The organism is Streptomyces sp. NPDC056161, assembly GCF_042268025.1.
Taxonomy (GTDB): Bacteria; Actinomycetota; Actinomycetes; order Streptomycetales; family Streptomycetaceae; genus Streptomyces.
Window position 1 is genome coordinate 1 of record NZ_JBHJUV010000021.1, and the last position, 57046, is coordinate 57046.

General features: G+C 72.1%; 50 protein-coding genes (1 of these 50 cut by a window edge). 24 read left to right on the plus strand and 26 right to left on the minus strand.

What is annotated here, in order from left to right:
• Positions 1–546 (plus strand): alpha amylase C-terminal domain-containing protein (locus ACFC09_RS20585; protein WP_376530197.1); only part of this gene is annotated, 546 nt, incomplete at its 5' end.
• A 45-nt stretch (positions 547–591) separates the two neighbouring features.
• Here the strand turns inward: ACFC09_RS20585 and ACFC09_RS20590 are convergent.
• From ACFC09_RS20590 to ACFC09_RS20620, 7 genes are all read right to left on the minus strand, one after another.
• Positions 592–1425, minus strand: a complete 834-nt coding sequence (locus ACFC09_RS20590; RefSeq protein WP_376530199.1) for a carbohydrate ABC transporter permease — start codon at positions 1423–1425, stop codon at positions 592–594.
• Positions 1426–1427: 2 nt separating this feature from the next.
• Complete coding sequence (locus tag ACFC09_RS20595) at positions 1428–2354, minus strand: carbohydrate ABC transporter permease (RefSeq protein WP_376530537.1); 927 nt, start codon at positions 2352–2354, stop codon at positions 1428–1430.
• A 68-nt stretch (positions 2355–2422) separates the two neighbouring features.
• Positions 2423–3664: an ABC transporter substrate-binding protein gene (locus ACFC09_RS20600; protein WP_376530202.1), complete on the minus strand. Its 1242-nt coding sequence runs from the start codon at positions 3662–3664 to the stop codon at positions 2423–2425.
• A 307-nt stretch (positions 3665–3971) separates the two neighbouring features.
• A complete protein-coding gene (locus ACFC09_RS20605) occupies positions 3972–6188 on the minus strand; it encodes a HelD family protein (RefSeq protein WP_376530540.1) in 2217 nt (738 codons plus the stop codon).
• A 191-nt stretch (positions 6189–6379) separates the two neighbouring features.
• On the minus strand, positions 6380–6712 hold the full coding sequence (locus tag ACFC09_RS20610) for a thioredoxin family protein (protein WP_376530204.1): 333 nt from the start codon (positions 6710–6712) through the stop codon (positions 6380–6382).
• The gene (locus ACFC09_RS20615) at positions 6709–7146 is read right to left on the minus strand and encodes a MerR family transcriptional regulator (protein WP_376530207.1); all 438 of its coding nucleotides are present in this window, start codon (positions 7144–7146) and stop codon (positions 6709–6711) included. Before ACFC09_RS20615 ends, ACFC09_RS20610 begins: the two co-directional genes overlap by 4 nt.
• Before the next feature lie 390 nt (positions 7147–7536).
• Positions 7537–8964, minus strand: a complete 1428-nt coding sequence (locus ACFC09_RS20620; protein WP_376530542.1) for a cation:dicarboxylate symporter family transporter — start codon at positions 8962–8964, stop codon at positions 7537–7539.
• A 121-nt stretch (positions 8965–9085) separates the two neighbouring features.
• Between ACFC09_RS20620 and ACFC09_RS20625 the strand changes: the two genes are divergently transcribed.
• Together ACFC09_RS20625 and ACFC09_RS20630 are read left to right on the plus strand one after the other, a co-directional pair.
• Positions 9086–10780: an ATP-binding protein gene (locus tag ACFC09_RS20625; protein ID WP_376530210.1), complete on the plus strand. Its 1695-nt coding sequence runs from the start codon at positions 9086–9088 to the stop codon at positions 10778–10780.
• On the plus strand, positions 10777–11463 hold the full coding sequence (locus ACFC09_RS20630; RefSeq protein WP_376530213.1) for a response regulator: 687 nt from the start codon (positions 10777–10779) through the stop codon (positions 11461–11463). The genes ACFC09_RS20625 and ACFC09_RS20630 overlap by 4 nt, the downstream gene beginning before the upstream one ends.
• On the opposite strand, the gene ACFC09_RS20635 is transcribed toward ACFC09_RS20630, so the two are convergent.
• Positions 11450–13555, minus strand: a complete 2106-nt coding sequence (locus ACFC09_RS20635) for a tetratricopeptide repeat protein (RefSeq protein ID WP_376530215.1) — start codon at positions 13553–13555, stop codon at positions 11450–11452. The genes ACFC09_RS20630 and ACFC09_RS20635 overlap by 14 nt on opposite strands.
• Before the next feature lie 48 nt (positions 13556–13603).
• Complete coding sequence (locus ACFC09_RS20640) at positions 13604–14143, minus strand: hypothetical protein (RefSeq protein ID WP_376530218.1); 540 nt, start codon at positions 14141–14143, stop codon at positions 13604–13606.
• Between the two features lie 33 nt (positions 14144–14176).
• Between ACFC09_RS20640 and ACFC09_RS20645 the strand changes: the two genes are divergently transcribed.
• The 4 genes from ACFC09_RS20645 to ACFC09_RS20660 all read left to right on the plus strand — a co-directional run bounded on the left by ACFC09_RS20645 (position 14177) and on the right by ACFC09_RS20660 (position 18355).
• The gene (locus tag ACFC09_RS20645; RefSeq protein ID WP_376530221.1) at positions 14177–15049 is read left to right on the plus strand and encodes a 5'-methylthioadenosine/S-adenosylhomocysteine nucleosidase; all 873 of its coding nucleotides are present in this window, start codon (positions 14177–14179) and stop codon (positions 15047–15049) included.
• A 133-nt stretch (positions 15050–15182) separates the two neighbouring features.
• A complete protein-coding gene (locus tag ACFC09_RS20650) occupies positions 15183–16550 on the plus strand; it encodes an extracellular solute-binding protein (RefSeq protein ID WP_376530223.1) in 1368 nt (455 codons plus the stop codon).
• A 16-nt stretch (positions 16551–16566) separates the two neighbouring features.
• Positions 16567–17511 (plus strand): carbohydrate ABC transporter permease, encoded by a 945-nt coding sequence (locus tag ACFC09_RS20655; protein ID WP_376530225.1) that lies wholly within the window; start codon positions 16567–16569, stop codon positions 17509–17511.
• A 4-nt stretch (positions 17512–17515) separates the two neighbouring features.
• Positions 17516–18355 carry a carbohydrate ABC transporter permease gene (locus tag ACFC09_RS20660; RefSeq protein ID WP_376530229.1) on the plus strand — a complete coding sequence of 280 codons (840 nt, stop codon included), beginning with the start codon at positions 17516–17518 and terminating at the stop codon, positions 18353–18355.
• 101 nt (positions 18356–18456) lie between these two features.
• On the opposite strand, the gene ACFC09_RS20665 is transcribed toward ACFC09_RS20660, so the two are convergent.
• Positions 18457–19482, minus strand: a complete 1026-nt coding sequence (locus ACFC09_RS20665; RefSeq protein ID WP_376530231.1) for an ATP-dependent 6-phosphofructokinase — start codon at positions 19480–19482, stop codon at positions 18457–18459.
• 239 nt (positions 19483–19721) lie between these two features.
• Here ACFC09_RS20665 and pta point away from each other — a divergent pair, with 239 nt between their 5' ends.
• The 3 genes from pta (at position 19722) to pyk (ending at position 24611) form a co-directional block, all read left to right on the plus strand.
• Complete coding sequence (gene pta / locus ACFC09_RS20670; RefSeq protein WP_376530235.1) at positions 19722–21824, plus strand: phosphate acetyltransferase; 2103 nt, start codon at positions 19722–19724, stop codon at positions 21822–21824.
• A complete protein-coding gene (locus ACFC09_RS20675; RefSeq protein WP_376530238.1) occupies positions 21821–23086 on the plus strand; it encodes an acetate kinase in 1266 nt (421 codons plus the stop codon). The genes pta and ACFC09_RS20675 overlap by 4 nt, the downstream gene beginning before the upstream one ends.
• Before the next feature lie 97 nt (positions 23087–23183).
• Positions 23184–24611 (plus strand): pyruvate kinase, encoded by a 1428-nt coding sequence (pyk, locus tag ACFC09_RS20680; protein ID WP_376530242.1) that lies wholly within the window; start codon positions 23184–23186, stop codon positions 24609–24611.
• Positions 24612–24825: 214 nt separating this feature from the next.
• Here the strand turns inward: pyk and ACFC09_RS20685 are convergent, their stop codons facing one another.
• The 4 genes from ACFC09_RS20685 to ACFC09_RS20700 all read right to left on the minus strand — a co-directional run bounded on the left by ACFC09_RS20685 (position 24826) and on the right by ACFC09_RS20700 (position 29127).
• The gene (locus ACFC09_RS20685; RefSeq protein ID WP_376530245.1) at positions 24826–26175 is read right to left on the minus strand and encodes a hypothetical protein; all 1350 of its coding nucleotides are present in this window, start codon (positions 26173–26175) and stop codon (positions 24826–24828) included.
• On the minus strand, positions 26165–26710 hold the full coding sequence (locus ACFC09_RS20690) for a DUF6114 domain-containing protein (RefSeq protein WP_376530248.1): 546 nt from the start codon (positions 26708–26710) through the stop codon (positions 26165–26167). The genes ACFC09_RS20685 and ACFC09_RS20690 overlap by 11 nt, the downstream gene beginning before the upstream one ends.
• A gap of 117 nt (positions 26711–26827) precedes the next feature.
• Positions 26828–27493, minus strand: coding sequence for a DUF6230 family protein (locus ACFC09_RS20695; protein ID WP_376530251.1), 666 nt, complete (start codon positions 27491–27493; stop codon positions 26828–26830).
• Positions 27494–28155: 662 nt separating this feature from the next.
• A complete protein-coding gene (locus ACFC09_RS20700; protein ID WP_376530254.1) occupies positions 28156–29127 on the minus strand; it encodes a tetratricopeptide repeat protein in 972 nt (323 codons plus the stop codon).
• Between the two features lie 236 nt (positions 29128–29363).
• On the opposite strand from ACFC09_RS20700, the gene ACFC09_RS20705 reads away from it, so the two are divergent.
• Positions 29364–29978, plus strand: a complete 615-nt coding sequence (locus tag ACFC09_RS20705) for a TetR/AcrR family transcriptional regulator (protein WP_376530257.1) — start codon at positions 29364–29366, stop codon at positions 29976–29978.
• Positions 29979–30220: 242 nt separating this feature from the next.
• On the plus strand, positions 30221–31345 hold the full coding sequence (locus ACFC09_RS20710; RefSeq protein ID WP_376530260.1) for a DUF3103 family protein: 1125 nt from the start codon (positions 30221–30223) through the stop codon (positions 31343–31345).
• A 120-nt stretch (positions 31346–31465) separates the two neighbouring features.
• Here the strand turns inward: ACFC09_RS20710 and ACFC09_RS20715 are convergent, their stop codons facing one another.
• From ACFC09_RS20715 to ACFC09_RS20730, 4 genes are all read right to left on the minus strand, one after another.
• The gene (locus ACFC09_RS20715) at positions 31466–33166 is read right to left on the minus strand and encodes a methylmalonyl-CoA mutase (protein WP_376530262.1); all 1701 of its coding nucleotides are present in this window, start codon (positions 33164–33166) and stop codon (positions 31466–31468) included.
• A 115-nt stretch (positions 33167–33281) separates the two neighbouring features.
• A complete protein-coding gene (locus ACFC09_RS20720; RefSeq protein WP_376530264.1) occupies positions 33282–33623 on the minus strand; it encodes a DUF3817 domain-containing protein in 342 nt (113 codons plus the stop codon).
• 43 nt (positions 33624–33666) lie between these two features.
• Complete coding sequence (locus ACFC09_RS20725) at positions 33667–34173, minus strand: MarR family winged helix-turn-helix transcriptional regulator (RefSeq protein WP_376530267.1); 507 nt, start codon at positions 34171–34173, stop codon at positions 33667–33669.
• A 10-nt stretch (positions 34174–34183) separates the two neighbouring features.
• Positions 34184–35332: an MFS transporter gene (locus tag ACFC09_RS20730; RefSeq protein WP_376530545.1), complete on the minus strand. Its 1149-nt coding sequence runs from the start codon at positions 35330–35332 to the stop codon at positions 34184–34186.
• Positions 35333–35762: 430 nt separating this feature from the next.
• On the opposite strand from ACFC09_RS20730, the gene ACFC09_RS20735 reads away from it, so the two are divergent.
• Positions 35763–36749 carry a DUF5937 family protein gene (locus tag ACFC09_RS20735; protein WP_376530270.1) on the plus strand — a complete coding sequence of 329 codons (987 nt, stop codon included), beginning with the start codon at positions 35763–35765 and terminating at the stop codon, positions 36747–36749.
• A 222-nt stretch (positions 36750–36971) separates the two neighbouring features.
• Here ACFC09_RS20735 and ACFC09_RS20740 read toward each other — a convergent pair whose 3' ends face one another.
• The 4 genes from ACFC09_RS20740 to ACFC09_RS20755 form a co-directional block, all read right to left on the minus strand.
• A complete protein-coding gene (locus tag ACFC09_RS20740) occupies positions 36972–37622 on the minus strand; it encodes a TetR/AcrR family transcriptional regulator (protein WP_376530272.1) in 651 nt (216 codons plus the stop codon).
• Positions 37623–37713: 91 nt separating this feature from the next.
• Positions 37714–38466, minus strand: coding sequence for a hypothetical protein (locus ACFC09_RS20745; RefSeq protein ID WP_376530275.1), 753 nt, complete (start codon positions 38464–38466; stop codon positions 37714–37716).
• 299 nt (positions 38467–38765) lie between these two features.
• On the minus strand, positions 38766–39059 hold the full coding sequence (locus ACFC09_RS20750) for an MTH1187 family thiamine-binding protein (RefSeq protein WP_376530278.1): 294 nt from the start codon (positions 39057–39059) through the stop codon (positions 38766–38768).
• Complete coding sequence (locus ACFC09_RS20755; RefSeq protein WP_376530280.1) at positions 39056–39400, minus strand: DUF3817 domain-containing protein; 345 nt, start codon at positions 39398–39400, stop codon at positions 39056–39058. Before ACFC09_RS20755 ends, ACFC09_RS20750 begins: the two co-directional genes overlap by 4 nt.
• Positions 39401–39650: 250 nt before the next feature.
• On the opposite strand from ACFC09_RS20755, the gene ACFC09_RS20760 reads away from it, so the two are divergent.
• The 4 genes from ACFC09_RS20760 to ACFC09_RS20775 all read left to right on the plus strand — a co-directional run bounded on the left by ACFC09_RS20760 (position 39651) and on the right by ACFC09_RS20775 (position 42301).
• Positions 39651–40283, plus strand: coding sequence for an AIM24 family protein (locus ACFC09_RS20760; RefSeq protein WP_376530548.1), 633 nt, complete (start codon positions 39651–39653; stop codon positions 40281–40283).
• 1 nt (position 40284) lies between these two features.
• A complete protein-coding gene (locus ACFC09_RS20765) occupies positions 40285–40935 on the plus strand; it encodes an AIM24 family protein (protein WP_376530551.1) in 651 nt (216 codons plus the stop codon).
• Entirely contained in the window at positions 40932–41732 is an 801-nt protein-coding gene (locus tag ACFC09_RS20770; RefSeq protein ID WP_376530283.1) for an AIM24 family protein, read from the plus strand. Before ACFC09_RS20765 ends, ACFC09_RS20770 begins: the two co-directional genes overlap by 4 nt.
• Positions 41733–41824: 92 nt before the next feature.
• Complete coding sequence (locus ACFC09_RS20775; protein WP_376530285.1) at positions 41825–42301, plus strand: MarR family winged helix-turn-helix transcriptional regulator; 477 nt, start codon at positions 41825–41827, stop codon at positions 42299–42301.
• Between the two features lie 34 nt (positions 42302–42335).
• Here the strand turns inward: ACFC09_RS20775 and ACFC09_RS20780 are convergent, their stop codons facing one another.
• The 3 genes from ACFC09_RS20780 to ACFC09_RS20790 form a co-directional block, all read right to left on the minus strand.
• Positions 42336–43565 carry an MFS transporter gene (locus tag ACFC09_RS20780; protein WP_376530288.1) on the minus strand — a complete coding sequence of 410 codons (1230 nt, stop codon included), beginning with the start codon at positions 43563–43565 and terminating at the stop codon, positions 42336–42338.
• Between the two features lie 625 nt (positions 43566–44190).
• Positions 44191–45147 (minus strand): methylmalonyl Co-A mutase-associated GTPase MeaB, encoded by a 957-nt coding sequence (meaB, locus tag ACFC09_RS20785; RefSeq protein ID WP_376530290.1) that lies wholly within the window; start codon positions 45145–45147, stop codon positions 44191–44193.
• A 55-nt stretch (positions 45148–45202) separates the two neighbouring features.
• Complete coding sequence (locus ACFC09_RS20790) at positions 45203–46405, minus strand: acetyl-CoA C-acetyltransferase (protein WP_376530294.1); 1203 nt, start codon at positions 46403–46405, stop codon at positions 45203–45205.
• 150 nt (positions 46406–46555) lie between these two features.
• On the opposite strand from ACFC09_RS20790, the gene mce reads away from it, so the two are divergent.
• From mce to ACFC09_RS20825, 7 genes are all read left to right on the plus strand, one after another.
• Positions 46556–46996, plus strand: a complete 441-nt coding sequence (gene mce / locus ACFC09_RS20795) for a methylmalonyl-CoA epimerase (protein WP_376530297.1) — start codon at positions 46556–46558, stop codon at positions 46994–46996.
• 382 nt (positions 46997–47378) lie between these two features.
• On the plus strand, positions 47379–51227 hold the full coding sequence (gene scy / locus ACFC09_RS20800) for a polarized growth protein Scy (protein WP_376530300.1): 3849 nt from the start codon (positions 47379–47381) through the stop codon (positions 51225–51227).
• Positions 51228–51410: 183 nt separating this feature from the next.
• Positions 51411–52346 carry a cellulose-binding protein gene (locus ACFC09_RS20805; RefSeq protein ID WP_376530303.1) on the plus strand — a complete coding sequence of 312 codons (936 nt, stop codon included), beginning with the start codon at positions 51411–51413 and terminating at the stop codon, positions 52344–52346.
• Positions 52347–52431: 85 nt separating this feature from the next.
• Complete coding sequence (locus tag ACFC09_RS20810; protein WP_376530306.1) at positions 52432–53385, plus strand: ATP-binding cassette domain-containing protein; 954 nt, start codon at positions 52432–52434, stop codon at positions 53383–53385.
• Between the two features lie 3 nt (positions 53386–53388).
• Positions 53389–54159: an ABC transporter permease gene (locus ACFC09_RS20815; RefSeq protein WP_376530308.1), complete on the plus strand. Its 771-nt coding sequence runs from the start codon at positions 53389–53391 to the stop codon at positions 54157–54159.
• 126 nt (positions 54160–54285) lie between these two features.
• On the plus strand, positions 54286–55623 hold the full coding sequence (locus tag ACFC09_RS20820) for an ATP-binding cassette domain-containing protein (RefSeq protein ID WP_376530311.1): 1338 nt from the start codon (positions 54286–54288) through the stop codon (positions 55621–55623).
• Positions 55620–56501 (plus strand): ABC transporter permease, encoded by an 882-nt coding sequence (locus ACFC09_RS20825; protein WP_376530313.1) that lies wholly within the window; start codon positions 55620–55622, stop codon positions 56499–56501. Before ACFC09_RS20820 ends, ACFC09_RS20825 begins: the two co-directional genes overlap by 4 nt.
• Positions 56502–56815: 314 nt before the next feature.
• Here ACFC09_RS20825 and ACFC09_RS20830 read toward each other — a convergent pair whose 3' ends face one another.
• Positions 56816–57046, minus strand: the 3' portion of a protein-coding gene (locus tag ACFC09_RS20830) for an ATP/GTP-binding protein (RefSeq protein WP_376530316.1). It continues 111 nt past the right edge of the window; 231 of the gene's 342 nt are visible here — the last part of the coding sequence; its start codon lies beyond the right edge, outside the window; it ends in the stop codon at positions 56816–56818.

Below are 57046 nucleotides of genomic sequence, written 5' to 3' on the forward strand. Positions count from 1 at the left end.
TACCTGGCCTTCATGTGGGCCCACCCCGGCAAGCAACTCCTCTTCATGGGCCAGGAGTTCGCCCAGGGCGCCGAATGGTCCGAGGCCCACGGCCCCGACTGGTGGCTGCTCGACCCGGCCTACGGCGCCGAACCCGACCACCGCGGCGTCCGCGACCTGGTCCGCGACCTCAACACCGGCTACCGCGCCACCCCCGCCCTGTGGCAGCGCGACACCGACCCGGCCGGCTTCCAGTGGATCATCGGCGACACCCCGGAGGGCGCCGCCGACAACGTCCTCGCGTTCCTCCGGCTGGATGCGGAAGGGACGCCCCTGCTCGCGGTGTCCCACTTCTCCCCGGTGGTCCGCCACGGCTACCGGCTCGGCGTGCCCGACGGCGTCCCCGCCTGGCGGGAGATCCTCAACACGGACGCGGCCCGCTACGGCGGCAGCGGCGTCGGGCACCCGCGGCCGGTCGAACCGGAGCCGCAGGGCCGGCACGGGCGCCCCGCGAGCATCCGGCTGACCCTGCCCCCGCTGGCCACGGTGTGGCTGCGGCCTGCCTGACGCGCTCCGGTGCTCCCGTCCCGGCGCCCGGCCGGGACGGGTCGTTCAGTCGATCCCGGCGCGTTCCACCCCCGCCGTGATCCACCGCTGGAAGCAGAGGAAGACCAGCAGCAGCGGCAGGACCGAAACGGCCGCGGCGATGAACAGTTCGTGCAGCCGGACGGTCTGGGCGGTGGTGAAGGACGACAAGGCGACCTGCACGGTCCAGGCGCTCTGGTCCTGCCCGATCACCAGCGGCCACAGGAAGGAGTTCCACGCGCCGATGAAGACGATGGTCCCGACGGCGGCGAAGACCGGAGTCGCGTTGGGGACGACGATGCGCCAGTACGTACGCCAGTGGCCGAGCCCGTCGACGTGTGCCGCGTCCTCCAGGTCCCGCGGGAATCCCAGGAAGTACTGCCGGAAAATGAAGCAGGCGAACGCCGAGAAGAGCGTCGGGACGATCAGCCCCCGATAGGTCGAGATCCAGCCCAGCGAGGAGACCAGGACGAAGCTGGGCACGAACGTGACGGCGGCCGGGACCATCAGCGTGGCGAGAATGGCGTAGAAGACCTTGTTCGCGTGCCGGTAGGGAATGCGGGCAAGACCGTACCCGGCGAGCGAGCCGAGCAGCAGGGTGCCGAGGGTGGTGGTGACCGCGATCACGGCGGAGTTGAGCAGCGCGCGGGCGAAGGTCACGGAGGGATCGTCGAAGAGTTCCGTCACGTTCGACCACCGCAGGTGCGCGGGGAAGAAGGTCCACTCGGGCGAGGTGATGTCCCGCTCGCTCGAAAGGCCGTTGCGTAGAAGGAGGTAGAAGGGGATGAGGAAGAGGAGGGCCAGGGCGCACAGCAGCGCGAACCGCAGGGCCCGGCCGGCTCGTACCAGGGCGTCGTCCATGGTCAGTCCTCCCTCGTGCCGAGCCGGAACCAGCGGGACTGTCCGACGGTCACCACGGCGATGAGCAGCGTGAGGATCACCGCTCCCGCGCTGCCCACCCCGAGGTTCTGCCCCTGTCCGAGGGCGGTGTAGTAGAGGTACACCAGGGGCGGGCGGGCGTAGGGCGGGTAGCCGCGGGCGTTCGACAGGAGGTTGTAGAACTCGTCGAACGCCTGGAAGGAGTTGATGACCAGGAGCAGTCCCACCGCGACCGAGGTGGCGCGCAGTTGCGGCAGGGTGATGTGCCGCAGTACCTGCCGGCCGGGCCGTGCCCCGTCCACGGCAGCCGCCTCGTACAGCAGGGGGTCGATGCGCTGGAGGGCGGCCAGGAAAAGGATCATGTAGAAGCCGACCTGGAGCCACAGCCGTACCGTCACGATCACCAGCCAGTACCAGGGCGGGTCCGGGGTCGACAGCCAGGCGACCTGACCGGCGCCGAACCAGCCGAGCACGGTGTTGGCCAGCCCGAACCGCACCCCGTTGAACAGGGACATCTTCCAGATCAGCGCCGCGACGACATAGGAACAGGCGGTCGGCAGGAAGAACACCGAGCGGAAGAACGCCCGCGCCACGCGCACGCGGTTGACCATCAGGGCCAGCGCCAGGGACAGGACGAACGTCGTGGGCACGATGAAGGCGGTGAACACCAGGAAGGTGCGCAGGCTGCTGGTGAAGGCGTCGTCGGACAGTACCGCCGCATAGTTGTCGAGACCCACGAAACGGGTGGGTGTGACCGTGTTGTGGGCGTCGAAGAGGCTGAGGCCCACGCTCCACAGCAACGGCACGTACGTGAACAGCCCGAGCCCCAGCGCGAACGGTCCGACGAAGACCCAGAACCACAGGGTGTGGGAGCCGGCCAGGGAGCGGCGGGCGGGCCGGGCGGCGGGAATCGGGTCGGCCCGGGTCGCTCTCCGCGGTCCGCCGGCCCCTGGCGCGGCGGCCCCGTTCAGCTGAGCCGTCACGACTTCTTCTTCACGCGTGCGAGTTCGGCCGATACCTTCCGCACCAGCGCCCTCAGTTCGCGGTCCGGGTCGGCGCCGCCCTGGATGATACGGGTCAGCGCGTCCTGGTAAGCGGTGTTGGCGGTCGGGGTCCACAGCAGCGGCTGGGCGAAACCGTGCTCGGTGGTGAAGGCGACCGCGTCGGCCGCCGCTCCCGTCTTCAGCTTGGTGGCCTTCTTCGCGAGGGACATACGCGCCGGGATGTGGAATCCGTACGAGAGCGCGAAGTCCTCCTGATCGTCGAGCTGGTCCACCCACAGCCACCGCACGAATTCCTTCGCGGCCTCCTGGTGCCTGCTGCGGGCGCTGACCGCGCTGCCGTACGCGCCGACCGGGACGGCCGGACTGCCCGAGCCGTCCTTCGGGAACGGCAGAACCCCGAAGTCGTCGCCGAGTTCCTTCTGCACCTGGGGCAGGGCCCACAGCCCGGACCACTGCATGGCGGTCAGCCCCTGGAGGAACGCGGACGGGTCGGACCAGTCGGCGGGTGCGCCCAGGAGCAGCGACTTGTCGGCGTACAGCTGGTGGATCCTGGTCAGGACGCGGGCCGCGGCGGGGTCGTCGAAGCCGATCTCACCGTCCTCGGTGATCAGCTGGAGTCCGGCCGCGTACAGGGGAGTCCCGCCCAGGACGCCCGCGCCGCCGTCGTTGCCCAGGAAAAGCCCCTTGGTCTTCGGCGTGGTCAGCTTCCGGGCGGCGTCGACGAGCGCGTCCACCGTGGTCGGCGGCTCCACACCGGCGTCCTTCAGCAGGCTCTTGCGGTAGTAGAGCAGCTGCATGTCGATGGTCTGCGGGATGCCCCAGATCCGTCCGTCGTACGTCTTCGGCTTGAGGACGGCGGGGTTGAAGTCGTCCTTGACGCCGTCGAGCAGGTCGGTCAGGTCCACGACCTGACCGCCCTGGATCTGGTCGAGCGTGGGGCTGCCCTCGAAGACGTCCGGGCCGGAGTCGGTGAGCAGGGCGGCGGCGGTCTGCTGGTCGTAGTTACCGGGCCGCCACTGGACGGCGACCCGGGCCTTCTTGTACGCGGCGGCGTACCGCTCGACCGCCTGCTGGGTACCCGCCTCTCCGTACTGGTGATACCACTGCGACAGCTGGGTTCCCGAACCGCTCTGACTGCGCCCGGTGTTCGACCCGCAGGCTGTGAGCAGACCTACGCCCGCTCCCGCCGCCAGCAGGCCCCTGCGGCTGATACTCACGTTGTTTCCCTCACATTCCACGTCCGGGCACCGATGATTGTCCTTGACATTCGTGGCCGGAGTGTTGCTGCGGTATGTAGTCGACGGCGGGTGGAACTACCCACGTCCGGGCCGCTCATGCCAGGCTGTTCCACTCGTGCGGGAGTCCTGCCGGACACCCGGGGCGTACCGGACACCCGGGACGTACGGGAGTTCGAAGACCGTCAGGGGCCGGGCACGCAGAAGGGCCGTGGCGCCGCCCCCGGCGGGAGAGGCACCACGGCCGGTTTCCTTCACCAGCGGATATCAGACCGCCTGTCAGAAAAGCTCACTGCTCTGCGTGATCGGCCAGCCCGCGCGGCAGCGACCCCGAATACAGCACCCCCAGCCGCTGGGTGGCCCGGGTCAGGGCGACGTACAGGTCGCTGGTGCCGTACCGGGCCGGCTCCACCACCAGTACCGAGTCGAACTCCAGGCCCTTGGCCTGACGCGGGTCGAGCAGGACGACCGTCCGGGTCAGGTCGGGTTCGGCCGTGGCCGTGACCCCGTCGAGCCGGGCGGCGAGCGCCCGGTGCAGGTCGCGGGGGGCGATCACCGCGAGTCGGCCCTCGGTGGGGGTGAGTTCGGCGACCGCCTTCCCGACGGCGCCCGGCAGGTCGTCGGGCACCTGCCGCACCCATGGCCGTACCCCGGTCGAGCGGACCGAGCGGGGCGGTTCGAAGCCGGGGTGCTCGGCGCGGACCACGGCAGCGGCCAGGTCCATGATCTCGGCCGGGGTGCGGTAGTTGACGCCGAGGCGGGTGTGCGTCCAGCGGTCCTCGACGTACGGCGTGAGGATGCCGGACCAGGAGCCCACGCCCGCCGCCTCCGCCGTCTGGACCGGGTCGCCGACCAGGGTCATCGAGCGGGTCGGGCTGCGCCGCATCAGCAGCCGCCAGGCCATCGGCGACAGTTCCTGCGCCTCGTCGACGATGATGTGCCCGAACGCCCAGGTCCGGTCGGCCGCGGCCCGCTCCGCGGCGCTGCGGTGGTCGGCCTCCTCCTGCCGTTCGGCGAACCGCTCGGCGTCGATGATGTCGTGCGCGGACAGCACCTCGGAGCCCTCCGGATCGCCGTCCTCCTTGTCGTCGAACTCGAAGGTGCGGGAGGCGTAGGAGACGTCGAGGACACCCTGCGCGTAGGCGACCTGTTCCTCCCGCTCCTGCTCGGCCCGCGCCCGCAGCTCGCGGTCGTCCTCGCCGAGCAGTTCGGCCACCTCGTCGAGGAGCGGTACGTCCGCCACGGTCCACGCCCGGGTCACCGGACGGCGGATCGCGGCGGCGTCCTCCTCGCCCAGGTACCCCTCGGGACGGGCGAGGAAGTCCGCGAGCAGCCGCCGCGGGGTCAGCCGCGGCCACAACTGGTCGATGGCCGCCCAGACCTCGGGGTTCTCGTCGAGTTCGTCACGGATCTGGGTGATGTCGACGGCGTCGAGCAGGTTCGTGCCGTCGAACGGGTCCGTGCCGACGCGTTCGGCGACCATGTCGGTGAGCGTGTTGAGGATGTGGCCCTCGAAGTGCTCGCGGGCCACGTTGTGCGGCAGCCCGGCGGCCCGGGTGCGTTCGCGGGCGACGTTCACCAGGCCGTCGTCGAGTATCAGGATCTCGCGGTCGTGCTCGATCGCGATCACCGGGTCGGGCAGCGCCTGCCGGTCGCGCACCACGGCGGCAAGGACGTCGGCCATGTCGGCCCGGCCCTTCACCGCGGCGGCCCGAGGGGTGTCCTGGGCGGTCGCCCGCACCCCGGGGAACAGCTCGCCGACCGTGGCGAGCAGCACCCCGGTCTCACCCAGGGAGGGCAGCACCTCGCCGATGTAGCCGAGGAAGGCCGGGTTCGGGCCGACGATCAGGACCGCCCGCCGGGCCAGCAGTTCCCGGTACTCGTACAGCAGATAGGCCGCCCGGTGCAGCGCGACCGCGGTCTTGCCGGTGCCGGGGCCGCCCTCGACCACCAGCACCCCGCGGTGGGGCGCCCGGATGATCTCGTCCTGCTCGGCCTGGATGGTCTGCACGATGTCGCTCATCCGGCCGGTGCGCGCGGAGTTGAGCGCGGCCAGCAGTACGGCGTCCCCGGTCGGGTCCTCGTGGCCGGTGCGGGTGGCGTCGCCGAGGTCGAGGATCTCGTCGTGCAGGGAGGTGACCCGGCGGCCGTCGGTGGTGATGTGCCGACGCCGCCGGAGGCCCATCGGGGTGTGGCCGGTGGCCAGGTAGAAGGGGCGGGCGACATCGGCGCGCCAGTCGATGAGGAGCGGCGTGCGCTCGGCGTCGTCGGTGCGCAGCCCGATCCGGCCGATGTGGTGGCTGGTGCCCGAGGTCAGGTCGATACGGCCGAAGCAGAGCGAGCCGTCCACGGCGTTCAGCGCGGCGAGCAGCCCGGACCGCTCGGCGACCAGGATGTCCCGCTCCAGGCGGGCCTGCATGGGCTTGTCGCCCTGCGCGAGGGCGTCCGAGACGGAGGTCTCGGTGTCGCCGCGCAGCGCGTCCACGCGCGCGTACAGGCCGTCCATGAATTCCTGCTCACGACGCAATTCATCGTCGGGAAATTCGCTGTTTGACAATTCCGCTCCCGCCCGGATATACTGTGCTCACTGAACTTCTCCGCGACCTTTTCCAGTCAAGTCGCGAACCACTCAATATACCCAAAGAAATCCCCCGAGCGCAATTGCTCGGGGGATTTCTTTCGGCTGGCCGCGCGGGTCTACAGCACGTCGGACAGCTCCTCACGGAGCCTGCGCCCAGAGCGCGCCCCGACCATCGACCGCACCGGCTCGCCCGCCCGGAACACCAGGAACGTCGGCATCGCCTGCACCTGGTGGGCGAGGGTGGTCGCCGGATTGGCGTCCACATTCAGCTGCACTACCTTCAGCCGACCGCTCGTCTCGGCGGCGAGCGCGGCGAGCACCGGCGCCATCTGCCGGCACGGCGGACACCAGTCGGCGGTGAACTCCACCAGGACCGGCAGTTCGGATTCGAGCACCTCCGCCGTGAAATCCGCGTCCGTCACCTCGGCCACGCCGGCCGCCTCGGTCATCGTCCCCATCGTCCGTGCACTCCCAGTTCGCACTCGGGTTCCGGACCCCCCGGAACCTGCGCCTCGGCGGCCAGCGCGTCCCTGGACCGCTCCGCCCGCAGCAGCTGCCCGGCGACCTGCTCCCGCACCACCCGCAGCCGGCCGATGAGCGCGTCCACCTCGTCCAGCTTGCGCCGGTAGACGGCGAGCGAGGCGGGGCACGAGTCGCCCGCCGGGTGCCCGGCCCGCAGACACTCCACGAACGGCCGGGTCTCCTCCAGATCGAACCCGACGTCCTGCAACGTCCGGATCTGCCGGAGCAGCCGGAGGTCCCGCTCGTCGTAGGTGCGGTGCCCGTTGCCGTCGCGGCGCGCGGGCAGCAGCCCCCGTGCCTCGTAGTACCGCAGCGTCCGCGTGGTGGTGTCGGCCCGTGCGGCCAGCTCGCCGATGCGCATGTCCTCGACGGTAGGTCTTGACGTCGGGGTCAGGGCAACGGGCCGGCCATCCGGATCCTGGCGGGCGGCCGGCGGGACGGGAGAACAGGAGGACCGGCGGCGACAGAGGGGGGGGTGGGACCCGGCGGCGGGAGACAGCAGGACCGGGCGGCCGGAACGGGGGAGGTCCGGCCGCCCGGAGGCGGTGGCCGGACGCCCGGCCCGGGTTCAGGCCGCGCCGGACGTCCGGAGCGCAGGGCATGGGCGGGGGGCCGGTGCGGTAGCGGGCCGGGCCGCAGGCGGTGTGCGGAGACCGGGCGCGGCCCTGTACGGAAGGCCGGGTGCGGGGCCCGTACGGAGGACCGGGCGCGGCCCCCGTGCGGAAGCCCGGCGCCCGGCCCGCCGCGGCTGTCACGCCTTCGCCAGTTCCTTCTCGCTCCCGCCGCCGCCCGGCTGTTCCGGGAGTCCGGCGGACGCCGCCCGGTCGGCCTCGTCCAGCAGGGTCTTCTCGTCGAACGGCAGCTCACCGGCGAGCACCCGGCGGACGCGGTCCTGGTCGATCTCCTTGGTCCAGGTGCCGATCAGGACCGTGGCGATGGCGTTGCCCGCGAAGTTGGTCAGGGCGCGGGCCTCGCTCATGAACCGGTCGATGCCGACGATCAGGCCGACGCCGTCGACCAGCGCGGGCTTGTGCGACTGGAGACCGCCGGCCAGCGTGGCGAGACCGGCGCCGCTGACGCCCGCGGCGCCCTTGGAGGCGAGCAGCAGGAACAGCAGCAGCGGGATCTGCTCGCCGACCGACATCGGGGTGCCCAGGGCGTCCGCGATGTACAGCGAGGCCATCGTCATGTAGATCATCGTGCCGTCGAGGTTGAAGGAGTAGCCGGTCGGGACGGTGATGCCGACCACCGGCTTGCTGACGCCCAGGTGCTCCATCTTCGCGATGAGCCGCGGCAGCGCGGACTCGGAGGAGGAGGTGGAAAGGATCAGCAGGAACTCCCGGGCCAGGTACTTCAGCAGCATGAAGACGTTCAGCCCGGTCGCGATCCGCAGCAGCGCGCCGAGCACGACGAAGACGAACAGGATACAGGTGACGTAGAAGCCGAGCATCAGCACCGCGAGACTCTTCAGCGCCTCCACGCCGGACGAGCCGACCACCGCGGCGATGGCACCGAAGGCACCGATGGGCGCCGCCCACATCACCATGGCGAGGATGCGGAAGACGAGCCGCTGGATGTGCTCGATGCCGCGCAGCACCGGCTGGCCGAGCGGGCCCATCGCCTGCAACGCGAACCCGGTGAGCAGCGCGATCAGCAGCGTCTGGAGCACCTGGCCCTCGGTGAAGGCGGAGACGAACGTGGTCGGGATGATCGACAGCACGAAGTCCACCGGCGGCAGCGCGTCGCTGGACACCTGGTCGTGCCCGGTCGCCTTGATCGCTTCGGTCAGGTGCAGCCCGTCGCCCGGGTGCAGCACGTTGCCGACGACGAGCCCGATGGCGAGCGCGACCAGCGACATCACGAGGAAGTAGCCGATCGCGAAACCGCCGACCGCGCCGACCTTGGCGGCCTTGCGGACCGAGCCGATGCCCAGCACGATCGTGCAGAAGATGACCGGCGAGATCATCATCTTGATCAGGTTCACGAAGCCCGTGCCGAGCGGCTTCAGCTCGACCCCGAAGTCGGGCCAGATGAGCCCCACGGCGATGCCGAGCGCCACCGCGACGATCACGGCGATGTACAGATAATGGGTGCGGTCCCGCTTCACGGCGGGTGCGGCAGGTGCCGTTTCGGGTGCGCTGGCGGCCACGGCTGCCCTCCTTGACGTCTTCGTCGGCATCACCGGCGTGCGGCTCACGTCCGGGGGATACGGGGAATGCCGTGACTATCTCCCGGTCTGTGAGGCCGGTCACCCTTGCGTTCATTTAGTTCGCGCCCGGCCGGAGAGGCACACTGACGCCATGCGTGTCCCCGCTCTGCCCCGCCCCCGCAGCCTGGCCGGCCAGCTGTTCGCCATGCAGGCCGTGCTGATCGCGGTCGTGGTCGCCGGGTACGCGCTGTTCACCTACCTCAGCGACCGGGGCCAGGCCGAGGACGCGGCGGGCCGGCAGGCCACGGCGGTGGCCCGCTCGGTGGCGGACGCGCCGTCGGTGCGGGAGGCGATCCGCACGCCGGATCCCACGGCCCGGCTCCAGCCGTACGCGCTCCAGGTCCAGCGGGACACCGGGGTCGACTTCGTGACGATCATGAGTCCGGAAGGCATCCGCTGGACCCACCCGGACACCTCGGAGATCGGCAGGAAGTTCCTCGGGCACATCGGCCCCGCCCTGGAGGGGCGTTCCTTCACCGAGACGTACACCGGCACGCTCGGCCCGTCCGTGCGGGCCGTCACGCCCGTCCGGGACGGCAGCCGGGTCGTCGGCCTGGTGAGCGCCGGCATCCGGGTCGAGGCGATCAGCCAGCGGGTGCGGGACCAGCTCACGGCCATGGCCGGCGTGGCGGGCTGCGCCCTGGTGCTCGGCGGGGTGGGCACCTACGTGATCAACGCCCGGTTGCGCCGGCACACCCACGGCATGAACGCGACCGAGCTGAGCCGTATGCACGACTACCACCAGGCGGCGTTGCACGCGGTGCGCGAGGGGCTGCTGATGCTGGACGGACAGTTCCGGGTGGCCCTCATCAACGACGGCGGGCGGGAGTTGCTGGGCGTCGGCCCCGAGGAGGGGGTGGTGGGCAGGTCGGTGGCCGGTCTCGGGCTGCCCGCACCGCTCACCGGGGCGCTGCTCGCCTCGGAGCCGCGCGTCGACGAGGTGCATCTGACGGCGGACCGGGTGCTGGTCGTGAACACCTCGCCGGTGTCCTCGGGCGAGCGCCGCGGCACCGTCGTCACCCTCCGGGACGTCACCGAACTCCAGTCGCTCATGGGTGAGCTGGACTCCGAGCGGGGCTTCACCCAGGCGCTGCGCTCGCAGGCGCACGAGGCGGCGAACCGGCTGCACACGGTGGTCTCCCTGATCGAGCTGGGCCGCGCCGACGAGGCGGTGGAGTTCGCGACCGCCGAGCTGGAACTGGCCCAGGCGCTCACCGACCAGGTGGTGGCCGCGGTCGGCGAGCCGGTGCTTGCGGCCCTGCTGCTGGGCAAGACGGCGCAGGCCAACGAGCGGGGTGTGGAGCTGGTGGTGGCGCCGGAGAGCCGGCTGGACGACGGCCTGCTCCCGGCCCGGCTGCCGGCCCGCGACCTGGTGACGATCCTCGGCAATCTGATCGACAACGCGGTGGACGCGGCCCAGGGCAGCGTGGGGGCCCGGGTGACGGTCACGGCGTACACGGAGCGCGCGCGGGCGGGGGGCGGTGCCGAACTGGTGCTGCGGGTCTCGGACTCGGGCAGCGGGGTGGATCCCGACCACGCCGAGCTGGTATTCCAGCGGGGATTCAGTACCAAGCCGGCCGGGCCGCAGGGCCGCGGACTCGGGCTGGCCCTGGTGCGACAGGCGGTCACCCGGCAGGAGGGCACGTTGACGGTGACGGAGAGCGCCGAGGACGGTGAGGGCGGTGCGGTGTTCGAGGTCCGGCTGCCGCTCGGTACGGCGACGACGACGGCGACGACGGCGACGGGCGGGAACCCGCCGAGCACCCCGGAGAGAGGGCACGCATGACGGCGCACCAGCCCATCCGGGTCCTCGTCGTGGAGGACGACCCGGTCGCCGCGGACGCGCATGTGCTGTACGTGGGCCGGGTGCCGGGGTTCACCGCCGTGGGCAAGGCGCACACCGGAGCGGAGGCCCGGCGGGTGCTGGAGCGCACCCCGGTGGATCTGCTGCTGCTCGATCTGCACCTGCCGGACGTGCACGGCCTCCAGTTCGCCCGTTCGCTGCGCGCGGCCGGACACCACGCCGACGTGATAGCGGTGACCTCGGCCCGGGACCTGACCGTGGTGCGCGAGGGGGTGTCGCTGGGGGTCGTGCAGTACGTGCTGAAGCCGTTCACCTTCGCGACCCTGCGCGACCGGCTGCTGCGCTACGCCGAGTTCCACGCCGCCGCGGGCGAGGCCAGCGGGCAGGAGGAGGTGGACCGGGCGCTGGCGGTGCTGCGGGCGCCGGGCCCGGCCGCGCTGCCGAAGGGGCTGAGCGCGCCCACCCTCCAGCGGGTGACGGCGGCCCTGCGGGAGCACCCCGACGGTCTGACCGCGACCGGCGTCGCCGAGGCGGTCGGCATCTCCCGCATCACCGCCCGCCGCTACCTGGAGCACCTGGTCGACACCGGCCGGGCCGCCCGCAGCCCGCAGTACGGCACGGTGGGCCGGCCGGAGTTGCAGTACCGGTGGGTCACGGGGCAGTGAGGCGTGCCGCCCGGCGGGCGAGGGCGGCGTGCCCGGTGGAGCCCGCCCGCTCGTAGTCCTCGGCGGCGCGCAGCCAGTGCGCCCGCGCCCGCACCGCGTCGCCCGCGGTCTCGTGGACGAGGGCGAGGGCGTAGCGGGTCTGGCCCGCCTCGTGCCAGTCCTGGAACCTCTCGCAGATCTCCAGGCCGCTCAGGCAGGCGGCGACGGCCTCCTCGGTCCTGCCCGCCGCGTTGAGCGCGACGGCGTAGTTGTGCCAGGCCCGGCCCTCACGCGGGCAGTCGCCCATCTCCTGGTACAGGTCCAGCGCGCGGCGGAGCGCGTCGAGGGCCTCCGGTATCCGGGCGGCCTTGCGGAGCGCAAGTGCCAGGTTGTTCCAGGCACCTGCCTCGCCGTACCGGTCGCCCGCCTGCCGCAACAGCGCGAGCGCGCGCTGGAAGGCGTCGATGGCCTCGTCCGGCCGGCCGGTGGCTTCCAGTACGGCGGCCAGGTTGGAGACGGCCATGCCCTCGCCGCCCGCGTGCCGCAGGTCGTGGTACAGGGCGACGGCCCGCCGGGCCGCCTCGAACGCCTCCCGCAGCCGGCCGCTCCCCCGCAGCATGACGCCCAGCTGGTTCCAGGCGTCCGCCTCCCGACGCCGGTCCCCCGCGCGGTGCGCGGCTGCCCGGACGGCCCTGAACACCGTTGCTCCGTCGTCGAAGTACCGTCTGAACTGGAGGTACGTGCTGAGCGCGGCGGCCAGCTCCGCGGCTTCGGGGGCGAGGTGCGGTGCGGCGGCCCACCCGGTCGCGGCCACCAGGCCGGTGCGTTCCTCGTCCAGCCAGGCGAGTGCCTCGTCGCGGTCCCGGAAGGGCGCGGTCGCCGGTTTCCCGGCCCCGTACCGCACGTGCGAGTCCGCCGCCCTTGCCCGCCGGAGGTAGAAGGCCAGCACCCTCGCCCGGCTGTCGGCACGCTCTCGGGCGGTGGCCTCCCCCGACGCGTACTCCCGGACGAGGTCGTGCAGTCGCAGGCGGCCGCGCCGACTGCCCCTTTCCACCAGGTGGGCGCGTGCCAGGGCGGACAGCAGGCCCGGTGTGCCGGAACCGGTACCGAGAGCAGCGGTGACCGCGTCATGGTCCGAGTCCTTGCCCGGCATGAGGGCGAGCAGCCGCAGCAGCCGCGCCTGGGCCGCGGGCAACCGCCGGTAGGAGAGGTCGAACGCGGCCCGCACGCTGCGCTCCCCGTCGTCCAGCAGGTCGATCCGGCTGCGGCAGCCGGCCAGTTCGGCGGCGAGTTCGTGGACGGGGCGCCCCGGGTTCCCGGACAGCAGGGCCGCGGCGATCTGGAGGGCGAGCGGCAGGTGGCCGCAGAGGTCCGCGAGCCGGGCGGCCGACGCGGGGTCCTCGGCGATGCGGGCGTCGTCGGGGTCGGCCGTGTGCAGGGCGCGTTCGAGGAGGTCGTGGGAGGCGCGCGGCGACAGCTCGGCCACGGCGAGGAGGCGGGCGCCGAGGGCGGGGAGCCGGTGCCGGGAGGTGGTGAGCACGCGGTGTCCCGGGCCGCCCGGCAGGAGGGGCCGGACCTGCTCGGCGGTGGAGGCGTTGTCGGCGAACAGCAGGAGCGGCCCGCGGTCCCGGGCGAGGCCGGCGAGCAGGCTGCGGAACAGCGCGCCCCGCTCCTCGACCCGCCCCGGAAGGTGCGCGGGCGGCACCCCGAGCGCCCGCAGCAGGGACGGCAGGGCCAGGTCCGCCGTGGTCGGCGTGTGGTCGTAGCCGTGCAGGTCGACGAAGAGGGTGCCCCCGGGAAACCAGCCCAGCCCGCACGCCCGGTGTGCCGCGCGCAGGGCCAGCGCGGTCTTGCCGATGCCGCCGAGACCGGACAGGACGGTGACGGGCCCGGGAGCCTGGTCGTCGGCCGCGGCCCGGGGCGAGGGGTCGAGGGCCGCCAGCAGGACACGCAGTTCGGGCTCACGGCCGGAGAAGCCGGGCGGGCAGGCGGGCAGGGAGTCGAGTGCGGTGGGGACGGCTCCGTGGTGGTGCAGCGTCTCCACCTTGCCGATGACCGGACCGTGGAAGTCCGAACGGCCGAGGTCGATGTGGTCCCCGTACTCACCGCGCATCGTGCCCCCGCTCCTCGTCGGCCGGCGGACCACACCGTACGCCGTGCGTCATCCGGATCCGAGGTATCCCGCGTAGGACAGGACCTGCACGCCGAGTCCGAGCACCGCCACGGCCTCCACGACCGACATCGCGAGCAGACCGCCGCCGGTGGCTCCGGCGGCCCAGTAGACCGTGAGCCCGGCGAGTGGTACGAGGCAGAAGGCGAGCAGGTCGATGACGCACTGGAGGGCCTTGCGGGTGCGGCGGCGGCCGTCGGCGCGGTGGGCCGACTCCCAGGCGAACGCCTCGTCGGTGTCCGCGAGCCGGGCGAGCCTGGGGCCGAGGTCCTCGCGGACGTAGGCGCCGATCGCGGAGATCTTCTGGTCGTTGACCAGGTAGGTCCAGCCGAGGACCACGCACACCGGGGGCAGGGCGAGCAGCATGGCGGGCTGTCCGGCCTGGGCCGCCGCGGCGACGACGGCGGCCACCACGGTGAGGGTGACGTACAGCAGGTTGTCGCGGAAGCCGATCCGGGTCTTCTGCTCGTCCTTGACGGTCTGGTACTCGGTGAGCAGCAACTGGCCCACGGTGACATCTCGTTCCGGCACCCGCACCCCTTCCCCCGGCAGTACCTTGGCAGTGTGCCGCAGACACCGCCCACCGCTCTCGTCCTGACCGCGCTCGCGCTGGAGTACACGGCGGTGCGCGCCCATGTGGCCGGGCGCCGGGAACGGGTCCATGCCAACGGTACCCGGGTCGAGGTGGGGCAGCTGCCCGGAAGTTCCTGGCAGGTGGCCGTCGCCGAGCTGGGCGAGGGCGCCAGGACCGCCGCCGCGCTCACCGCCCCGCTCATCGACTGGCTGCGCCCGCGGGCCGTCCTCTTCGTCGGCGTCGCGGGCACCCTGAAGGACGACATCGCCCTCGGTGACGTGGTGGTGGGCACCAAGGTGTACGCGGTCCACGGCGGCAAGCGGACACCCGAGGGCCTGCTGGTCCGGCCGGAGTCCTGGTTCGGCTCCAACGCGCTGGTGCAGGCGGCCCGTTCGGCGGTACGGGACCTGCCGGACGTCCGCGCGCACTTCAAGCCGATCGCCACCGGTGACGTGGTCCTCGCGGACGCCGCGTCCGATCTCACCCGGCGGCTGCGCGAGCACTACAACGACGCGGCGGCGATCGAGACGGAGGGGGCAGGGGCGGCCCACGCGGCCCATCTGAGCGGGCAGGTCGACGCGTTGGTGATCCGCGGCATCAGCGACCGCGCCGACGGGGACAAGCAGCGGGCCGACGCCGCGGGTTCCCAGGAGCGGGCGGCCGGGCAGGCGGCGGCCGTCGCGGTGGCGGTGCTGCGCAGGCACGCGCCGGACCACGACGCCGGTGGCACCGCCGACCCCTCGGATGACTTCGGGGGACCCTACGGCGGTGACCACATCGACTTCCGGGGCGGGACCTTCCACGGGCCCGTCATCGGCAAGACGGTCGGCCCCGGCCACCGGGACGAGCGACACCGCCGCTGACCGCGCGGCGCACGGCGCCGGGACGATCTCGGTGAGCAATCCACCGCACATGCATTGACCTGACTAGACCATTCCTCCTACCTTCACGGAACCACCAGGCCACAACGCCGTGCGCCCGTAGGAGGTCCTGCCCGTGCGCCCCACCGCTGCCCTCACCGCCCTCCTCTCCGCCGCCCTCGCCGCCACCGCGCTCACCGCGTGCGGCGGCGGATCCGGCAGCAGCCCGGACACCGTGAAGATCAGCTTCAAGCAGTCGACGGACAACTCCGTCAAGGTGATGGACACCTACCTCACCGACATCAAGAAGCAGTTCGAGAAGCAGTACCCGGGCAAGAAGGTCGAGTTCGTGCCGATCAAGGCCGCGGACTCGGAGTACTACACCAAGCTCCAGCAGATGCTCCGCTCCCCCAAGACCGCGCCCGACCTGGTCTACGAGGACACGTTCCTCATCAACTCCGACATCACCAGCGGGTACTTGAAACCCCTGGACCCCTACCTCGCCAAGTGGCCGGACTGGAACCAGTTCATCGAGACCGCCAAGTCCGCGGCCAAGGGCGAGGACGGCAAGACGTACGGCGTCTCGGACGGCACCGACACCCGGGGACTCTGGTACGACAAGCAGGTGTTCGCGAAGGCCGGGCTCCCGGCCGACTGGCAGCCGAAGACCTGGGACGACGTGCTGGACGCCGCCCGTGCCGTCAAGGCGAAGGTGCCGGGTGTCATCCCGCTCAACGTGTACACGGGCAAGCCCGTCGGCGAGGCCGCCACGATGCAGGGCTTCGAGATGCTGCTGTACGGCACCGGCGAGGGCACCACGGATCCGCTGTACGACTCCGCGTCCAAGAAGTGGATCACCGCGGGGCAGGGCTTCAAGGACGCGCTGTCGTTCGTCGAGACCGTCTACAAGGAGAAGCTCGGTCCGGACGTGCCCGACGCCCTCGACCCCAACATCATGACCCGGGTCCGCGGCGAACTCCTGCCCGAGGGCAAGCTCGGCATCGCCCTCGACGGCTCGTGGCTCCCGCAGGACTGGCTGCCGGGCAGCGGCCACGAGTGGCCCGACTGGTCGAAGCGGCTCGGGCTCGCCGCCATGCCCACGCAAGCCGGCCAGGCTCCCGGGAAGGTGAGCATGTCCGGCGGCTGGACCTGGGCGATCCCCGCCAAGGCGGGCAATCCCGACCTGGCCTTCGACTTCGTCAAGGTGATGCAGACGAAGGCGAACGCGCAGAAGTGGTACATCGCCAACTCCGGCATCGCCGTGCGCAAGGACGTGGCGGGCGACCCCGCGTACGCGTCGGCGCAGCCCGGCATCAAGTTCTTCACCGACCTCGTCCCCAGCACGCACTACCGGCCCGCCTATCCGGCGTACCCGAAGGTCTCCACCGCCATCCAGGAGGCGATGGAGAGCGTGACGACGGGGGACGCGTCGGTCGACGAGGCGGCGAGCGCGTACGACGACGCGCTGAAGGCCGCGACCGACAACCAGGTCACCGAGAAGTGACCGGCGGCAGGCGGCCATGACCACCGCACCGCACCCGGGCCGGGCACCCGCCGCACCCGGCCCCGCGCCCGCCGCACCCGCGGCACCGTCCCGTCCGCGTGGGCTGCTGCGCCCGCTCGGCCGGGCGCTGCCCGTGGCCCCCGCCCTGGTGGTCCTGCTGCTGTTCCTGGCGGGCCCCATCGGCTACTGCGTCTACATCGCCTTCACCGACCTCCAGCTGACCGGCCAGGCGCACGCGTCGTTCGTCGGGTTCGCCAACTTCCGCGAGGCGTTCAAGGACGAGCAGTTCCTGAACGCCGTATGGCTGACGCTGGTGTTCACCGTGCTGTCGTCGCTGGTCGGCCAGAACACCCTGGGTCTCGCGCTGGCCGCGCTGATGCGGCGGGCCTCGAAGCCGGTGCGCACCCTGACCGGGGGTGTGGTGGTCACGGCCTGGGTGCTGCCGGAGGTCGTGGCGGGCTTCCTGCTGTACGCGTTCTTCCGCCGCGAGGGCACCTTGAACGCCGTCCTGGACTGGCTGCACCTGCCGTCCCAGAACTGGCTGTTCACGCTGCCCATCCTGGCCGTGTCGTTCGCGAACGTGTGGCGGGGCACGGCCTTCTCGATGCTGGTCTACTCGGCGGCGCTCGGTGAGATCCCGAAGGAGATCACGGAGGCGGCGGAGGTGGACGGCGCGGGCGGCTGGCGCCGCATGTGGCACATCACGCTCCCGTTGATCCGCCGCTCCATCGGCACCAACCTGATGCTCAACACCCTCCAGACACTGTCGGTGTTCGGGCTGATCTGGGTGATGACGCGGGGCGGTCCGGGCGACCGGAGCCAGACCCTGCCCCTGTTCATGTACGAACAGGCTTTCCAGAACAGCATGATCGGCTACGGCACCGCGGTGGCCCTGCTGCTGCTCCTGGTCGGTTCCCTGTTCTCCGTGGTCTATCTGCGCCTGCTGCGGACGGAGGTCTGACGCCGTGCCCCGCCCCCTCGCCGCCCGCCGCACCCGTCACCGGCTGGCCGCCGACGCCGGCCTGCTGGTCGTGGCCGTCGCGTTCGCACTGCCGCTCCTGTGGGTGGTGCTGTCCTCCCTGGATCCGCACGCCGACCTCAGGGTGAAGGCCCCCGACGGGCTCACCCTGGACAACTTCGACGCCGTCCTGAACGCGGACGTCACCTTCACGCCGCTGCTCAACAGCCTGATCCTGTGCGGCGGCGCGACACTGCTGACGGTGGTGTGCGCGGCGCTGGCGGCCTATCCGCTGTCCCGGTTCCGCTCCCGCCTGAACCGTCCGTTCCTGCTGACGATCCTGTTCGCCACGAGCCTGCCCATCACCGCGATCATGGTCCCGGTCTACGCGCTGTTCGTCCAGGTGAACCTGATCGACACGATGCAGGGCACCATCCTGTTCTTCGCGGCCTCCCAGCTCCCGTTCGCCATCTGGCTGATGAAGAACTTCATGGACGGTGTGCCGAAGGAGCTGGAGGAGGCGGCGTGGACGGACGGCGCGTCCTCGCTCCAGTCGCTCGTGCGGATCGTGCTGCCGCTGATGGGGCCGGGGGTCGCCGTCGTCACCGTGTTCTCGTTCGTGGCGATGTGGGGCAACTTCTTCGTCCCGTTCATGCTGCTGCTCACCCCGGACCAGTTGCCCGCCTCGGTCAGCATCAACGAGTTCTTCGGCAACCGGGGCATGGTGGCGTACGGGCAGCTGGCCGCGTTCTCGGTGGTCTACTCGACGCCGGTGATCCTGCTGTACGTGCTGGTCGCGAGGCGGCTGGGGGGAGGGTTCGCGCTGGGCGGCGCGGTCAAGGGCTGAGCCCGCCGGGCGCCGGACCGGCCCGCCCCGCGAGGGACGGGCCGCGCCTTCCCCGCGAGGGACGGGCCGCGCCTTCCCCGCGAGGGACGGGCCGCGCCCGTCTAGAAGACCGACTCCGCCTCGTCCATCCGGTCCTTGGGCACCGTCTTCAGCTCGGTGACCGCCTCGGCGAGCGGCGCCATCACGATGTCGGTGCCGCGCAGCGCGGTCATCCGCCCGAACCGGCCCTGGTGCGCGGCCTCCACCGCGTGCCAGCCGAAGCGGGTGGCGAGCACCCGGTCGTACGCGGTCGGTGTGCCGCCGCGCTGGACGTGCCCGAGGATGACCGGCTTGGCCTCCTTGCCGAGCCGCCGCTCCAGCTCGTACGCCAGGGCGGTGCCGATGCCCTGGAAGCGCTCGTGGCCGTACTGGTCGATCGCGCCCTTGCCGTAGTCCATGGAGCCCTCGACGGGGTGCGCGCCCTCGGCGACGCAGATGACCGCGAACTTCTTCCCGCGGTCGAACCGCTCCTCGACCATCGCGACCAGGTCGCCCGGGTCGAACGGCCGCTCGGGCAGGCAGATGCCGTGGGCGCCGCCGGCCATGCCGGACTCCAGGGCGATCCAGCCCGCGTGCCGGCCCATGACCTCGACGACCATCACCCGCTGGTGGGACTCGGCGGTGGTCTTGAGGCGGTCCATCGCCTCGGTGGCGACGCCGACGGCGGTGTCGAAGCCGAAGGTGCGGTCGGTGGCGGAGATGTCGTTGTCGATCGTCTTCGGGACGCCCACGACCGGCAGGCCGGCGTCGGAGAGCATCCGGGCCGCCGTCAGCGTGCCCTCGCCGCCGATCGGGATCAGCGCGTCGATCCCGAACTCGCCGACCATGTCGGTGGCCCGCTCGCACGCCTCGCGCAGCCGGTCGCGCTCCAGCCGTGAGGAGCCGAGGATGGTGCCGCCGCGGGACAGGATGCCGCTGACCGCGTCCAGGTCGAGGGTGCGGTAGTGGCCGTCGAGCAGCCCGCGGTAACCGTCCTCGAAGCCGATCATCTCGTCGCCGTAGTGCGTGACCGCCCGGTGCACGACCGACCGGATCACGGCGTTCAGGCCGGGGCAGTCGCCGCCTGCGGTGAGAACTCCGATGCGCATCCTGCTGTGTCTCCTGCTCGCTGTTGACGCCGGTGAGCAAGTCCGATTGTTTCATGTTCCGCAAGAGGGCAGGGTGGTGCCCCTGACAAGGGCTTTATCCATGGGCGAGAGTATTGTCAAGAGGGTGCCGTCCACCCAGGTGGGCGGTTTTCTGTGCACCGGTTCCACCGGGAGAATCGATGGAACTGCACATTTCCGAAAATATCGGAAATTCACGAAATACAGGACGGAGGGCACGCGTGACCCGCAGTGTGTACGTGACCGGGATCGACCGCGGCGACGGCCGCCAGGTCGTCGAGCTGGGCGTCATGGAGCTCCTGACCCGGCAGGTCGACCGGGTGGGCGTGTTCCGTCCGCTGGTGCACCACAGGCCCGACCGCCTCTTCGAGTTGCTGCGGGCGCGCTACCGGCTCGCCCAGGACCCGGCGACCGTGTACGGCATGGACTACCACGACGCCTCCGTCCTCCAGGCCGAGCGCGGCACCGACGACCTGGTGTCCGCCCTCGTCGACCGCTTCCACCTGGTCGCCCGCGACTACGACGTCGTCCTGGTCCTCGGCACCGACTTCGCCGACACGCAGCTGCCCGACGAGCTGTCCCTCAACGCCCGGCTCGCCAACGAGTTCGGCGCCTCGGTGATCCCGGTGGTGGGCGGCCGGGGGCAGAGCGCCGAGTCCGTGCCGGCCGAGACCCGCAACGCCTTCCGGGCGTACGCCGGGCTGGGCTGCGACGTACAGGCGATGGTCGCCAACCGGGTGGCGGGCGAGGACCGCGACGAGATCGCCGAGCGGCTCACCGGCCGGCTGCCGGTGCCCTGCTTCGTACTGCCGGACGAGCCCGCCCTGGCGGCGCCGACCGTCGCGCAGATCGGCCGGGCCCTCGACGCCGAGGTGCTGCTCGGCGACGAGACGGGACTCTCCCGGGACGCGCTCGGCTTCGTCTTCGGCGGCGCCATGCTGCCCAACCTGCTGGCCGCCCTGACCCCGGGCGCCCTCGTGGTGACCCCGGGCGACCGGGCCGACCTGGTCGTCGGTTCCCTCGCCGCGCACAGCGCCGGCACCCCGCCGATAGCCGGCGTGCTGCTCACCCTGGACGAGCGTCCCCCGGAGGGGGTCCTCACCCTGGCCGCCCGTCTCGCCCCCGGCACCCCGGTGCTGTCCGTGGCCGGCAACAGCTTCCCCACCGCCGAGCGGCTGTTCTCCCTGGAGGGCAAGCTGAGCGCGGACACCCCGCGCAAGGCGGAGACCGCGCTCGGCCTGTTCGAGCGGTACGTCGACACCGGCGACCTGCTCGACCGGGTCTCCGCGCCGAGCAGCGGCCGGGTCACCCCGATGATGTTCGAGCACAAGCTCCTGGAACAGGCCCGCGCGGACCGGCGCCGGGTGGTCCTGCCGGAGGGCACCGAGGAGCGGGTGCTGCGCGCCGCCGAGGTGCTGCTGCGGCGCGACGTGTGCGACCTGACCCTGCTCGGGCCCGTCGACCGGATCCGCAAGCAGGCCGCCGACCTCGGCATCGACCTGGGCGAGGCACAGCTGATCGACCCGGCCGCGTCCGAGCTGCGCGAGGTGTTCGCCGAGCGGTACGCCCGGCTGCGCGCCCACAAGGGCGTCACCGCCGAGCTGGCCCACGACGTCGTCGCCGACGTGAACTACTTCGGCACCCTGATGGTCCAGGAGGGCCTGGCGGACGGCATGGTCTCCGGGTCCGCGCACTCCACGGCGGCCACCATCCGGCCCGCGTTCGAGATCATCAGGACCCGCCCGGATGCGTCGATCGTCTCGTCGGTCTTCTTCATGTGCCTCGCCGACAAGGTGCTGGTCTACGGCGACTGCGCGGTCAACCCGGATCCGGACGCCGAGCAGCTCGCCGACATCGCGGTCCAGTCGGCGGCCACCGCCCGGCAGTTCGGCGTCCAGCCGCGGATCGCGATGCTGTCGTACTCCACCGGTACGTCCGGTGCGGGCGCCGACGTCGACAAGGTCCGCGAGGCCACCGAGCTGGTCCGGACCCGGCGGCCCGACCTGAAGATCGAGGGGCCGATCCAGTACGACGCGGCGGTGGAGCCCGTCGTCGCCGCGGCCAAGCTGCCGGACTCCGAGGTGGCCGGGCAGGCCAGCGTGCTGATCTTCCCGGACCTCAACACCGGCAACAACACCTACAAGGCCGTGCAGCGCTCGGCCGGCGCGATCGCCGTCGGACCGGTGCTCCAGGGCCTGCGCAAGCCGGTCAACGACCTGTCCCGGGGCGCGCTCGTCCAGGACATCGTCAACACCGTCGCCATCACGGCGATCCAGGCCCAGCACCCCGCCCCGCCCCCGCACGAGAAGGCAGCCGCCCCGTGACCGCCCACCCCTCGCCCGCCGCCGCCCCGTCCGACGGACCGCGCCCGGCCCGCACCGCCTCCCGGGTCCTCGTCCTCAACTCCGGTTCGTCGTCGCTGAAGTACCAGTTGCTGGACATGGCCGACGGCGGCGGCAGGCTCGCCGCCGGCCTGGTGGAGCGCATCGGCGAGCGGACCTCCCGGTTGAAGCACACCTGCCTGGCCACCGGGGAGACCCGGCGGCACGACGGCCCGGTCGCGGACCACGACACCGCCCTCAAGGCCGTCGCCGGTGAGCTGTCCCGGGACGGCATGGGCCTGGACTCACCGGAGCTGGCCGCGATCGGGCACCGCGTGGTGCACGGCGGCATGTTCTTCACCGAACCCACCGTCATCGACGACGGTGTGGTCACCGAGATCGAGCGGCTGGTCCCGCTCGCGCCGCTGCACAACCCCGCGAACCTCACCGGCATCCGCACGGCCCGGTCACTGCGCCCGGACCTGCCGCAGGTCGCGGTCTTCGACACGGCGTTCCACACGACGATGCCGGAGTACGCGGCCCGCTACGCGATCGACACGAGGCTCGCGGACCGCTACCGGGTGCGGCGCTACGGCTTCCACGGCACCTCGCACGCGTACGTCTCCCGGGCCACCGCACGACTGCTGGGCAAGGCGCCGGAGGAGGTCAACGTCATCGTGCTGCACCTGGGCAACGGGGCGTCGGCCTCGGCGGTCCGCGGCGGGCGGTGCGTGGACACCTCGATGGGTCTGACGCCCCTGGAGGGGCTGGTGATGGGGACCCGCTCGGGCGACCTGGATCCGGCCGTCATCTTCCATTTGCGACGCGTTGGCGGAATGTCCATGGACGAGATCGACACTCTCCTCAACAAGAGGAGCGGTCTGTTCGGCCTGTGCGGCGACAACGACATGCGGGAGATCCAGCGGCGGATCGACGAGGGCGACGCCGGGGCGCGGCTCGCCTTCGACATTTACGTGCACCGGCTGAGGAAATACCTCGGCGCCTACTACGCGGTGCTCGGCACGGTGGACGCGGTCGCCTTCACCGCCGGGGTCGGCGAGAACGCGGCGCCGGTGCGGGCGGCGGCCGTCGAGGGCCTGGCGGGGCTGGGCCTGGCGGTCGACCCGGAGTCGAACGCCGCGCCGGGCGACGGGGCCAGGCTGATCTCACCCGCCGGTGCGCGGGTGGCGGTGGCCGTGGTACCGACGGACGAGGAATGGGAGATTGCCGCACAGACCTACGCTGTGGTGAGAAAGGGCGACTGAGAAATTCGGCCGGCACTCGCCTGAGCGCGAACCCGCCCATTTGTATCTTCCACCAGCCGGAATATTCCGTAGCGAAACAAACCGATAGGATCGCCCCATGCGCCGTTCGAAAATCGTCTGTACTCTCGGCCCCGCGGTCGACTCCCACGAGATGCTCGTCTCCATGATCGAGGCGGGCATGAACGTGGCCCGGTTCAACTTCAGCCACGGCTCGCACGCCGAGCACCAGGCGCGGTACGACCGCGTCCGTGCCGCGGCCAAGGAGACCAACCGTGCCGTCGGCGTCCTCGCCGACCTCCAGGGCCCCAAGATCCGGCTGGAGACCTTCGCCGAGGGTCCGGTGGAGCTGGAGCGCGGTGACGAGTTCACCATCACGACCGAGGACGTCCCCGGCGACAAGAGCATCTGCGGCACGACGTACAAGGGCCTGCCGGGTGACGTGTCGCGCGGCGACCAGGTCCTGATCAACGACGGCAACGTCGAGCTGAAGGTCCTGGACGTCGAGGGCCCCCGGGTGCGCACGATCGTCATCGAGGGCGGCGTGGTCTCCGACCACAAGGGCATCAACCTGCCCGGCGCGGCCGTGAACGTGCCCGCGCTCAGCAACAAGGACATCGAGGACCTGCGGTTCGCGCTGCGCATGGGCTGCGACATGGTCGCGCTGTCCTTCGTCCGGGACGCCCGGGACGTGGCCGACGTCCACAAGGTGATGGACGAGGAGGGGCGTCGCGTCCCGGTCATCGCCAAGGTGGAGAAGCCGCAGGCGGTCAAGAACATGGAGGACGTCGTGATGGCGTTCGACGCCGTGATGGTCGCCCGCGGCGACCTGGCCGTCGAATACCCGCTGGAAAAGGTCCCCATGGTGCAGAAGCGCCTGATCGAGCTGTGCCGGCGCAACGCCAAGCCGGTGATCGTCGCGACCCAGATGATGGAGTCGATGATCACCAACTCCCGCCCGACCCGCGCCGAGGCGTCCGACGTGGCCAACGCGATCCTGGACGGCGCCGACGCGGTGATGCTGTCCGCCGAGTCGAGCGTGGGCGCGTACCCGGTCGAGACCGTCCGGACGATGTCGAGGATCGTCGACGCCGCCGACGAGGAGTTGCTCTCCAAGGGCCTCCAGCCGCTGGTCCAGGGCAAGAAGCCGCGCACGCAGGGCGGTTCGGTCGCCCGCGCGGCCTGTGAGATCGCGGACTTCCTCGGCGGTAAGGGCCTGATCGCCTTCACCCAGTCCGGGGACACCGCCCGCCGCCTGTCCCGCTACCGCGCCGTCCAGCCGATCATCGCCTTCACCCCGGACGAGTCCACCCGCAACCAGCTGACGCTCAGCTGGGGTGTCGACTCCCACGTCGTCCCGATCGTGAACAGCACCGACGAGATGGTCGACCTGGTCGACCTGGAGGTCACCAAGCTGGGCCGGTTCGACACGGGTGACACGTTCGTCATCACCGCCGGCTCGCCCCCCGGGGTCCCCGGCACCACGAACATGGTCCGCGTCCACCACCTGGGCGGCGAGACCAAGTAGCGAGCCCCACAAGGGCTTGGTACGACAGCGAGGGCGTCCCCTGTGACAGGGGGCGCCCTCGCTGTTCGGTCCACCGGCCGACGGCGCCCGGCTTCCCGGCGGGCCCGCGCCGTGCCGTGTCACCGGCCGCGCACAGCACTGTGGCCCGGTCCCGCCCGGGTGGGCGGGGCCGGGCCACAGCTCGTGCGGCTCCCGGACGGGCTCGCGCAGGCGCTCAGCCGGTGGTGTACACGTGCATGCCGGGCACGTGCAGGCTGCCGCCGAACTGGGCGGCCTGGACCACCTTCACGTCGGTGAAGTAGATCAGCGGGATGTTCAGCGGCGGCGGGCTGTCCGGGCTGAACGTCACGGGGATCAGACCGAACAGGTTCCCGGAGATGCTCTCCGTGTACATCACCGTGTCGCCGTCGCGGATGGTGGACGTCGAGCCGGGCGCGGCCTGCACGTGGTAGGTCTTGCCGGCGTCCTTGTCCTTGACCGTCTGGTGCAGGTCACCGATGTCGGTACCGCCGGAGATGACGTACTTCAGTACTTTCTTGGTGGTCCCGTTGGCGCACTTCACCTCGACGATGCCCTGGTAGTCGGCGTTTTTCAGGAGCAGTGAACTGGCGTCCAGGTTCCAGGGGTCGTCCGCCACCGGCAGCTTGTTGTCGACCCCGCCCGTGTCGTCACTGGCGACCGGGCAGTCGTCGGCGGAAGCGCTCGCCGACGAGCTGGGCGAGGCGACCGAGCCGGCCGCCTCGTCCACCGCGTCCGTGGTGTCCTTCACCGTCCTGGACACCTTGCCGGTGGTGTCCTTGACGGTGTCCCCGACCGACTTGGTGACCTTGTCGACCGTGTCCTTGACGGTGTCGCCGGGCGTCTTGTGACCCTCGGCGTCCTTGCCGTCGGCGGAGTCCGTCGCGGACGCCGACGGGGAGGGCATGGGGCTCGCGCTCGACGAGGAGCCCGCGTCCTTGGCACCCCCGGTGAGGATGCCGGTGAGCGCGCCCCCGAGGGAGCCGAGCAGCCCGCCGCCCGCGGACGCCGACGGGCCGGGCGTGGCGGCGCCCGAGCCCGAGGCGCCCGAACCGCTCGCCGACGACGCCGGCGACGCCGACTCGGACGCGGACGCGGACGGGCCGGGGGTGGCCTTGTCGTCGGAACCTGAATCCGACGAAGAAGCCTTGTGCGAGCCGTCCTTGGCGCCGTCGGCGGAGGCCGACGCCGGCGGGGTGGGGGTCGGCGTGGCCCGGTCCGCGGACTCGCTCGCGCTCGGGGAACCGGACGGCGACGGCGACGCGTCCGGCGACGCCTTCAGGGCCGCGACGCAGTCCTTGTACTCGTCGGCCGTCAGGCTCTTGGACGCCTTCGCCGACGCGTCGTTGTTGTCGGCGAGGGCGAGCGTGGACGTGAACCCCATGCCCATGATGACCGCCGTCGGCATCGCCACGGTAGCTATGGCCTTGCCGGCGGGCATGTGGAACCTGGTGAACAGCGGCTTTCTGGGTGCCGCATGGCGTGGCCCGGTTCTCGCACGGGACTTGTCCACATCGGTCCCGTGGGTCACCTCGTCAGCCGGCACTGTGCCTCCCGTTCGCCCCGTTGCGCGGGTTCGTTCCTGACAGGTCGTTCGCCTCGTAGACCGGGCTCGCCGGACCGGTCGGCACCGCGTCGGGGGCGCCGCCCTCGCCCGGGGCGCCGGCCGGGGCCTGCGGTGCCACCCGCACTCCCGGCGCCCACGACACGGCCATCGCCCCGCCGACCAGCGCGAGCAGGAAGCCGACGACGAAGCCGCCGAAGTTGGACACGGGGATGGACACGAGCGCCAGCAGGATCGCGGCGACTCCCGCGAAGGTCCGTACGTGCTGCTGGAACCAGAGGCTGATGCCCAGCACGACGAGCAACACGCCGATGATCAGGGATCCGGCTCCCGCGGTGGTGGCCATCGCAAGGGTCAGGTGCCCGACCTGGAGATGCGCGTACGGGAAGTACATGATCGGAAAGCCGGCGAGCAGGACGAACAGACCGCCCCAGAACGGACGGGTCCCCCGCCAGGCGCGGAACTGCAGCCTCCGGCGAGTGAACTGACCCGGCACGGCAGGAGTCTCGGCGCTCATGGAATACAGCTCCCTGGTACGGCATTGCTGTGGTGGTGATGTGCGCCGCGCGTGAAGACGCGGCCGGAGTGTGGACGGGCGGGGGCGCCACCGGCTCCCCCGCCCGTCAGTGAGTGCTCAGTAGCACTCGATCCCCTTGCCTTTGCCACTGCGCAGCGACATGTGCAGACCGCTCAGCTTGAAGGTTCCGGCAGTGGTCGCCCACGCCGTCTGCTCCACGCCGTACAGGTCCGCGGACTCGGCCTGCTGGGCGAATCCGTTCGGATTGGCCTGCTCCTTGCCGCCCTTCATGCCCGGACCCTTGCCCCCCTTGTCCGGGCCCGTGTCGCCGGCCGCCACGCCGATGTCGATGTTGTTGAACGTGGCGTCGGCGTGCAGGTCATCGATGTCGATGTACAGGTTCTTGGCCTGGACCTGGCGATTCTCGTCGTCGCTGTCACCCGCCTCCAGCCGCAGGGTGAAGTTGCCGAGCCCCGGAATCGGGGTGACGACCGACTGGCACATCTTCTGGATCGTGGCGTTTGAGAACGACGAGACCGCAACGGGGTGATTCGCCTTCTCACCGGTGAGGGTGTACCCCGAGTCGATCGCTCCGTACTGCGCGAAGCCCTCGCCGTGGAGATGCTCCGCCGTCACCTTGAACGACTGCCCCGACACACTGAACGACGCCGCGAGAGCGCCCTGCGCGAGGGCCACACCTATGCATGCCGTGGCGGCGACGCTGGGCACCATCACCACAGCGAACCGCTTCCATCTGGTCCCGCCACGCACCTGGGACTCCATGTTTCCTCCTTCTCGGACGTACATCTCCTGGCCCGGACTCGCCCCCAGTCGGCGGGTTGGCCGGGCAGGGATGGGAGAAGTGCTACGTCCTCGGAAAGGAGAGCGCCTGCGCTCAGGGACACGTACCGCGCCCGAAATCGCCGGCGATCACCCCCGAGCGACAACCACTGGTCGCGCCTGACACGCATCACGCACAACCTTGCCGGGCAGGCTTCGCCCTGGCGGCGAAGACCCCCCTGCCCGAGAGCCGGCGCCACTGCCGCCGACTCTGCTCGGTGGGGACCCAGTTGGTCCCGTTGCACCCGGCTGGTTGCCGGGGTACGGGAATGGACCGAGCGTCGCCGATCGTGGTGCATTCTGGCCGCGCGCACAAGGGGGTTCGTTACTGGCTAGTAACGACCGGATAACCGAAGCACGACTCAGCGGCCTCAGAACGCGACGCTCAGTCGTACCCAAGGGCAGAACAAAACCATTGACATCCGGGCCAAACCAGACAGACCAGCAGCCTTGATTTACTCCGAGTAACAGCGGCCGCGATTACCAAGATTTGGCAAAGCGCGGCCGCTCTGACGTCTCGTCGGCAAACCCTTCACTCGGGCATCACATGCCCTTGCGTTTAGCAACTGGTCAGAGCGGGGCCCGTGCCCCGCTCGGGAGCGGGTTCAGAACAGCGCCCGCGCGAGCGCCCTGCGCGCCCCGACGACCCGCGGATCGTCCGCCCCGACCACCTCGAACAGCTCCAGCAGTCGGCGTCGTACGGCGTCCCGGTCCTCACCCGCCGTGCGCCGCACGGTCTCGATGAGCCGCCCGAAGGCGTCCTCGACGTGCCCGCCGACCAGGTCCAGGTCGGCCGCCGCGATCTGCGCCTGCACATCACCCGGTTTCCCGGCGGCCTCTTTGCGCACCTGCGCCGGATCGGCGCCCTGCACCCGCTGGAGCAACTCGGCCTGGGCCAGGCCCAGTTTCGCCTCGGTGTTGCCCGGGTCGTCGCTCAGCACGTTCTGGTACGCCCGGACCGCACCGCCGAGGTCCCCCGCGTCCAGCGCCTGTACGGCGGCTTCCAGGAGGGCGTCGTAAGGACCGGCGGGCACCTCGGCCGGCTGGGCCTCACCCGGCTCGGCGTCCGGGTCGACGGTCAGACCGGTCAGCCCGAAGCGCTCCTCGGCGACCTGCACCAACTGGTCGAGGGTCTGCCGGATCTGCTGCTCCCCGGCGGCCCCCTGGAAGAGGGGCAGCGCCTGTCCCGCCACGACGGCGAAGACGGCCGGGATCCCCTGGATCCCGAACTGCTGCATCAGCATCTGGTTGGCGTCGACGTCGATCTTGGCGAGCAGGAAGCGCCCGTTGTACTCGACGGCCAGCCGCTCCAGGACCGGGCTCAGCTGCTTGCAGGGCTGACACCACTCGGCCCAGAAGTCGATGACGACCGGCACTTCGGCGGAGCGCTCCAGGACATCGCGCTCGAAGCCCGCCTCATCGACGTCGATGACGAGATCGGCCGGGGAGACGGCCCGCGTTCCGCCCTGCCGGGCGGTTTCGGCGCGCGTCTGCTCGGCCTTGGCCTTGGCCTCCTGGGCCGCCTTGACCGCGGCGAGGTCGACGACGCCGCTCATGGACATGTTCCGTGGCTGCATGCGCCTATCCTCCCCCGTTCCCGCGCGTGTGTGAAAAGCGATGTGAAATACGCCGGGTCCCCGCCCCACGCACCCGCTCGCCGTTCGCGTACGCGTTCGCCCGCGCACGTCCCGCACAGGCTTTCGCTACGACCCGTAGCGTAATGCCAACCGGGGCCGCGGCGGCACCGCTGTCCGGTGATCTCCCTCACGGCCACACAGAACCCGCCCGTCATCCCGCCCGTTATGGTCGGGGCATGCAGAGCCGCACCCCCGCTCCCCGCACGGGCCGCCCGCGCAGCGCTGCCGCGGACACCGCGATCCTGGCCGCGACCCGGCAGGCACTGGTCGAACTGGGGTGGTCGAAGCTCACGCTGGGGGACGTGGCGACGCGGGCGGGGGTCGCGAAGACGACGCTGTACCGGCGCTGGGCGGGCAAGAACGAACTCGTGGTGGACGCGGTGGCCGAACTCTTCGACGAACTCGAAGTGCCCGACCGCGGCAGCCTCGCCGCCGACGTCGAGGGCGTGGTCCTCCAGTTCGCCGCCCTGCTGGAGCTGCCCGCGGCGAAGACCGCGCTGATGGCGGTGGTCTCCGAGGCCACCCAGGACGCCGCGCTGCGCGGACGGATCCGGGAGGCGATCGTGGACCGGCAGAAGCGCCTGGTCGTCGAGGGACGCAGACGCGCCCAGGAACGCGGTGAGCTGCCGCCCGACGACGGGGAGCCCGGCCCCCAGGTCGATCTGGTCTTCGACATGGTCGCCGGGGCGGTGGTGCACCGGACGCTCGTCTCCTGCGAGCCGGTCGACACCGACTGGGTGTCCCGCTTCACCGCGGTCCTCCTGCGCGGCCTCACCGCGGCGGCGGCCTGAGCAGCCGCGCACGGTCCGCCGCGGATCGCCGCGGATCGCCGCGGATCCCCTTCCGCCGCTCCTCCCGAGAAGTTCACCCACCGTGCGAGGGCCGCCCCTTGCCTGAATGACATGTCTCCGTCACGCTACTGCTGGCCGTCTACTCGCATAGACAGCGCCCGTCCACTCGTATGGACAGCGCTCGGCCAGCTCCGTCCCGCTCGCACGTCACCCAACCCTTCGCCACAGGAGGACCGAGTCACGTGAGACCCAGACCCCGTCGCGGCGGCGCCGCCGTCTCGATCGCCGTATCCCTCATCGCCCTCACCGCCGGCCTGGCCGCCCCGTCCGCCGCGGCGGCGGACGGCGGCGCCCGCCCGTCCGCCTCCGCGGTCACCGCGGCCGAGGACGGCGCCGCGCGTGCCGTCGCCGGCTCGCTGTCCGACCGCGGGTGGAGCGCCCGCGTGCGCGAGGCGGCGCTCGGCTCGCGGGAGGTGCCCGTCACCGACCTCGCCGCGCGGGCCGACGACGGCCTGCACGGCGTCCTGAAGGACGCGGACCGCCGGATCCTGGCCGCCAAGGGCCTCGCCCCGGACACCGGTTCCCTGCTGCGGCTGCGGCTCGGCGCCGACTCCATGCGCGCCGCCCTGGCCGCCGGGCGGACCCCGTGGGTGGCGGCCGCCGGATCGGACGAGGACGCGGCCACCGTCACGGCGTACGACAGCCGCGGGCGCGCCCACACCCTCGACGCGCGCACGGCGCCCCGGCACCCGGTGTACGTCATCGACATCGACGGCTCCAAGGCCCTGTCGGCGGGCCTCGACGTGCTCGACCGGGAACTGGCCCGGCAGGGCCTGACCTCCGCCACCGCGCGCCCCTCGACACGCGCGGCCGGGGCCGGATTCTGGACCACCCGGATCAACCAGGTGCGGCTCTCCGACGACGAGGAACCCTGGATCAAGGGCGACGCGGAGATCTACACCCTCGTCACCGGCTTCGGCCAGGACGGCAAGGTGCGCGTCGACCCCGTCGACATGCCGTACCTCGACAACGACGGCGTCACCTACAGCCCGAACCAGATCCTGGTCAACTGGTCGCTGTACAAGTACGACCTGGCCGACGCCGTGATGATGGAGGACGACGGCAGCACCAACTACCAGGAGCTGGCCAAGGCCATCGCCTCGGTCCTGCTCACCGTCGTCGACCAGGGCGTGTACATCCCGCTCGTGAACGCCGTGCTGGACGCCCTCCCCGACAGCTGGTGGACGGACGACCCGGACTACGTCGACTCCTGGTACACCCTGGCGCAGGGCGACACCGGCACCCGCTACGGCGCCCGCGGCAACGGCTGGATGACCCTGGAGCCGTACTTCGTTGAGCAGTTCTGACCGGAACGGCAACGCGGCCGACGGGAAGATCCCGCCGGCCGCGCGGCCTGCCGCCCACCGCCGACCGGTCCGGCCGACCGCGGGCGGCAGGCCGTGGGCGGGCGAGCGCGGTCGGGCCGCTCAGAACCCCGCGGGTTCCGTGTACACCCCCCACTCGTCCCGCAGCGCGTCGCAGATCTCGCCGAGGGTCGCCTCGGCCCGTACCGCCTGAAGCATCGGCTCAATCATGTTGGCCCCGGAGCGCGCGGCGCCGAGCATCGCGGCCAGCGCGGAGCGCACCGCCGCGTCGTCCCGGGCCGCCTTCCGGGCGCCGAGCACCCGGACCTGTTCCCGCTCCACCTCGTGGCTGACCCGCAGGATCTCCAGGTCGCCGGTGACCGAGCCGGTGTTGACGTTGACGCCGACGACGTTCTTGTCGCCCTTCTCCAGGGACTGCTGGTAGCGGAACGCGGACTCCGCGATCTCCCCGGTGAACCAGCCGTCCTCGATCCCGCGCAGGATCCCGGAGGTGACCGGTCCGATCGGGTGGCGGCCGTCGGGGTGCGCCCGCAGCCCCCGCTCCTTTATCTGTTCGAAGATCTTCTCGGCGTCGGCCTCGATCCGGTCCGTCAGCTGCTCCACGTACCACGAACCGCCCAGCGGGTCGGCCACGTTGGCGACGCCGGTCTCCTCCATGAGCACCTGCTGGGTGCGCAGCGCGATCTCGGCGGCCTGCTCGCTCGGCAGCGCGAGGGTCTCGTCCAGCGCGTTGGTGTGCAGCGAGTTGGTCCCGCCGAGCACGGCGGCCAGCGCCTCCACGGCGGTGCGCACCACGTTGTTGTAGGGCTGCTGGGCGGTCAGCGACACCCCGGCGGTCTGCGTGTGGAACCGCAGCCACTGGGCCTTCTCGGTCCGCGCCCCGTACACGTCCCGCAGCCACCGGGCCCAGATCCGGCGTGCCGCGCGGAACTTGGCGATCTCCTCGAAGAAGTCGACGTGCGCGTCGAAGAAGAAGGACAGGCCCGGCGCGAAGACGTCGACGTCGAGGCCGCGCGAGAGGCCCAGCTCCACGTACCCGAACCCGTCCGCCAGCGTGTACGCCAGTTCCTGGGCGGCCGTGGACCCGGCCTCGCGGATGTGGTAGCCGGAGACGGACAGCGGCTTGTAGGCGGGGATGCCGGCCGCGCAGTACTCCATCAGGTCGCCGATCAGCCGCAGGTGCGGCTCGGGCTGGAACAGCCACTCCTTCTGGGCGATGTACTCCTTGAAGATGTCGGTCTGGAGCGTGCCGTTCAGGACGCCCGGGTCGACCCCCTGCCGCTCGGCGGCGACCAGGTACATGCAGAAGACGGGTACGGCGGGTCCGCTGATCGTCATCGAGGTCGTGACGTCGCCCAGTGGGATGTCCTTGAACAGGACCTCCATGTCCGCCGCCGAGTCGACGGCCACCCCGCAGTGGCCGACCTCGCCGAGCGAACGCGGGTCGTCGGAGTCGCGGCCCATCAGCGTGGGCATGTCGAAGGCGACGGAGAGCCCGCCGCCGCCCGCCGCCAGGATCATCTTGTAGCGCTCGTTGGTCTGCTCCGCGTTGCCGAACCCGGCGAACTGGCGGATCGTCCAGGTGCGCCCCCGGTAGCCGGTGGGATACAGGCCGCGGGTGAAGGGGTACTCCCCCGGCCAGCCGATCCGCTCGAACCCCTGGTAGGTGTCTCCGGGCCGCGGCCCGTACACCGGCTCCACGGGATCGCCGGAGAGCGTGGTGAAATCAGCGTCGCGCTTGCGCGCGGCGTCGTACCGGGCCTGCCAGCGGCTGCGGCCCTCCTCAATACCGTGAGCATCCATACGGACAAATTTACTAGGACGTCCTAGTAACTGTCGACGGCTGTGAGGCGGATGCCACAGGGAACGGCGCCCGTGACGCACGGGCGCCGGCGCAATCGTGCCGCGGCGCCCCGGGTCAGACCTTGGACGCGACCGCCGGTGCGGCCTCGGCGACCCTGGCCTCCAGCTCGTGGCTGATCCTGCGCTCCACGAAGAAGGCCGCCGTGGGCACGGTCCCCGCCAGCAGCACCCACAGCTGCTTGGCGACCGGCCACTTCGCCTTGGAGCCGAGGTCGAAGGCGCAGACCAGGTAGACCACGTACAGCCAGCCGTGTGCGATGGCGACCATCATGGTGAACTGTGCGGCGCCGTCGACGTGCAGGAGGTATTTCCCGATCATGCCGAGGCACAGCAGGACCAGCAGCACACCCGTGACGTAGGCCATGACGCGGTAGCGGGTCAGCACGCTCTTTTTCATGGGGACGAGCGTATCGACCCGATCCGGGAGATCTTGCCCCGGGTCACTCCTCGAAATCGTGCGCGGCCACCCGCAGCGGCCTGAGCATCGCGAAGATCTCCGCGCACTCCTGCGCGTCGTACGCACCGAGCCCGAAGTCCATGGCCATGAGGTCCTTGGTGGCCGCCTCGACGACCTCGCGCCCCTTCTCGGTGATCACGGCGAGCGTGCCGCGCCCGTCGTTCGGGTTGGGCCGCTTGTCCACCAGCCCCGAGCGCACCAGCCGGTCGACGGTGTTCGTCACCGACGTCGGGTGCACCATGAGCCGCTCGCCGATCTTCGACATCGGCAGTTCGCCCGCCTTGGAGAAGGTGAGCAGCACCAGCGCCTCGTAACGTGCGAACGTCAGCCCGTACGGCTTCACCACGGCGTCGACCTCGGCGAGCAGGATCTGGTGGGCCCGCATGATCGAGGTGATCGCGGGCATCGACGGCACGTTCCCCCATCGCTGCCGCCAGAGGTCGTCGGCACGCGCGATGGGGTCGAAGGGGAGGCTGAGAGGCTTCGGCACGCTCTCGACCCTACCGGCCGGTCATATGCCGGTCAGCTCCGTCTCGGCTTTCGGTCGCCCGGTACGCCAGCGCCAGCGCGCAGCCGCTCACCACCCCCAGCGCTCCGGCCCCGGCGACGGTCGCCCGCACCCCCGCCGCCTCGGCCGCCACGCCCGCCAGCGCCATGCCCACGCCCTGGACGGTCATCAGCCCCGCGCTCAGCACGGTCATCGCCCGGCCGCGCAGCTCCTCCGGCACGGCCCGGACGAACCGCTGGTCCAGGCCGAGCGTGTACGCGGACCCGGCGCCCGCGGCCAGCAGGAGCAGCAGCGAGGCCACGATGCCGGGGCGCAGCAGGTAGCCGAGGTAGGGCAGCAGGGTCAGGCAGACCAGCGGCTGCGCGATCCGCTCCCGGGCGGCCGGGCGCAGCCGCGCGCCCGCGTACAGCTCGCCCAGGACCGTCCCGACCGGCAGCGCGCACATCAGCAGGCCGAGTCCGGCGGATCCCGCGCCGAGCGCGTCCGCGTACGGGGCGGCCAGCGCCTCCGGGACGACGGAGAACATCGCCGGCAGCCAGAACAGGAGCAGCAGCACGCGCACCCGCCGGTCGGCGAACAGCCGCCGGACTCCGGCGCGGGCGTCGCCGGGCGCGTCCGTGCCCCGGGCCCGCGCGGGCCGCCCGCGGGTGCCGAGGCGCAGCAGCAGGGCCGAGCAGAGGAAGGTGCCGACGGTGATCAGCAGCGCGTGCCGGGGCGAGAGGACGGTGAGCAGCAGCCCGCCCAGCCCGTACCCGACGAGCAGGGCGCTCTGCGCCACGATCCGCAGCAGCGAACGGCCGAGCACGAACAGATCGCCGCCGCCGAGGACGTCGGCGAGGGTCGCCATGCGGGTCCCGGAGAACACCGGGGCGACGACGGCGAGGCAGCAGCGCAGCGCGAGCAGCGCGCCGATGCCGGTCCCGGGCAGCGCCATGACCGCGACGCACCCCGCGCACACCAGATCGCACCCGACCAGCACCCGGCGGGCCGGGAAGCGGTCGGCGACCCCGGCGAGCAGCGTGCCGCCCACCACGTACGGCAGGAAGCCGAGCGCGAAGGCCAGCGCGCTCAGCAGGGGCGAGCCGGTGAGGTCGTAGACGAGCACCGACAGCGCGACCTCGCTGACGATCACGCCGAGCATGGACAGCGTGTGGGCGGCGAAGACGGTCCGGAACTCGGGCACGGCGAAGACCCGGGCGTACCCGGCGGGCGAGACGGCCGGCGCGGCGGACCCGGGCGGTACGGCGGACCCGGGCGGCGCGGGCGGTGCCTGGGGGTCTGGCGGTATGTGCTGGTCAAGTGGTACGGGTGGGTCCGGCGGCGGGTGCCGGTCCGATGGGTCCGGCAGCAGGTGCTGATCCGATGGGTCCGGCAGCAGGTGCTGATCCGATGGCAGGTGCCGGGCTGCCGGCAGGTGCTGGTCCGATGTCACGCTCGGCAGCGTGCACGCGGACGGGCCGACGGCGTAGAGATTCGGTGTCCGCCGAATCAGTGCCCCCGAATCGGTGCACCGCCGAACCCCGTCGGCGGTACGCACCGCATGCCCACGCCGTCGCCCCGGGAGGAGCGCCATGCCGTCACTGCTGCACTTCGAGGAGATCGACTTCCTGCGGTGCCGGTTCGCGGTGTCGCCCCTGTGGGAGACGCACCAGGCGGTGCGCACGCTCAAGCTCCCGGGCCGGCACGGCTACCACACGCCCTGGCTGCGGCGCATCCGCACGGCCGCGGCCGGCCTCGACCTGACCCCGCTGTGGCTGCTGATGCCGCGCCACGGCCATACGCCGGACTGGTTCGGGCCGCCCCCGATCGGCCCGGCGGCCACCTTCGAGGAGGAGATCGCGGCCGTGCGCGCGGCCGATCCGGCGGCGGCCCGCGAGGACACCGCCCGGTCGCTCGCGGCGACCCCGGGTGCGTCCTGGTCGCCGTACGGCCGGGCCTGGCTGGCCGACCCCGCCCGGATGATCCGGGAGCTGGCGGACGCCCTGGAGGAGGTCTGGCAGGTGCTGATCGCCCCCGACTGGCCGCGGCTGCGCGCACTGCTGGAGGCGGACATCGCCTTCCACTCCAGGCGGTTCGCCCAGGTCGGTCTCGGCGGGCTGCTGCCGGAGATCAGCGAGCGGTGCAGTTGGCAGGGCGGCACGCTGAGCGTGGCGTCGCCCGGCCGGCACGAGCGGCGGCTTGAGGGGCGGGGTCTGGTGCTGATGCCGAGCGTGTTCGTCTGGCCGCACGTCGTCAGCGACTTCGACCCGCCCTGGCAGCCCGCCCTGGTCTACCCGGCCCGCGGCATCGGCGGCCTGTGGTCCGGGCCGACCGGCCACGCCCCCGACTCGCTGGTACGGCTGCTGGGGCGGGGCCGGGCCGCCGTGCTCGGCGCGCTCGACGAGCCGTCGTCCACGACGGTGCTCGCCCGCCGCCTCGGGCTCGCCCCGTCCTCGGTGTCCGCGCACCTGTCGGTGCTGCGCGGCTCCGGCCTGCTGACCGCGCGCCGCTACGGCCACGAGGTGCTGTACGAACGGACTCCGCTGGGCATCGCGCTGGCCTCGGGAGAGCCGCGGTAGGCCGGGACGCCGGACGCTTCCCCGCACGGACCCACCCCGGACCACGGCCCACGTCCCCGCACGGACCCGCCGCGCGCCAGGTCCCGTTCCCCCGCACCGGCCCCGCCGCGGCCCCGCCGCACATCCCCGCACGAGCCCCGTCGCCGGCCACGAGCACGGGCGGCTGCCCGGCGTCGGTCACCCGGTGTCGGTTCACCCGGTGTCGGTTCACCCGGCGCCGGTTCAGCGGCGGCCCGTGCGGCGCAGATGGTGACGGACCGCGCGCTGGGCGACCGGGCCGAGTTCGTCCAGCGCGGCCACCAGGGCACCGAGTTGTTCCAGGGCGTCCAGGGCCGCCTGGGCGCCCCGGTCGTCCACCCCCTCGTACAGCTCGATGCCCACGAAGGCGGCGGCGACCGCACGGGCCAGGCCCGCGGGGTCGGTCAGACCGGCGAGCGGGGTGGCCGCCAGGACCCGGGTGAGGACCGCTTCGATCTCGGTGATCCACAGGTCGAGGCCGGCCGCCGTGGCCGGGCCGAGGGCCGCGTGGGTCTGGGCGCCGGCCAGCAGCTGGCCGAGCAACGCGACCTGGCCGTCGGCCCGTTCCTGCTCGTGGACGGCGCGGCCGACGGCCAGCAGGTCGGCGAGCGAGGTGACGGCGGCGAGGCGGGTGCGGTACCGGGAGACCGCCTGCTCGGCGCCGTAGCGGCAGGCGGCGGCGAGGAGTTCGTCCACCGAGCCGAAGTGGTAGAAGACGAGCGCCTGGTTGACCCCGGCCGCCGCCGCGACCGTACGGGCCGACGTCCCGGCGATGCCCTGTTCGGTGAGGGTCCGCAACGCGCCCTGAAGGAGCTTGGTCTTCGTCTCCAGGGACTTCGCCGTCTCCGGACTCATGCGCGCGCCTCCCGGCGTACCGGACGCCGGCGGGGGTGTCGCCGGCCTGCCGCGGGGGCCGCCGCCGTCACGACGGGTGCTCCGGGGAACGTCATGAAGGGCTCTCCAACGAGCACAGCAGGCGCGGGGCACGCGCGCGTGCGGGCGGGGTGCGCAGGCAGCGGCGGGCGGCGGGGGTGCCGGGCAGGGGCGCCTTGAACAGCGCGAGGGACATGGCGACGAGCAGGAGCAGCGGGCACAGGTACGCCACGGCGGGGCCCAGCGCGCCGAACGGGCCGCCCGGGGAGCCGAGCGCGAGGCCGGTGCCGCCCGCGGTGAGCAGGAGGGCCCGGACCAGCAGCTCGGCCAGCCAGTTCAGCAGGGCGCGCTCGGGGGTGATCCCGCGCTCCAGCCACAGCCGCAGCCGGTCGAAGGACCAGGCCGTCGCCCAGGCCATCAGCGGGCGCAGCAGCAGCCGGTCGGCGACCACGCCGAGGGCGCCCCCGCGGGGGCGGTAGTCGTAGCCGGTGAGGAAGCGGACGCCGTCGCCGTCGGGGACGTAGCGGAGGTAGCCGCCGCCCTCTGTGATCGGGGAGAGCGGGTGCGCGGAGGCGAAGCGCAGGGCGGAGGCGCGGCTGCCGTCGGGCCGCTCCTTCTGCCCGGCCGTGATGCCGATGCCGGAGACCGTGAGGAAGGGCAGCACGCGCGTGGCGTACCGGAACCGCCGGGGTCCGTCCTCGGCGCCCGGGATGCGGGTGATCCGGGTGAACCGCAGGTCCCAGCGGCGGCGCTGGACGGGATCCTGCGTACGGTCCCAGAGCGCGTCGAGACCGGCACGTACACGTGTCTCCGCGTAGAGCCCCACCTGATTCCCCCAAGCCGGACCGCAGTTGAGCGATCGCTCAACCACCCGACGGCAACGTACACCCGTTTGAGCGATCGCTCAAACTATTGAACAGGCGGGAGTACGGCGGGAGATGAAGAACCCCGGCCCTGGAGGGGCCGGGGTTCCGGTGGGCCGCAGTTCCCGTGGGCCGGGGTTTTCGTGGGCCGGGGTTTCTCGCGGGCCGGGGTTTCTCGCGGGCCGGGGTTTCTCGTGGGCCGGGGTTTCTCGTGGGCCGGATTTCTCGTGGGCCGGATTTCTCGTGGGCCGGGTGGCCGGGCTCAGCCGGCCAGGTGGCGCTCCACGGTCTCGACCTTGGAGGTGAGGCCGTCGGTGACACCGGGCCTGATGTCCGCCTTGACCACCAGGGACACGCGCGGCGCGCGCTCCTGCACGACGGCGACGGCACGCTTCACGACGTCCATGACCTCGTCCCACTCCCCTTCGACGGAGGTGAACATGGCGTCGGTGCGGTTGGGCAGCCCGGACTCGCGCACGACGCGGACGGCGTCGGCGACGTACTCCCCGACGTCCTCGCCGACGCCCAGCGGTGTCACGGAGAAGGCGACGATCATGCGTTGACCACCCCTTCCTTGCGGGCGCGGGCGGCGATCACCGCGTCCTCGGCCGCCCGGCGCAGCTTGCGCTCGGCGAAGAAGCCGCCGGTGGGCAGGACCGAGAGGACGAAGTAGAGGGCGGCGGTCTTCAGGCTCCACTTGGCGCGGTTCCAGGCGTCGGCCCAGAAGATCACGTACAGGATGAACAGGACGCCGTGGATCGAGCCCATCACGGGCACCGCGTTGAAGTCCGTGGTCCGCTTCAGCACGGAGCAGATCAGCAGGAGGAGGAAGGACACGGCCTCGGGGGCGGAGACCAGGCGGAGGCGGCGGAGGGCGGTGGCGGTCTTGATGTCCACGGGTCACCTTCGGTGGGAGTGGGGTCGGCAGGTCGTGCGGCGCCGGTTTGTGAACGCAAGCACAAACATCCACCCATTGTGGCAAACCGCGGAGACGCACTCGGGAGGGGGGCCGACCGCGGGCGCGGTGCCACCCGGGCGACGGTCCCGTCCGGCGCGCCGGTCTCCCGCCGGGGAGCCCGGCGCGCCGCGTCGTCGGCCCGAACCCCTCCCCGGCCAGGCGCGCGCCCGCTACCGTCGCCGGGTGGCGATGTTTCGACTTGAAGGCAGCAGGGTGCTCGCCGTCGACATGACCGGGGACGCCGTGAAGGCGAAGAACGGGGCGATGGTCGCGTACGACGGGCGGATGAGTTTCAAGAAGCTGACCGGGGGCGGTGAGGGGCTGCGCGGCATGGTGACCCGGCGGATCACCGGTGAGCAGATGACCGTGATGGAGGTGAAGGGGCACGGCACGTGCTGGTTCGCGGACCGGGCCGCGGAGATCAACCTCGTCGATCTCCAGGGGGACAAGCTGTACGTGGAGTCGAGCAATCTGCTCGCGACCGATGCCGGGCTGCGCACGGGGACGACGTTCACCGGCCTGCGGGGCGCCTCGCAGGGCAACGGGCTGTTCACGACCACCGTCGAGGGCCGCGGACAGGCCGCGATCATGTCGGACGGGCCGGCGGTGGTGCTGCGGGTCAGCCCGCAGTACCCGCTGGTCGTCGACCCCGGCGCCTACATCGCCCACCAGGGCGACGTGCGGCAGACCTTCCAGTCGGGGGTGACCTTCCGCACCTTCCTCGGCGAGGGCGGCGGCGAGGCGTTCCAGATCCGGTTCGAGGGGAACGGCCTGGTGTACGTGCAGCCGAGTGAGCGCAACACCGTCGCGGGGGATGTGTGAGATGGGGCTGCGCGAGGTCAATTCGAAGATGGTGGAGGCCACCGTGGTGCCCGGCCGGCGGCTGTACAGCCAGCGCGGCGCCATGCTCGCCTACCGGGGCGACGTCTCCTTCACGCCCAACATCCAGGGCGGCCAGGGCGGTCTGATGTCGATGCTCGGCCGCCGGGTGGCGGGCGAGGCCACCCCGCTGATGTCCGTCGAGGGCAGCGGCACCGTGTTCTTCGGGCACGGCGGCCACCACGTGCAGGTGATCAACCTCGCCGGCGACACCCTGTACGTGGAGGCGGACCGGCTGCTCGCCTTCGAGGGCACGCTCCAGCAGGGGACGATGTTCATGGGCTCCCAGGGCGGGGTCATGGGGATGGTGCGCGGGCAGGTCACCGGGCAGGGGCTGTTCACCACGACGCTCAAGGGGCACGGGGCGGTGGCCGTGATGGCGCACGGCGGGGTGTTCGAGCTGGCGATCACGCCGCAGCGTCCGGTGCACGTGGACCCGCAGGCGTACGTCGCCCACCACGGCGACGTACGCAACAAGCTGTCCACCGCCCTGGGCTGGCGCGAGATGGTGGGCCGCGGCAGCGGCGAGGCGTTCCAGCTGGAGCTGAGCGGGAACGGCACGGTGTACGTCCAGGCCTCGGAGGAGAAGCTGTGAGCGGCTACGGAGGTCCGGGCGCCGGGCCGGTGGTGTACGACCCGATGACGCTGCCCGCCGACGACAACGTCAACAGCTACACCTTCTGCGTGGAGCTGTTGAGCGGGCAGTGGTTCCTGCAGAAGGGGAAGATGATCGCCTACTACGGGGCGATCGAGTTCAACGGCATCGGGCACGGACGGCTGGACCGGCTGGTGCGCACGTCGTTCCATTCGCCGTTGCACGCGAGCGACTGGGTGGTGGCGGAGGGCTCGGGCAAGATGCTGCTCGCCGACCGGGCCTTCGATGTCAATTCGTTCGACCTGGACGACGGCAATCTGACCATTCGCGCGGGCAACCTGCTCGCGTTTCAGCCGACTCTTGCGCTCAAACAGTCGATCGTGCCCGGGTTTCTGACCCTCATCGGAACCGGGAAGTTCGTGGCGGCGTCCAACGGTCCGGTGGTCTTCATGGAGCCCCCGCTCCGGGTGGACCCGCAGGCACTGGTCGGCTGGGCCGACTGCCCCTCCCCGTGCCACCACTACGACCACGGGTACCTGACCGGTGTCATGGGCGGCCTGCGCGCGATGACGGGCCTCGGCGGGGCCTCCGGGGAGGAGCACCAGTTCGAGTTCGTGGGCGCCGGCACGGTACTGCTCCAGTCGACCGAGAAACTGATGGAGGAGCAGTTCACGGGGGCCGTTCCGCACGAGCCCGGGGTGCCCGGCGGCGGGGCGTCCGGCGGTCATGGACCGGGGCAGGGCGCACCACGCCTGCCCGGACAGCTGGGGGACCTCCAGCGCCGCTTCGGGCTGTGAGCGATAGTCTGCGGAGTGTGATGTCGAACGCGTGCCCAGGAACACGCCACTCCCATTAGTTCGCCTTTCAACTTCTTAGGTAGACTTCATTCATGGAGACCGAGACGGCCACGCGCTGGCTGACCGATGCGGAGCAGTGCGCCTGGCGCACCCACCTGGAGGTCAACAAGCTGTTGACGTACCAGCTCGAAAAGGATCTGCAGCCGTTCGGACTGACGATGAACGACTACGAGATCCTGGTGAATCTCTCCGAGTCCGAGGACGTGCGGATGCGGATGAGCGACCTCGCGTCCGCCACCCTCCAGTCCAAGAGCCGGCTCTCGCACCAGATCACCCGTCTGGAGAACGCCGGCCTGGTGCGGCGCGAGAACTGCGAGTCCGACCGGCGGGGGCTGTACGCCGTGCTGACCGAGCGCGGCATGGAGACGATGCGGAAGGTCGCGCCGCATCACGTGGCATCGGTGCGCAGGCACTTCATCGACCTGCTGGCGCCGGAGTCCCTGGTGGAGCTGGAGAAGGGCCTGAAGCCGATCGCCGAGCACCTGAGGGGCCAGCGGGGCCGCCCCTGAACCCGCGGGCGGCCGGACGGCGGGCCGGGCCGGTTCAGGTCCCGTCCGCCGCGGCACGCCGGACCGCGCCCAGCGCGGCCACGGCGGTCACCACGCCCGTCAGCAGGAAGCACATCCCGAGCGGCAGCCGCCCGACGAGCAGCCCGGCGAGCGGCGCGCCGCTCGAACTCCCGGCGTTGACGGCCGTGTTCACCCAGGCCCCCGCCCGGGTCCGGTGCCCCGCCGCGGCCGTCTCGTCCGCCAGCAGGTACGCGGTCGTCAGCGCGGGGGCGATGAAGACGCCCGCACAGGCCATGGCGGCGGTGAGCGTGACCAGGCCCGGTGCGAGGCCCGCCGCGGCCACCACGCCGCCGAGGCCCGCCGCGCACCACGGCAGGCGTACCCGGGCGGGGGCCCGCCAGTCGACGGCGCCGTTCAGCAGCCCGCCCAGCGCGCTGCCCGCCGAGAGCGCGGCCAGCATCCAGGGCACCACGGCGTCGTCGTACGCGTGGCGCGTCACGAAGGCCATCACCAGCAGCTCCACCGCGCTCAGCACGAGCCCGACGGCCGCGGCCACCACGACGGGGGCCGGCAGTCCCCGGCCGCCCGCGAACCGGCGCCGCGGCCGGTCCCGGTGGGCGGCGGCCCTGGCCCGCGGGCCGGCCACCGCCGGGGACGCCATGAACACGAGCGTGCCCGCCACGTTCAGCACGGCGCTCAGCAGCACGCCGCCGGCCGGCGGCGCGTACGGCAGCAGCGCGCCGACCAGCACGGGACCGGTCACGAACAACAGTTCCTCGGCGACCCCGTCCAGGCTGTACGCCCGTTGCAGCAGCCGCCGGTCGGCGACGAGTTCGGCCCACAGGGCGCGCATGGTGGGCCCCAGCGGCGGCGCGCAGGCGCCCGCGAGGGCGGCGGCCACGCCGATCGCCGCCGCCGACGCCCCGGGGCGCCAGGTCAGCGCCGCCAGGGCGCACAGCAGGACGCCGTACACCGACGCCATGGGGACGAGGGCCCGGCGCGGGCCGTACCGGTCCACCAGGGCCGCCCGCACGGGCAGCAGGAAGACGGTCGCGGCGCCGAACAGGCCCATCACCGCGCCCGCGACGGCGTACGACCCGGTGGCCCGGGTGACGGAGAGCAGCACAGACAGCGACACCGTGCCGTACGACAGGCGGGCGACGAGGGCGGCGGCGAAGGTACGGCGCGCGTGCGGGACGCGCAGGACGGCGGCGTACGACGGCCGCGGGAGGGCGGCGGGGCGCGACGAAGCGGGCGCGGACATGAGTGGGGTTCCTCAAGGCGGGCGTGGCGGGGGACACCGGGACGCCGCGCAGGCCGGCGGTCACGAGGGACCGGGCACGGTACGCGCGGCCACGGTGCGCACTACGCCAAGGAGAGGAACATGCGGCTCAACGTACCAGCAGCCCCGACATCCCGACGACGCGCCCGGCAGGCACCGGCACGGCCGGGGTCGGCGAGCGCCCGCTCCGCCGCCGTGCGGCCGGGGTCGGCCGGTGTCCGGTACGCCCTGGCCCGCGCCCCCGGCCGCAGACGACGGGCACCCGCCCCGCCCGGCGCCCGCCCCGGCCACCGCACCACCGGACCACCGGACCACCGGACCACCGGACCACCGGACCGACACTCCCGCCGCCGAGCACACCCCCGCCCGCACGCCCGGTCCTCGCCCCGGTCCTCGCCCCGCGGCTCGTGGCTCGCGGCCTGCCCGGGGCGTAGCTCGCCGGGCGGGGTGTCGGAGGGGGCCTGGCCCCGCCCGCCCTGACGCGTGCCCGACGCGGCCTCGCCCGCGGGCCAGGGCCCGCCGTGGCCGACGACCGCGAAAGGCGGCCGACCGGCGTGGCGACCCCGTCACCGCCCTCGGCGGCCCGCACCACGCGGGCAGCCGCGCGTCAGCTCTCCGTGAGGTCCGCCACCAGTTGGTCCGCGGCGCCGTACGGGTCCAGTTCGCCCGCGACGATCCGTTCCGCGAGGGCGGTCAGGTGGCGGTCGCCGGGCAGGCCGCCGATGCGTTCGCGCAGGGCCGTGACGGCGATCGTCTCGACCTCGCGGGCGGCGCGGGCCAGTCGGCGTTCGGCCAGCACGCCCCGCTCCTCCATCCAGGCCCGGTGCTTCTCCAGCGCCTCCACGACCTCGTCGATGCCCTCCGCGCGGGAGGCGACCGTCTTCACGATGGGCGGGCGCCAGTCGCCGGGGCCGCGGGACTCGCCGAGGCCGAGCATGTGGTTCAGTTCCCGGGCCGTGGCGTCGGCGCCGTCCCGGTCGGCCTTGTTGACGACGTACACGTCACCGATCTCCAGGATCCCCGCCTTCGCCGCCTGGATGCCGTCGCCCATCCCGGGGGCGAGCAGGACGACGGACGTGTCGGCCTGGGAGGCGATCTCCACCTCGGACTGGCCGACGCCGACCGTCTCGACGAGGATCACGTCGCAGCCCGCCGCGTCCAGGACGCGGATCGCCTGCGGGGCGGCCCAGGCGAGGCCGCCGAGGTGGCCGCGGGTGGCCATGGAGCGGATGTAGACGCCGGGGTCGGAGGCGTGCTCCGACATGCGCACCCGGTCGCCGAGCAGCGCCCCGCCGGAGAACGGGGAGGAGGGGTCGACGGCCAGCACGCCGACCCGCCGGCCCTCCTTGCGGTAGGCCGCCACCAGCGCCGACGTCGTCGTCGACTTGCCGACGCCCGGGGAACCGGTGAGGCCGACCACGTACGCGGTGCCGGTCAGCGGCGCGAGCGCCGCCATGACCTCCCTGAGCTGCGGGGACGCCCCCTCCACCAGGGAGATCAGCCGGGCCACGGCCCGCGGCCGGCCGTCCCTGGCCTGGGCCACCAGAGAGGAGACGTCCTGCATCGCTGCTCCGTTCGCTCGCTCGACGTGCCCGCGGCCTTGTGCCGTACGGGCGGACTCAGGCCCTCGGCACCCGCACGATCAGCGCGTCACCCTGACCGCCGCCCCCGCACAGGGCGGCGGCGCCGACCCCGCCGCCGCGGCGCTTCAGCTCCAGCGCCAGGTGCAGCACGAGCCGGGCGCCGGACATGCCGATCGGGTGGCCGAGGGCGATGGCACCCCCGTTGACGTTCACCTTTTCGGTGGATACGCCGAGGTCCTTCATTGACTGGACGGCCACGGCGGCGAATGCCTCGTTGATCTCGATCAGATCGAGGTCGGAGACGTCCAGGCCGTCCTTCTTCAGGGCCTGCCGGATCGCGTTCGACGGCTGCGACTGGAGGCTGTTGTCCGGGCCCGCCACGTTCCCGTGCGCGCCGATCTCCGCGAGCCAGTCGAGACCCAGTTCCTCGGCCTTGGCCCTGCTCATGACGACGACGGCCGCGGCGCCGTCCGAGATCTGCGAGGAGCTGCCCGCGGTGATCGTGCCGTCCTTGGTGAAGGCCGGGCGCAGCCGGCCGAGCGTCTGAACGGTGGTGTCGCCGCGGATGCCCTCGTCCTCGCTGAACAGGACCGGGTCGCCCTTGCGCTGCGGGATCTCCACCGGGGTGATCTCGGCCTCGAAGACGCCGTTCTTCTGGGCGGCGGCGGCCCGCTGGTGGGAGAGGGCGGCGACCTCGTCCTGCGCCGGGCGGCCGATGCCGAGGCGCGTGTTGTGCTTCTCGGTGGACTCGCCCATGGGAATGGCCTCCCACGGGTCGGTCAGGCCGTCGTGGGCCATGGCGTCGAGCACTTCGACCGCGCCGTACTTGTAGCCCTCGCGGGACTTCGGGAGCAGGTGGGGGGCGTTGGTCATGGACTCCTGGCCGCCGGCCACCACGATGTCGAACTCACCCGCGCGGATCAGCTGATCGGCGAGGGCGATGGCGTCGAGCCCGGACAGGCAGACCTTGTTGACGGTGAGCGCCGGCACGCTCATGGGGATGCCGGCCTTGACCGCGGCCTGCCGGGCCGGGATCTGCCCCGCCCCGGCCTGGAGCACCTGCCCCATGATCACGTACTGGACCTGGTCGCCGCCGATCCCCGCACGGTCGAGGGCGGCCTTGATCGCGAAGCCGCCGAGGTCGGCTCCCGAGAAGGACTTGAGCGAGCCGAGCAGCCGTCCCATCGGAGTCCGGGCACCTGCGACGATGACGGAGGTCGTGCTGTTCGTAGCGGACATGAGGTGCGATCCCCTTCCAGCTGCACAGAAGCTGAGGAGTGAACGAGGGTTTACATCGAATGTACTGAGAGGCGCTCACGGCCGTCATCGGCCTTTCGGTGTGATCGCGCGCACGTTGCGTAACCACCTCCGGAGCGCTCCACTGATTCCATGCTGACGCGAATCGACCACATCGGGATTGCCTGTCATGACCTCGACGCAACGGTCGAGTTCTACCGGGCCACGTACGGCTTCGAGGTCTTCCACACCGAGGTCAACGAGGAACAGGGCGTACGCGAGGCCATGCTCAAGATCAACGATACGTCCGACGGCGGCGCTTCGTACCTCCAGCTGCTGGAACCGGTCCGGGAGGACTCCCCGGTCGGGAAGTGGCTGGCGAAGAACGGCGAGGGCGTGCACCACATCGCCTTCGGCACGGCGGACGTGGACGCGGACGCCGCGGACATCCGCGGCAAGGGCGTACGCGTCCTGTACGAAGAGCCACGGCGCGGCTCCATGGGGTCGCGCATCACCTTCCTGCACCCGAAGGACTGCCACGGCGTACTGACAGAACTGGTCACTTCGGCGCCTGTTGAGTCACCTGGGCACTGACCCGCGTACATAAGGGCCGGTAGGGTTGGGACCGGTCGCCCCGGAAGGCGGGGCGGCCCGGTCCTGCCGTCAAAGGTGGCATCTGCCGCGCGACGTCTGGCACGCACGCTCGCCGCGTTGCCAAAGGCCCTGGTAGCTCCGCTACGAGGACCTTCCGGCACCTTGCGGTCGCCTGCACCGGACACCGTGCGGCACGCCCTGTGGGCGTACGATTCCTCCTTTGCCGGAAGGACCACCGGGGTCCGGGTTTCGGGGGACGAGCGCCGGGGCGGCAGCCCGCGCTCCGCCGTTGATCTGACACCATTCCCCGGGGGCCCCGTTCGGCGGACGGACGGAGCTCGTTCGGAGAAACTTGCGACCAGGGGACGGATGGGACCGCGCAGTGCGGGGCTACGAGAGCCAGGAGCGAGAGCCGGCGGCTGACGTCGACCACCTCTCTCGGTTCGAGGCCGAGATGAAGCGGCTGAAGACCGAGCGGGAAAAGGCGATCCAGCACGCCGAGGACCTCGGCTACCAGGTCGAGGTGCTGCGCGCCAAGCTGCACGAGGCGCGGCGCACCGTCATGTCCCGGCCCGCCTACGACGGCGGTGACCTCGGCTACCAGGCCGAGCAGATGCTGCGCAACGCCCAGATGCAGGCCGACCAGCTGCGCCAGGACGCCGAGCGCGAGCTGAGCCAGGTCCGCGCGCAGACCCAGCGCATCCTCCAGGAGCACGCCGAGCAGGCCGCCCGGCTCCAGGCGGAGCTGCACCAGGAGGCGGTCACCCGCCGCCAGCAGCTGGACCAGGAGCTGGCCGAGCGCCGGCAGACCGTCGAGTCGCACGTCAACGAGAACGTGGCGTGGGCGGAGCAGCTGCGCGCCCGTTCCGAGTCGCAGGCCCGCCGGCTGCTCGACGAGTCACGCGCCGAGGCGGAGCAGGCCATGGCCGCCGCCCGCACCGAGGCCGAGCGGCTGACCGCCGCGGCCCGGCAGCGGCTCCAGGCCGAGGCCGAGAGCACCCGCGCCGAGGCCGAGCAGGTGCTGCGCCGGGCCCGCGCCGACGCCGAACGGCTGCTGAACGCCGCCTCCACGCAGGCCCAGGAGGCCACCGACCACGCCGAGCAGCTGCGCACCTCCACCGCGTCCGAGTCGGACGCGGCCCGCCGGCAGGCCGGTGAGCTGAGCCGGGCCGCCGAGCAGCGGATGTCCGAGGCCGACACGGCGCTGCGCGAGGCGCGCAGCGAGGCGGAGAAGCTCGTCACCGAGGCGAAGGAGACCGCCGCCAAGGCGCTGGCCGGCGCGGAGGCGACCAACGAGCAGCGCACGCGCACCGCCAAGGAGCAGGTCGCGCGGCTGGTCAGCGAGGCCACGAAGGACGCCGAGAACACCAAGGCGGAGGCCGAGCAGGTCGTCGCCGACGCCCGCACCGAGGCCGAGAAGATCGTCGCCGAGGCCGGCGAGAAGGCCCGTACGGCCACCGCCGAGGAGGCGGCCTCCCAGCTGTCGAAGGCCGCGAAGACCGCCGAGGACGTCCTCAACAAGGCGGCCGAGGAGGCCAAGCGGACCACCAAGGCGGCGGCCGAGGAGGCCGAGCGGATCCGTACCGAGGCGGAGACCGAGGCGGACCGGCTGCGCGCCGAGGCGCACGACATCGCCGAGCAGCTCAAGGGCGCGGCGAAGGACGACACCAAGGAGTACCGGGCCAAGACGGTCGAGTTGCAGGAGGAGGCCCGCCGGCTGCGCGGCGAGGCCGAGCAGCTGCGGGCCGACGCGGTCGCCGAGGGCGAGAGCATCCGGGCCGAGGCCCGGCGCGAGGCGGTCCAGCAGATCGAGGAGGCGGCCGGCTCCGCCGAGGAACTGCTGGCCAAGGCCAAGGCGGACGCGGACGAGCTGCGCCAGGCGGCCACGACGGACAGCGAGAAGGTCCGTACGGAGGCCATCGAACGGGCGACGACGCTGCGCCGGCAGGCCGAGGAGACCCTGGAGCGCACCCGCAAGGAGGCCGAGCGGCACCGTGCCGAGGCCGCCGAGCAGGCCGAGAAGACCACGACGGAGGCCGAGCGGGCCGCGCGCGAGCTGCGCGAGGAGACCGATCAGGCGGTCGCGGCCCGGCGCACGGAAGCGGCCGAGGAGCTGACCCGGCTGCACGCCGAGGCCGATCAGCGGCTGACCGCCGCCGAGCAGGCGCTGTCCGAGGCCCGCGAGGAGGCCGCCGGCATCCGCCGCGAGGCCGCCGAGGAGACCGAGCGGCTGCGCACCGAGGCCGCCGAGCGGATCCGTACGCTCCAGCAGCAGGCCGAGGCCGAGGCGGAGCGGCTGCGCACCGAGGCCGCCGCCGACGCCTCGGCGTCCCGCGCGGAGGGCGAGGCCGTCGCCGTACGCCTGCGTTCGGAGGCCGCGGCCGAGGCGGAGCGGCTGAAGACGGAGGCGCAGGACACCGCCGACCGGGTGCGGGCCGAGGCGCAGGCCGCCGCGGAGCGGCTGGCCACGGAGGCGTCCGAGACGCTGGCCGCGGCCCAGGAGGAGGCCGTCCGGCGCCGCCGCGAGGCCGAGGAACTCCTCGGCTCCGCCCGCCAGGAGGCCGACCAGGAACGCGAGCGGGCCCGCGAGCAGAGCGAGGAGCTGCTGGCCTCGGCGCGCAAGCGGGTCGAGGACGCGCAGGCCGAGGCGGTCCGGCTGGTCGAGGAGGCCGACCGGCGTGCCACCGAGATGGTGGCGGCGGCCGAGCAGCACGCCCAGCAGGTCCGGGACTCCGTGGCCGGGCTGCACGAGCAGGCCCAGGAGGAGATCGCCGGGCTGCGCTCGGCGGCCGAGCACGCCGCGGAGCGGACCCGGCGGGAGGCCGAGGAGGAGGCGGACCGGGTCCGCGCCGACGCCTACGCCGAGCGGGAGCGGGCCGGTGACGACGCGAGCCGGATGCGCCGCGAGGCCCAGGAGGAGTCGGAGGCGGCCCGCGCGCTCGCCGAGCGGACCACGGCGGAGGCGATCGCCGAGGCGGAGCGGTTGCGTTCGGACGCGGCCGCGCACGCCCAGCGGGTGCGCACCGAGGCTTCGGACACCATCGCCGAGGCCGAGCAGGCCGCCACGCGCACGCGTGCGGAGGCCCGCGAGGACGCCAACCGCATCCGGTCGGACGCGGCGACGCAGGCGGACACGCTGATCACCGAGGCGCGGAGCGAGGCCGAACGGCTCCAGTCGGAGACCGCCGCCGAGGCCGAGCGGGTGCGGGCCGAGTCGGTCGCCCAGGCGGAGCAGCTGATCTCGGACGCGACCGGGGACGCGGAACGGCTGCGCGCCGAGGCCGCCGAGACCGTCGGCTCGGCGCAGCAGCACGCCGAGCGGATCCGCAGCGACTCCGAACGGGTCAGGAACGAGGCGGAGGCGGAGGCCGAGCGGCTGGTGTCCGCCGCGCGCGACGAGTCCGACCGGTTGCTGGACGAGGCCCGCAAGGAGGCCAACAAACGGCGCTCCGAGGCGGCCGAACAGGTCGACACCCTCATCACGGAGACCACGGCGGAGGCCGACAAGCTGCTCACGGAGGCGCAGCAGCAGGCCCACAAGACCACCGCGGACGCCGAGGCGCAGGCCGACACGATGGTGGGCGCGGCCCGCAGCGAGGCCGACCGGCTGGTGTCCGAGGCGACGGTCGAGGGCAACTCGCTGGTGGAGAGGGCCCGTACGGACGCCGACGAGCTGCTGGTCGGCGCCCGCCGGGACGCCACCGCGATCCGGGAGCGCGCGGAGGAGCTGCGCGAGCGGCTCACGGGCGAGATCGAGGAACTGCACGAGCGGGCCCGCCGCGAGGCCGCCGAGACGATGAAGTCGACCGGCGACCGCTGCGACGCGCTCATCAAGGCCGCCGAGGAACAGCTCGCCAAGGCGCAGGCGAAGGCCAAGGAGATCGTCTCGGAGGCCAACTCCGAGGCGGGCAAGGTCCGTATCGCCGCCGTCAAGAAGGCCGAGGGTCTGCTCAAGGAGGCCGAGCAGAAGAAGTCGGCGCTCGTCAAGGAGGCCGAGGCGCTGAAGGCCGAGGCGATCCGCGAGGCCAGGCGCACGGTCGAGGAAGGCAAGCGCGAACTTGAGATCCTGGTGCGCCGCCGCGAGGACATCAACGCGGAGATCTCCCGTGTCCAGGACGTCCTGGAGGCGTTGGAGTCCTTCGAGGCCCCGTCGTCCGGCAAGGACCCGGGGGTCAAGGCGGGCGCGACGGTCGGCGCTCCCCGATCGGGTGGCAAGTCGTCAGAAGGCTAGCGGGCAGAGCACGTTCTGGTATGTTCTGGGGCCTTTGACCAAGTCCTTGGCAAGCCGTCCACAGGTCAGCCACTCAAAAGGGGTGTCATTCTCCAGATCAAACACGCATCCGCTCGATGACACACCGCTTCGGCGCCTAGGATTCCACCTATCACCTCACCGGTCTCTTTCGACAGGAACCCCATGAGCGACACTTCCCCCTACGGCTTCGAGCTTGTGCGGCGTGGGTACGACCGCGCTCAGGTGGACGAACGGATCTCCAAACTCGTCTCCGACCGTGACAGCGCGCTCACCCGCATCACCGCTCTGGAAAAGCGCATCGAGGAACTGCACCTCGAAACGCAGAACGCCCAGGCTCAGGTAAGCGACGCGGAGCCGTCGTACGCAGGTCTCGGCGCGCGTGTCGAGAAGATCCTCCGCCTCGCCGAGGAGGAGGCCAAGGACCTGCGCGACGAGGCCCGCCGGGCGGCCGAGCAGCACCGCGAGCTGGCCGAGTCGGCGGCTCAGCAGGTGCGCAACGACGCCGAGTCGTTCGCCGCCGAGCGCAAGGCCAAGGCCGAGGACGAGGGCGTCCGGATCGTCGACAAGGCCAAGAGCGACGCCTCGCAGCTGCGCACCGACGCGCAGAAGGACGCGCAGTCCAAGCGCGAGGAGGCGGACGCCCTCTTCGAGGAGACCCGTGCCAAGGCCGCCCAGGCCGCCGCCGACTTCGAGACGAACCTCGCCAAGCGCCGCGAGCAGTCCGAGCGCGACCTGGCCTCGCGTCAGCAGAAGGCCGAGAAGCGCCTGGCCGAGATCGAGCACCGCGCGGAGCAGCTGCGCCTGGAGGCCGAGAAGCTGCGCACCGACGCGGAGCGCCGTGCCCGCCAGACGGTGGAGACGGCCCAGCGCCAGGCCGAGGACATCGTGGCCGACGCCAACGCCAAGGCCGACCGGATCCGCTCGGAGTCCGAGCGCGAGCTGGCGGCGCTCACCAACCGCCGCGACAGCATCAACGCCCAGCTGACGAACGTGCGCGAGATGCTCGCCACGCTCACCGGCGCCGCGGTGGCCGCGGCCGGTTCCCCGGTCGAGGACGAGCCGATCTCCCGGGGTGTGCCGGCGCAGCAGTCGCGCTGACACCCGCCGTACACCGGCTGAACAGTGACGAAACCCTCTGCCACTCCGGGTGGCAGAGGGCTTCGTCGCGTCTTAGCGTGTCCGCATGATTGAGCTGGCGGGGCTGACCAAGCGGTACGGCGACAAGGTCGCGGTGGACGACCTCACGTTCGCCGTGCGGCCGGGTGTCGTCACGGGCTTCCTGGGGCCCAACGGTGCCGGCAAGTCCACGACCATGCGGATGATCCTCGGGCTCGACCATCCCACCGCGGGCGACGTCCGCATAGACGGCAAGCACTACGACCAGCTGACGGACCCCCTGACATACATCGGTGCGCTGCTGGACGCGAAGGCCATGCACGGCGGGCGGAGCGCCTACAACCATCTGCTGTGTCTGGCGCAGAGCAACGGGATCCCGGCCGGCCGGGTGAACGAGGTGCTGGACACGGTGGGGCTGACAGCGGTGGCCCGGAAGAAGGCCAAGGGGTTCTCGCTCGGGATGGGGCAGCGGCTCGGGATCGCGGGCGCGCTGCTCGGCGACCCGCGGATCCTGATGTTCGACGAGCCGGTCAACGGGCTCGACCCCGAGGGCATCCACTGGATCCGGAACCTGATGAAGTCTCTGGCCGCGCAGGGCCGGACCGTGTTCGTCTCCAGCCATCTGATGAGCGAGATGGCGCTGACCGCCGACCATCTCGTGGTGATCGGGCAGGGGCGGCTGCTCGCCGACACCTCCATGGCCGGTTTCATCCGGGAGAACTCGCGGTCGTACGTCCGTATCCGCACCCCGCAGCGGGAGCGGCTGCTCGACGTGCTGCACCAGGACGGGATCACGGTCGTCCAGACAGGTGGCGGCACGTTGGAGGCGGAGGGCGGCAAGGCCGAGCGGATCGGCGAGCTGGCCGCCCGGCACGGGGTCGTGCTGCACGAGCTGAGCCCGCAGCAGGCATCCCTCGAAGAAGCGTTCATGCAGCTGACGGCGGAGTCGGTGGAGTACCACGCGCACTCCGAGACCACCCCGGTCCCGCGGGACTGGGGTGCCGACTGGAAGGGAGCCTGAGCCATGGCGGCCGCGCAGGTCATCCGGTCCGAGTGGACGAAGATCCGGTCCGTGGCGTCGACGGTGTGGACCCTGTCCCTCGCCGTGGTCGTCACGATCGCCCTCGGCATGCTGATCTCCGCCCTGTCGCGGAGCCAGTTCGACGACATGCCCGCCCGGGAGCGGGTGTCCTTCGACCCCACGTACGTGAGTTTCGCGGGCATGACCCTCGGCCAGCTCGCGCTGATCGTGTTCGGGGTGCTGGTGGTGTCGAACGAGTACAGCACCGGCATGATCCGCACCTCGCTGGCCGCGGTCCCGCGCCGCGGCACGTTCCTGTCCGGCAAGATCGCGGTGGCCACCGCGCTGGCGCTGGTGGTCGGCATGGCGACGAGCTTCGCCGCGTTCTTCCTCGGGCAGGCGATGCTCGGCTCCCACCGGACGCAGCTCGGCGACCCCGGGGTGCTGCGGGCGGTGGTCGGCGGCGGGCTCTACATGACCCTGATCGCCGTGTTCTCGATGGGCGTCGCCTCGATGCTGCGCTCACCGCTGCTGTCGCTCGGCATCCTGATGCCGTTCTTCTTCCTGATCTCGAACATCCTCGGCAACGTCGACGCCACGAAGAAGATCGGCCGGTTCCTGCCCGACCAGGCCGGCAGCCGGATCATGCGGGTGGTGCCCCGGGTGGACGACAACCCCCCGTACGGGCCCTGGGGCGGCCTCGGCATCATGGTGCTGTGGGTGCTCGCGGCCCTGATCGGCGGTTACGTCCTGTTGAAGAAGCGGGACGCGTAGTGATCGCGGGCCTTTGCGTTCCCTTGGGTGGAACCGTCAGCGCCCCGATAAGCTCCTAACCCTTACGGGGGCGTGGCCCCGTCGTCCTGAACTGTTCGAGGCAAACCTTCCGATGGGGACCGGAGCATGATCGAGGCTGTCGGCCTGACCAAGCGGTACGGCGACAAGACCGCCGTCCACAACCTTTCCTTCCAGGTGCGGCCCGGGGCCGTCACCGGCTTCCTCGGGCCGAACGGCTCGGGCAAGTCGACGACCATGCGGATGATCCTCGGCCTGGACAATCCCACCGCGGGCTCGGTGACGATCGGCGGCTACCCCTTCCGGAAGCTGCCGAACGCTCCCCGCCAGGTGGGCGCGCTGCTCGACGCGAAGGCGGTGCACGGCGGCCGGGCCGCGCGCAGCCACCTGCTCTGCCTGGCGCAGCTGTCCGGCATCCCGGCCCGCCGGGTGGACGAGGTGCTCGGCGTCGTCGGTCTCCAGGAGGTGGCCAGGAGGCGGTCCAAGGGCTTCTCGCTCGGTATGGGCCAGCGGCTGGGCATCGCGGCGGCGCTGCTCGGCGACCCCCAGGTGCTGCTGTTCGACGAGCCGGTCAACGGACTCGACCCCGAGGGCATCCTGTGGGTGCGCAACCTGATGAAGGCGCTCGCCGCGGAGGGGCGGACGGTGTTCGTCTCCAGCCATCTGATGAGCGAGATGGCGCTGACCGCCGACCACCTGATCGTCATCGGGCGCGGACAGCTGCTCGCCGACATGAGTGTGTCGGACTTCATCTCGGCCAACTCCGCCGACTTCGCGCGCGTGCGAACGCCGGACACCGAGCCCAAGCTGCGCGAGAAGCTGACCTCCGCGCTCACCGAGGCGGGCGGGCACGTACTGCCGGAGCAGGACGGCGCGCTGCGCGTCACGGGGCTGCCGCTCCCCCGCATCAGCGATCTGGCGCACGAGGCCGACGTACGGCTGTGGGAGCTGTCGCCGCACCAGGCGTCGCTCGAAGAGGCGTACATGCGCATGACGCAGGGTGCCGTCGACTACCGCTCCACCATCGACCAGAGGGCGGGGCTCCAGCAGCCGCTGCCGCCCGGGGCGCAGCCGCCGATGCCGGTACCGGGTCAGGGCCAGCCCGGCTGGTACGCCCCGCCGGCGCCCCAGCAGGGCGGTCAGCCGTTCGCGACGCCTCCGGGGCAGCAGGGGCCCGGCGCGGCGCCCGCGGGACCGTACGGCGGACAGGGAGGGCCCGCCGGGCCGTACGGTGCGGCGGGCGGCGCGCCCAATCCGTACAGCGCGCCGGCGGCACCCGCCGCGGGGCACCCGAACCCGTACGCCCAGCCGGCCCCGCAGCCGCCCCGGGCGCAGCCTCCGGCGGCCGCGCCGGCCCAGCCGGCCGCCCAGCCGGCCGCACCCGCCGCACCCGCCGCGCCCCCCGCGCCCGCCGCCGACCCGACCGAGCCCGAGGACGCCCGATGAGCACCCACCAGCCCCCGATGCCCCAGGCAGCGCCGGACACGGCGCTGCGGCAGCCGGCGCCCGACGGGTCGTACCCCGGTTACACCTCGCCGATCCCGGTGGTGCGCACGCACCTCGGGCATGCGCTCGCCTCCGAGTGGACGAAGATCAAGTCGGTGCGTTCGACCATGTGGACGCTCGGCGTGTTCATCGTCCTGGTGGTCGGCATCGGCCTGCTGGCCGGCCTGCTGGTCAGCCGCGCGGCGTCGGCCTCGTCCGGTGACAACTCACTGGCCCTCGGCTTCTTCGGACTGCTGCTGGGCAGCATGTGCATCATCACGCTGGGCGTGCTGACCACCGCGTCGGAGTACGGCACGGGCATGATCCGTACGACGATGACGGCCTGCCCGTCCCGGGTGCGGGTACTGGCCGCGAAGGCGATCGTGTTCTTCACCCTCGCCTTCGTCATCACACTGGTGTGCACCGTCGTCGTCGCCCTGGCGCAGACCTCCATGCTGGACAGCGTCCCCGGCGCGCGGACGCCGAGCGGCGCGGAGTGGCTGAAGGGCACGGTGGGCGTCAGCCTGTACGTCGCGCTGCTCGGACTGCTCTCGCTCGCCGTCGGCTCGATCATCCGGCACTCGGCGGGCGCGATCACCATCATGATCGGCGTCCTGCTCGCTCCGCTGGTGATCGCGCTGTTCATGTTCTCGGCGTCGCTGGAGAAGGTGCGCGAGGCCCTGTTCGAGTACTCGATCCCGAACCAGATGAGCATCTTCTACTCCAACTCGCTGAGCCGTTCCGGTCCGTCGGGCTGGGATCCGCTGTGGATCGCGCTGGGCGTGACGGCGGTCATGTTCGCGGTGGCTTGCTTGTCGCTGGAGAAGCGGGACGTGTAGCTCCGCTGGTTGGGCGGGGAGGGGGCGGGGGTTCGTGGGGTGTTCCGGGGAGTTGGCGGCTGCGGGTGTGTGGGGGCTGGGCGCGCAGTTCCCCGCGCCCCTTCGGGGGTGACAGGCCGTCCCGCGACCGCCGCCACGTCGTGGCTGGGCGCGCAGTTCCCCGCGCCCCTTGGGGGCGCGACGTCGTGGCTGGGCGCGCAGTTCCCCGCGCCCCTTGGGGGCGCGACGTCGTGGCTGGGCGCGCAGTTCCCCGCGCCCCTTCGGGGCGCGACGTCGTGGCTGGGCGCGTAGTTCCACCGCGCCTCTTTGGGGGGTCAGAAGCGGGGGGTGTTCCGGGGGCGTTGTACTCGGGTGGTGCGGCGGTCCTTCGCGTTCCAGCAGGCCTTGTGCCAGTGGCGGCGGTCGTCGACGCCCGCGTGCTCCGGCCAGGCCACCACGTGCGGGACGCCGGACGGGATCACCTGGTCGCAGCCGGGGCAGCGGTACGTCTTGCCCTCGGCGCTGGCACCGGCGACATGGCGCACGCTCCACTCCTCGCCCTGCCA

What these genes read in the sequence shown, in the direction of transcription:
- ACFC09_RS20590 (WP_376530199.1), bottom strand. Translation starts at nt 1,425, where the DNA reads ATGGACGACGCCCTGGTACGAGCCGGCCGGGCCCTGCGGTTCGCGCTG.
- ACFC09_RS20605 (WP_376530540.1), bottom strand. Translation starts at nt 6,188, where the DNA reads ATGGACGGCCTGTACGCGCGCGTGGACGCGCTGCGCGGCGACACCGAG.
- ACFC09_RS20610 (WP_376530204.1), bottom strand. Translation starts at nt 6,712, where the DNA reads ATGACCGAGGCGGCCGGCGTGGCCGAGGTGACGGACGCGGATTTCACG.
- ACFC09_RS20615 (WP_376530207.1), bottom strand. Translation starts at nt 7,146, where the DNA reads ATGCGCATCGGCGAGCTGGCCGCACGGGCCGACACCACCACGCGGACG.
- ACFC09_RS20620 (WP_376530542.1), bottom strand. Translation starts at nt 8,964, where the DNA reads ATGCCGACGAAGACGTCAAGGAGGGCAGCCGTGGCCGCCAGCGCACCC.
- ACFC09_RS20625 (WP_376530210.1), top strand. Translation starts at nt 9,086, where the DNA reads ATGCGTGTCCCCGCTCTGCCCCGCCCCCGCAGCCTGGCCGGCCAGCTG.
- ACFC09_RS20630 (WP_376530213.1), top strand. Translation starts at nt 10,777, where the DNA reads ATGACGGCGCACCAGCCCATCCGGGTCCTCGTCGTGGAGGACGACCCG.
- ACFC09_RS20635 (WP_376530215.1), bottom strand. Translation starts at nt 13,555, where the DNA reads ATGCGCGGTGAGTACGGGGACCACATCGACCTCGGCCGTTCGGACTTC.
- ACFC09_RS20655 (WP_376530225.1), top strand. Translation starts at nt 16,567, where the DNA reads ATGACCACCGCACCGCACCCGGGCCGGGCACCCGCCGCACCCGGCCCC.
- ACFC09_RS20665 (WP_376530231.1), bottom strand. Translation starts at nt 19,482, where the DNA reads ATGCGCATCGGAGTTCTCACCGCAGGCGGCGACTGCCCCGGCCTGAAC.
- pyk (WP_376530242.1), top strand. Translation starts at nt 23,184, where the DNA reads ATGCGCCGTTCGAAAATCGTCTGTACTCTCGGCCCCGCGGTCGACTCC.
- ACFC09_RS20690 (WP_376530248.1), bottom strand. Translation starts at nt 26,710, where the DNA reads ATGAGCGCCGAGACTCCTGCCGTGCCGGGTCAGTTCACTCGCCGGAGG.
- ACFC09_RS20695 (WP_376530251.1), bottom strand. Translation starts at nt 27,493, where the DNA reads ATGGAGTCCCAGGTGCGTGGCGGGACCAGATGGAAGCGGTTCGCTGTG.
- ACFC09_RS20700 (WP_376530254.1), bottom strand. Translation starts at nt 29,127, where the DNA reads ATGCAGCCACGGAACATGTCCATGAGCGGCGTCGTCGACCTCGCCGCG.
- ACFC09_RS20705 (WP_376530257.1), top strand. Translation starts at nt 29,364, where the DNA reads ATGCAGAGCCGCACCCCCGCTCCCCGCACGGGCCGCCCGCGCAGCGCT.
- ACFC09_RS20715 (WP_376530262.1), bottom strand. Translation starts at nt 33,166, where the DNA reads ATGGATGCTCACGGTATTGAGGAGGGCCGCAGCCGCTGGCAGGCCCGG.
- ACFC09_RS20720 (WP_376530264.1), bottom strand. Translation starts at nt 33,623, where the DNA reads ATGAAAAAGAGCGTGCTGACCCGCTACCGCGTCATGGCCTACGTCACG.
- ACFC09_RS20730 (WP_376530545.1), bottom strand. Translation starts at nt 35,332, where the DNA reads ATGCTCGGCGTGATCGTCAGCGAGGTCGCGCTGTCGGTGCTCGTCTAC.
- ACFC09_RS20735 (WP_376530270.1), top strand. Translation starts at nt 35,763, where the DNA reads ATGCCGTCACTGCTGCACTTCGAGGAGATCGACTTCCTGCGGTGCCGG.
- ACFC09_RS20740 (WP_376530272.1), bottom strand. Translation starts at nt 37,622, where the DNA reads ATGAGTCCGGAGACGGCGAAGTCCCTGGAGACGAAGACCAAGCTCCTT.
- ACFC09_RS20750 (WP_376530278.1), bottom strand. Translation starts at nt 39,059, where the DNA reads ATGATCGTCGCCTTCTCCGTGACACCGCTGGGCGTCGGCGAGGACGTC.
- ACFC09_RS20760 (WP_376530548.1), top strand. Translation starts at nt 39,651, where the DNA reads ATGTTTCGACTTGAAGGCAGCAGGGTGCTCGCCGTCGACATGACCGGG.
- ACFC09_RS20765 (WP_376530551.1), top strand. Translation starts at nt 40,285, where the DNA reads ATGGGGCTGCGCGAGGTCAATTCGAAGATGGTGGAGGCCACCGTGGTG.
- ACFC09_RS20775 (WP_376530285.1), top strand. Translation starts at nt 41,825, where the DNA reads ATGGAGACCGAGACGGCCACGCGCTGGCTGACCGATGCGGAGCAGTGC.
- ACFC09_RS20780 (WP_376530288.1), bottom strand. Translation starts at nt 43,565, where the DNA reads ATGTCCGCGCCCGCTTCGTCGCGCCCCGCCGCCCTCCCGCGGCCGTCG.
- meaB (WP_376530290.1), bottom strand. Translation starts at nt 45,147, where the DNA reads ATGCAGGACGTCTCCTCTCTGGTGGCCCAGGCCAGGGACGGCCGGCCG.
- ACFC09_RS20790 (WP_376530294.1), bottom strand. Translation starts at nt 46,405, where the DNA reads ATGTCCGCTACGAACAGCACGACCTCCGTCATCGTCGCAGGTGCCCGG.
- mce (WP_376530297.1), top strand. Translation starts at nt 46,556, where the DNA reads ATGCTGACGCGAATCGACCACATCGGGATTGCCTGTCATGACCTCGAC.
- ACFC09_RS20805 (WP_376530303.1), top strand. Translation starts at nt 51,411, where the DNA reads ATGAGCGACACTTCCCCCTACGGCTTCGAGCTTGTGCGGCGTGGGTAC.
- ACFC09_RS20810 (WP_376530306.1), top strand. Translation starts at nt 52,432, where the DNA reads ATGATTGAGCTGGCGGGGCTGACCAAGCGGTACGGCGACAAGGTCGCG.
- ACFC09_RS20815 (WP_376530308.1), top strand. Translation starts at nt 53,389, where the DNA reads ATGGCGGCCGCGCAGGTCATCCGGTCCGAGTGGACGAAGATCCGGTCC.
- ACFC09_RS20820 (WP_376530311.1), top strand. Translation starts at nt 54,286, where the DNA reads ATGATCGAGGCTGTCGGCCTGACCAAGCGGTACGGCGACAAGACCGCC.
- ACFC09_RS20825 (WP_376530313.1), top strand. Translation starts at nt 55,620, where the DNA reads ATGAGCACCCACCAGCCCCCGATGCCCCAGGCAGCGCCGGACACGGCG.